Below are 54355 nucleotides of genomic sequence, written 5' to 3' on the forward strand. Positions count from 1 at the left end.
CGGCCGTGACCCCATGGAAACCAAAGCCCATTACGTCCTGATCGGCGTCTTCACCCTCATCGTGTCGCTGGCCCTGCTCGCCTTCGGCCTGTGGGCGGCGAAGTACTCCTCCGACCGCACCTGGCAGGAATACAGGGTGGTGTTCGACGAGGCGGTGACCGGCCTGTCGGTCGGCAGCCCGGTGCAGTACAACGGCATCTCGGTCGGCTCGATCACCGACCTGTCGCTGGCGCCGGACGACCCGCGCAAGGTGATCGCCAAGCTGCGCCTGAACTCCACCACCCCGGTCAAGACCGATACCCGCGCCAAGCTGGCGATCACCAGCATCACCGGCCCGGCCATCATCCAGCTCAGCGGCGGCAGCCCGCAGGCGGCGGCGCTGACCGCGGTCAGCAAGGAACCGGTGCCCACCATCCAGACCTCGCCCTCGGCGCTGCAGAACATCACCGACGTGGCCAGCCGCGTTGTCGAGCGCATGGACCAGCTGCTCAGCGACCAGAACGTGGAGCGCATCTCCAACACCCTGGCCCACCTGGAGACCGTCAGCGGCGGCCTGGCCGACCGCGACCAGGGCACCCAGGCACTGCTGGTGGAGGCGCGCGACGCCGCGCGCAACCTCAATGCCACCCTCACCACCGCCAACGGCACCATCCGCCACCTGGACGAGACCGTCGTGCGCAAGCTGCCGGCCACGCTGGACAAGCTCGACGCCAGCCTGACCAAGCTCGACTCGGCCGCCGGCAACGCCAATGCGATCCTTGGCGAGAACCGCGCGGCCATCAACAGCTTCGCCAACGACGGCCTGGCCCAGCTCGGCCCGACCCTGACCGAACTGCGCGGCCTGATCCGCGACCTGCGCCGGGTCAGCGACCGCCTCGAGAACAACCCGGCACGCTACCTGCTCGGCCGCGATGCCCCGAAGGAGTTCGAACCGAAATGAAGCGCTCCCCGCCGATCCGCCTGCTCGCTCCCTTCTGCGTCCTGTTCCTGGCCGGCTGCTCGCTGCTGGCCAGCAGTGACCGCCATCCGATCACCATCTACGCGCCGCAGGCGCGCGCCTCCGCCGACCCGGCGTGGCCGCAGGTGGACTGGCAGCTGGCCGTGGCCAAGCCCGCCGCCTCGCGCCTGGTGGACAGCCCGCGCATCAACGTGCGGCCGACGCCCGGCGAGCTGGAGGTCTACCGCGGCGCCACCTGGTCGCAGCCGGCCACCGACATGCTCGAGGACGCCCTGCTGCGCGGCTTCGAGGATTCGGGCCGGATCGGTGCGGTGGCGCGCATCGCCACCGGCATCCGCTCGGACTACAAGCTCAGCATCGACCTGCGCCGCTTCGAATCGGACTACGCCGGCAACGAACGCCCGTCGGCCACGCTCGAACTCAGCGCCAAGCTGATTCACAGCCTCGACCAGCGCGTGGTGGCCTCGCGCACCTTCCTGGTCGCCGAACCGGCCGCCGGCACCGACCTGGGCAGCGTGACCGCCGCCTTCGAAACCGCGCTGGGCAGGACCACCACCGAGCTGATCGGCTGGACGCTGGCCTCCGGCCAGGCGGACTGGCAGGCCAACGCCGGGAAACGCTGAGACGGCGGTGCGGACGACACGGCCCGCACCACAGTACGCCGCTGACGACGCCACAAGCGCGTGGCGGCACGCGCTCAACCATCGCTGGCAGCCTGCCCTTCTGCGGCCGTCATGCGCGCATGCCACGCCGCATACGGCGTGTTCCTGGCCAGGTGGCGGTTGTAGTCCAGCGCGCCATCGTTCCACCACACCGGCCCGCGTTCGCCGAGCGCGCGTTTGGCCGCATCGACCGCCTCGCCGGCACGCGCCAGCGCCTGCCGGTCGCCCTGCCGGCGCGCGCGTCCGACGTCGCGGCGCGCGGCCATCAGCTGCCGCACCGCCGCCTGCCGCTGCGCCTCGGGCAGATGCGGATTGGTAGCGCGCCACAGGCGCCCGCGCACAACCAGGTAGCGGCCATCGGGTGTATGCAGGGGGAGATCGCTCATGCGCGGCGGCGGTGATCGGGAATGCCGCCACCCTGGCCGCCGCCGCGTGCACGCCGTGTCGTTGCCGCGCGCCGCGCGCGGCTTGCAGGTCAGTGCAGCGTCACCACGATCGGCTCGCCACGGGTGACGATCAGCGTGTGCTCGTACTGCGCCGAGCGGTTGCCGCGCGCGCCCAGCAGGGTCCAGCCGTCGTCGCCTTCCTCGACCTGGCGGCTGCGCGTGGACAGGAACGGCTCGATGGTGATGACCATGCCTTCGTGCAGCAGGCGCGTATCGTGCGGGTCGTAGTAGCCGGGGATGTGGTCCGGCTCCTCGTGCAGCGCGCGGCCGACGCCGTGGCTGCCCAGGTTCTCGATCACGCGGAAGCCGGAGTGGCGTGCGGTGCGTTCGATCGCCGCGCCGATCAGGTTGAGCGGCTGCCCGGCGCGCGCCACCTTCAGCGCGTTGGCCAGGGCGCTGCGCGCGGCATGGCACAGCCGCAGGTCGCGCGGCGCGGCCGCGGGCAGCACGCGCGTGCCGCCGGTATCGGCGAAGTAGCCATCCAGTTCGGCGGACACGTCCACGTTCACCACGTCGCCGGCCGCGAGCACGCGTGCGCCCGGCACGCCATGGGCGGCCTCCTCGTTGACGCTGATGCAGGTCGTGCCCGGGAAGCCGTAGACCAGGCGCGGCGCCGGCTGCGCGCCGTGCGCGGCGAGCAGGCGCTCGCCGATCAGATCGAGCTCGCCGGTGGTCATGCCCGGGCAGGCGGCGGCGAGCATTTCCTCGCGCACGCGTGCGACCAGCCGGCCGATGCGCTGCAGGCCGTCGATGTCCGACTGCGATCCGATGGTCATGGCGTTTTCCGTGCGGGTGGCCGGAAAGGCTAACAGCGTTGCGACCCATTCGATCAAGCCATTGATCTCAATAGGAAATTTCAGCCACAAACAGTGCGCCAGCAAACAATCCGATGCCAGACACCGCATGCGTGGCCAGGCTCTGCAGCCGCGCCGGCCACGGTCGCGGCGTATGCACGGCGGCGATGCCGGCAGCGCGTGAGGCGACCGGCCCGTGCGCCGCTCAGGCCGAAGCGCGCGCCGGCGGCGCCGGTTCCGGGCGGATCTCGCCCCAGGTGCGCCAGGCGTAGTACAGGCCGAACAGCAGCATCATCCCGCCCACCGCCATGAATAGCGGGGCGGCCACGGCGTTGGCATGCGCCGAACGGAACACCGCGAACGGCGCGCCGCCACCGAACGCCTGCATCGGCGAGGCTTGGGTGAAGAACATCGTCGCCAGCGCCAGGTTCAGCGCGACGCCGGCGCGGCGCAGCCACCAACGGCGGGCGCCCAGCACCAGGGTGATGGCTTCCTGCAGGGCCAGCACCAGCAGCAGCGCCATGGTCAACCCGCGCTGCCAGCTGCCGGCGAACGCGTCCGTCAGCGCAAGGCCGTCCACCGGCACCGCCGATGGCATGAGCAGGCGCGCGAAGGTCACCGGCGCGGCATACATGAAGACCGGGAACGCCAGCAGCGCCGCCAACGAGAAGGCCGACAGCGCGCGCGGCATCCAGTCCGGGCCATGGCCGGGCTTCCAGGCGAAGCGGCCGGGGCTGCGCCGGCGCAGCCAGCCGGCCAGCGCGAAGAACAGCAGCAGCGCGCCGAGCCACTGCAGGAGCGCGGCGTCCAGGCGGAAAGGCTCGGAGGTGACCTGCGCATGCACGGCGAACACCACCGCGCCGCCCACCGCCCAGATCAGGAAGTGATGGGTATCGGCGGCATCGATCAACGCCGGCCGGTCGTGGTAGCGCTGCGCGGCCTCGGACGGACGCCCGAACTCCCGCAGCAGCGCCATGGCCATGGCCTTGTCCGGCGCACGCCCGGCGGCCCGGGCGCGTGCGGCCAGTTCCTCGTCCAGCAGCGCGCGCAGTTCGAACGCCACATCGTTGCGGCGCGCGCGCGGCAGGCAGCCGGCGACGTCGCGCACATAGGATTCGACGACTTCATCCACGTTCATCAGCCGGTTCCTCGTCCAGAAAACCACCCATCACCCGGACCTGGTCGCGCCAGGCCTCGCCCAACAACACAAACGCGCGCTCGCCTTCGGCGCTCAGCCGGTAGTAGCGGCGCGGCGGCGCGCTGGTCGTGTCCCATTCGCTGGCCAGCAGCCCCTGCGATTCCAGCCGCCGCAGCAACGGGTACAGCGTGCCCTCCTCCACCGGCATGCCGCCGTCGGCCAGGGCCTGCTTGAGCGAATAGCCGTACTGCGGCACCTGCAGGCGCGAAAGCACCGCCAGCACAAGCACGCCACGCCGCAGTTCGGTCAGGCCGGCGTTGTCACGCTCTACCATGCGTCACCCACTACTGTTTCGTGCACAGTATGCGCAACGGACTACTGTGTCAAGCACAGTAATCCTATTCAGAACGCCCGGTGCCGGCTGACGGCCGGGCCTCCGGTTCTGGCGTCGATGGCGGCGACGGAACGCCATGCACGCCGGCGATGTCAGCAGCTCACAAGCCTGGACATCGGGCTGCGCAATCCCACCACCACGGCGTCGCAGTGACTACTAAACGGCCTAATCGGCGACTACTGGCCAACGCGTCCATGGACAGGCTTCGTGCTGCCCCCGACTTCACCGTGACTTCACTGCGATCCCATCAAGGCTCCGCGCACCGGGTCGATGCTCGCGGCTCACCCGCCATCCATGGAGTCCCGCCGTGAAAAGCCTCGCGATCCGCCCTGCCATCGCAACCGGCCTGCTGCTTCTCGTACCACTGGTCATGACCACGCTGGACCGCGCCAAGCCCGCCGGCGACGGCTGGCACTGGGGTCCGCTGGACTTCGTGGCGATGGGCGTGCTGCTGTTCGGCGCCGGGCTGGCATACGAATACTTCGCCGCCCGCCTTGGCAACAGGCGGCACCGGACGATCCTGGGCGTTGCCCTGATGTGCGCGGTACTGGCGATCTGGGTTGAACTGGCCGTGGGCGGCATCAGCCAGCTGGTCGGTCATGCGCTCGGCAGCGGGGCCGCCTGATCCGCGGGATCGACGCCGGATTCCAGTGTCCGGGGATCGGCCCGGAGGACACCCGACGCCGCGCGATGACGGACCAGCATCGCGTGGCGCCGGTCCATGCAATGCACAAGCTATGCGCCCGCCATCAGGGCCTGGCCAGGCGTTCCTCGGTGGCGGAAAACGCCGAGCTCTCGCCCTTGCGCGCTTCCGGCAGGCCGGTGGCGAAATACGCCACGCCGGTGCCGCTGGCCGGGTCGACCCACAAGCCCGACAACAGGCCGTACGCCGAACCGGAATGGCCGAAGCGCGCCACGCCGTCACCGAACGGATCGTCGCGGCACCCCTTCACCGGCGTGGCCAGGGTCTGCATCGCCAGTCCGTAACGGCAGAAGAAGCCGTCGCCGCCCTGCCCGCTGTCGTCCTCCTCCGAGGTCATGCCGTCGCCGGGCGCGTAGGTCCACTGCGGCCGCGCCAGTTCGCGCACGGATTCGGCGCGCAGCAGGCGCACGCCATCCACTTCGCCCTCGCCCAGCAGCAGCCGCCCGATCTTCGCCAGGCCGTTGGCGGAAATGCGCAGGCCGCCCTGCGGCGCGAACAGCGCGCCGTTGTCGCCGGCGCGCCAGCGGCCGAGATCGCAACTGCCGTCGGCGGCGGGCACCACCGGGCAATCGGGGCGACGGCCGCGGTTGTCGTCGCGCACCGGCTGATGGGCCTCGTCGTACAGCACCACCGCGCGCGCCACGGTGGCGTCGTCGCAGCTGTCCCAGTTGAAGCAGGCGGCGATGCCGAGCGGCTTGAGCACCAGGCGCTGCATCAGCCGGTCGAAACGCTCGCCGCTGGCCTTCTCCATCACCGAGGCGACGAGCGGGAAATCGATGTTGGCGTAGCGGAAGAACGTGCCCGGCGCATGCGCCTTGTCCCAGGCGTGCGGGTCGTCCAGCACCACGCTCAACTGCCCGCCCAGCGGCACCGCGTAGTAACCGGCGGCGTCGGTGAGCCCGGCGCGGTGCGACAACAGCAGGCGCAGGGTGATCAGCGTGTCGGGGAACTGCGGATGGCGCAGCGGCCAGCCGAGCCAGCGCGACACGTCCGTATCCAGGTCCAGCTGCCCGGCCTCGACCATGCGCATCACGCCCAGCGCGGTGACCATCTTGGAGATCGAGGCGATGCGCACCGGATCGTCGGCACTGAGCGCGCGCGCGGCGGCGATGTCGGCCATGCCGTGCGCTTCAGTGGCAGTGATGCCGCCGCGGTCGAACTCCACCCGTACCGTCGCCACCGGCTCGGCCGCCTGCAGGCTTCCCGCGACCAGGCACATCCCCAGCAGATATCCGACGCGCATTCCCGTTCCCCGCGATTGGCGAAGAACGACCATAGGCAAGAACGGCGGCGGCGTCGAGTGCGCAACGGTCCTCGCGGGTACAGCCGGGCCGAGGCCGGTCAGGTCAGCGCGGAGGTGGATTCGTAGGGGAGCGGGCGCAGGCCCAAGGCGACGATCGCCGGCGCGGCGGCGTCGAGCACCTCCTGTTCGCCATCGATCACCAGCAGGATGTTGCCGGCCTGGATCTCGTCGTCGAACGTCTGCCGCACCGGATCGGGCACGGTCGCACCGAGCAGTGCCGATCCCAGGCTGCCGACCATCGCGCCAGCCAATCCGACCGCCGCGGCACCGGCCAGGGTGATGCCCAGCGGCGGCACCGCGACGGCGACCAGGCCGGCCAGCAACCCGGTCGCGGCGCCATAGCCGGCGCCACGGCCGACCGCTCCCATCAAATCGGTATCGGCCATCTTGCGCTTGTCGGGGATCGCATGCTTCTCGATGTCGGACCGCGCGACCAGCAGGATGTCGTCGTTCTCCACGCCGGCCTGGCGTGCTGCCGCCATCGCCTGCTCGGCCAACGGCAGACCGCTCGCACTGAATACATGGCGTTTCTTCATGGCCGTCAACTCCTTGCACGATCACGGGTACAGGGGCGGATATTCCAGGCGGATATGCCCACAGCGGCAGTCAATGGCCGCGATCAGCGACCGGAATGCTTGCTGTCTTTTCCGTCCGCATCGGCATCTTCCCTGTCCAGCATGCGCTGGTCGTGCACGTCCTTCTGGTGGCTGGGCTCGGTACGCGTTGCCTGACGCGCCGGGTTGGTCCTGCGCTGGTCCTCGACGCCGGGACGCGGCTGCTGCTGCACCTGGTCTGTCTTCTGCCGGCTTTGATTGCTGGTCATCGCACACCTCCTACGTCGTGTCTATCGCATGACCACTTTGTATCGGCGTCGATTAGGACCGCGTGCCGAGGCGTGATGCGCCCGGGCACAAACGTGACCGCATCCACAACGGGACGCCGCTCAGCCTTCCAGTGCGAGAAACGCCCTCATCCGCGCCAGCTCCGCCTCCAGCGCGATGCCGAAGGCGGCATCCTTCGGCGGCCGGCCGACGACATACCGCAACTGCGCGTCCATTACCCCCGCCGTGACCGACAGGTTGCCCCATCCGATCACGTGCTCGCGCCACAGCAACGGCAACGCGTAATAGCCCAGCCTGCGTTTCGGCGCTGGCGTATAAGCCTCGAAGCGATAGGTCCAGCCCCACAGCAGTTCGAAGCGACGGCGGTCCCACACCACCGGGTCGAACGGCGTGAGCAGGCGCACCTGTTCGTCGGCTTGCCAACGGCGGCTCTCCGCGCGTTCACCGTCGGGCCACAGCCATTCCACCCCATCCACGCGCGCGCACTGCAGGCGTTGCCGCGCGCGCAGCAGCGCCGGCTTGCAGGCATCGCGCCATTGCGGGACGCCGTTGCCGAGGTAGCCGACCAGTTGCCGGAGGCTGGCGGCCGGCAGCGGCGCGTACTTACCCGCGATCAGGTCGATCAACGCGTCCAGCCGCGCTTCGACTTCATGCGCCCGCACCGGCGCGGCGTCCTCGCGCACGGTATACACGCGGGTGCCGCCTTCGCGCCGCGCCACCCGCAGCAGGCCGCGGTAGTGCATGCCGTCGAGCAGCTGGGTGCTGGCATTGGACGAGCCGCCGAACCAGTTGGTGGCCTTGCCATGGGCGAAGTGCGCCTCGACCTCGCGCGGATGCACCACGCCGCGGCCGGCAATGAAATCGCGCACCGCATGCGCCTGCTTCCAGCGCGCCGGCGTCCATGCCACGCGCGCCTGCCGCGGATGCATCAACGCCTGGTGCATGCGCGGCAGGAAGCCGTAGTTGACGAAGAAATCCTCTTCCAGCGGCAGGCGCGGATAGCCCCGCTCCAGTTCGCCGGCGCGGTAGTCCCTGACCCGATGGCGCAGCGTCAGGTCCTGCGCCCGCGCCGGCGCACGGATGGGATCGGCCTGCACGAAACCAAGCTTCTCGATCGCCCGCATCAGCGTGGTCGGCTTGAACAGCGAACGGGCGACGGCGTAACGGCGGAGCTGGTCGAGGGTGGGTGGCATGGGCGCATGATGCCAGTTGCTGGAGCGCTGGAGCGCCTCAGGTGGTGCGCGCACCCTGGCGATCCAGTATCACCGAGATGGCATGGGTACACCGCCAGCATGGTGGCTCAGCGATGGGCGCGATCGCGCAGCTCCCTCTCCACGATCGCTTCGACCAGCGCGCGTTCTTCCGCCGTCAGCGGGCGGTCTTCGGCCAACAGGGGGACCACCCCGTCCTTCGTGTTCTGCCCGTGGTCGTACTGGGCTGCCAACGCCTCCAACACGATGGACAACTCGGGCGACAGTTCCGGCGCGTCGCCGCCGTCGCGCCTGTTTTTCTCCAGCGCGGACAGGAGAGTGGCCAGCATCTTCTGCGTGGCTCCCTTGTCGCCGGTGCCCTGGCCGCCGTTCGCATGTTCGTTCAAGGAACGCTGGTAATACCCGGCCAGCAGGTGCTCCAGCCTGTCCGTACCCGCCTGGCTGCCTCCGGCACTGCCCTCGCGGAGCACCGGATCGTCACGTTCCATCACCATGTCGACGATGGCCTGCTCGTCCGCCGACAGAGGGCGCGATGGCGCCTGCCGCGGTTGGCTCAGCACCTGAGCTTCATTGATCGTGTTTTTCAACGCCTTCCAGCCGAACCAGCCAAGCCCCAGCAACGCGGCCACTCCCAGCACGACCAGCAGCAGCAATACCGCGAACAGGATCAGTAGCGGCTTCCACCATGAATTCCTTGCCGCGGGAGGCGGGGCATGTGTGTTCATACGCAGCCCCCACTCCGTGCCAGTGCAAAAACGGGTGCGATGCCATGCGTTCCATACCCCTGATCAGTGCGCGGAGCATACCAGTCGGGGGCTGACGGACGATGGCGAAATGGCTGCTTTACAGGCAGGCAGTTCTTGTACTATCGGCTCCGAGAAGGACGCCATATGCAGACAGGGAGTTCCGCTATGCGTGCGAACCACTCCAAGAGTGCGCTCGTCTACCGGCAGGTCCGGCGAGCGCTGCGATCGGGCCTGTACCTGCCCGGACAACGGATCGACCCGGGCACCCTGGCCGCGGAATTCAATACCAGCCCCACGCCTGTCCGTTCCGCCCTCTATCGCCTGGTTGGCGAGGGACTGATCGACGACCACGCGCGCAACGGACTGCATGTTCCCCTGTTCACCGAAGTCGCCCTGCGCGACCTCTATGACTGGATGGAACGGCTGCTGCTGGCGGCGTGCGACCTGTGCGACGGCCAGGGCGTGCCGGTCCACACTGACAGCGATGCCGCACCTGGCGATGACGGCGAAGTGGTCAAGCGGACCTGGAAACTGTTCGATGCGATCGCCGATGCGACTGCGTACCGCCCGTTGCATCAGGCGGTCAGGCAGGCCAACGACAGACTGGCACCGGTGCGGTGGGCCAAGCGTGCGTTGATCGCCCATGCCGACGACGAACTGGCCGGGCTCGGCGGATATTGGCGGGAGCGGAACATCCCGGCGCTGAAAGCCGCCCTGCGCGAGTACCACGCGCGCCGCAAGCTGTTGGTGCCACGGATCGTGGCCCTGCTTGTCGACCACCGTGACCAGCACCCGTAGCCAACCTGTATTCCTCTATCGAACGTCGAAACGCGATTGCCGGGACGTATCGGTCCGAAGGCAGCAGCGCTGCACATTCGCGCACCCTGCCTCTCACTCCATGACGACCTGCGCGCCTTCCGGATAATCATCGTTTAGCAACGCAATAATCATTTGAAAATAAATTTTCCCGCCTCCTACGCTGCGTGCGTCATGGAAACCGCCATGACGCAACCGCAGGAGAGGCAAAGATGGACAGCAACGACAACAACCGCGCCAGCGCGGACGACGTGATCGTGCTTGGCGTCGCCAGCGTGGAGACGAAGGGCTCCGATCTCGGCTTTGAGCCAGTAGGAAAGATTCCGACTCCCGGAATCTCCGAAGAGTGAGGCACAGAGGCGCACCGAAAGGTGCGCCTCTTTCCACAAGGGGATATCCGCCATGCCTCTCCAACTGCGTGACGATCTTTCGTACTGCAGCGTCGACGATCAATTGATATTTCTCGACATCGGCAAGGATCGCTATTTCCGGCTTGCAGAAACGATGGAACGACGTTTCAAGTCCCACCAGCGCGGCCAAAGTACAGATAACGACATCAGAGAACTGATCAATGCCGGCCTGATCGTCGGGAACCCATCACCCAAGCCGCTCCTGCCACAGCCGACGCTGGCCTACCCAGAGCGCAGTGCCATGGAGCTTTCATCCATGGCAAGGCCAGCCACCATTCCTGATCTCATCGGCGCGCTGTGGGCCGTTGGCAACACACATATGCAACTGAAGACGCGGCGCCTGTCAACCATTCTTTCAGGGCTGAGCGCGTACCGCCTACGCAGGACATACCGTGTCGAAACCCAACAATCCGAGGCCACGGAAACTCCCATTACCGGGGCTACAGCTGCCTTCCTGCGAGCCCGCCCATACGTTCCCATCGAGACCTGCTGCCTGATCGACTCGATATCGCTTATCCGCTTCCTGGCCAATCGTGGCTATGCCGCGCATCTTGTCTTCGCGGTGACCGCCGTGCCTTTCACAGCCCATTGCTGGGCACAGGCAGGCGCGCTGGTGCTGAACGACACCGTCGGGAACGCCCATGCCCATACACCTATCAGGATAGTGTGATGAGCACCGACTACTTTGCCATCGTCGATGGTCCAGATGGCTTGGACGCCAATTTCGTTGCGCAAACGGAAGCGATTCTTCGCCCTCTCGGCATACGACGCCATGACGTTCACCCAACATCGGCACTGTTCATGACCCATAACACGCCATCGCTTTCGATACAGGGAATGGGCACGATTCTCGGCCACGTCTTTTCCCAAACGGGCCGTGCCATCGTTGCAGCCAGTCAGTTCCCGCGCCTCCAGAGCCCAGCCCAGTTCCGCCAGCATCTCATCAGGCATTGCTGGGGACCGTATCTCCTTTTCCAGCCAGCCGATGGAGAGGAAGGCCTGACCGTGATGCGAGAGCCTTCCCCTTCCGGCGACATGCCCTGCTTTTATTCGATTGAAAAAGGAAGGGGCTTCATAACCTCTGATATCTCTTTGGCAGAGCTACTCGGCCTCTACCGCCGTAGGATCGACTGGGACGCCATCCACCACCGCCTGTCGTTCCCCCAGGTCAAAAGCGCACGCACCACGTTAGCCTGTATCCGGGAGTTGTTGCCTGGTTGTACGTTGCACCAAAAAGGAGACAACACCTCCGTCCGGTCAGCTTGGTCTCCTTGGGATTTCGTTGCAACTGATCAGCGACATGTCGACCCGCAAGAGGCCGCAAGGGATATTCGTACTGCAGTCATGTCCTCAGTACAGGCATTGGCAAGCAACGATAAATCCCTCCTGCTCGAACTCTCTGGCGGTCTCGACTCATCCATAGTGGGTGCGTGTCTTCCGGGTTCAGCGGCACGGGTTGCCTGCACCTCTCTGACTACGGAGGTTCCGGGCGCCGATGAACACCGATACGCGACGCAAATCGCGGACCAGCTTGGGGTCAAACTCCACGCCGAAATACTTCATCTGGAGGACGCACTGTTCGACTTTCCCATACATCCCAGGTGCCTCGTACCCAGGATAGGGGTTCTACAGAATGCAGTGGACGAGATCATGCTGGCCGCAGCAGGCCGCCATGGCGTCCATAGCTTCTTCTCCGGAGGCGGCGGCGATACGGTCTTCTGTTCGTTGGATACCGCCGCTCCGGCTGCAGACGCATTTCGCGAATGCGGGATCAGAGGAGGGTTCGGCGCCGTCCGGAATCTGGCTGCACTACATCAATGTACGCTCTGGAAAGCAGCGCGGCTGGCCCTTCGAAAACTGCGAACTCCATCCGGCATATCGCGGCTACCAGATGGCTCCTTCCTGGAAGGACGCCTCGCCACACCCCTTTGCGAGGCTCACCCCTGGGACGCCACGCCTCCCGACTCGATGGCAGGGGATCGCGAACGGATCCGGGGACTGGCCACCTGCCAGGCGTATCGGGACAGCTTGGCACGCGGAACGCAAAAACCGATGCGGATGCCGCTGCTGTCCCAGCCTGTAGTAGAAGCCTGCCTGCGCACGCCTACCTGGATGTGGATATCGGAAGGTCGAAATCGTGCCGTGGCACGGGCGGCATTCGCAGATCTACTTCCTCCCGACATCCGCAATCGCCGTAGCAAGGGAACCTTCATGAGCTACCTGGGCGCCGTTTACCAACGTAACAGGAACCGGATACGTGAATTCCTACTGGAGGGACGGTTGCAGGAACGTGGCCTACTGGATGCCGAGGCTCTGGACAGCTTCCTGCGCCGGGACCTGCCAGAGCGCGGTCATCCGTTCATGCGCGTTTTCGACATCTGCATGGTCGAGAATTGGGTACGGCACCAACGCTAATTTCCGTCATCGCCTCCATCGTGCACCGCGGTCACTGGCAAAGCGGCCCTCATTGCCTGCCAATGCGCGTACTGCTGGCGCTTCACCGGGTTTGGATCCTCCTCATTGAGCAGCCAATAGCGGAACCAATCGAGATTGCGCTCATACACCGCCAGCTTGTGACGGGGTTGGAATTTCTGATGAGGTTCATTCGGGAATACATACATGTCCGCCCGACCCTCACGCATAAGCGGCACAGCGTAGTCCAGAGAATGGATGTATTCCTGCTCCGGCAACTGCATCAGGATCGGTGCGCGGATACGGTCCAGATTGAACAGTGGCGAGAATCGCCGCCACCGCTCCGGCGTCTCCTCCAGCGCGCCAAGCTGCCATCCCATCCGCAGGCGCGTGTAGAACGCCTCGCCAAAGTTGCTGAGCAGGAGGTAATACATTGGTGATAGTCCCAATGAACTCACCGAGGCCGCGGCCAGCACCTGCGAGTGCATCGCGGTCCACATGGTGATCTCGGCGCCAAAGCTCAATCCGCCCATGCCTACCCGGCCGGCATCGACCTCCCCTTGCGCCGCCAGCAGTGCGACCACACTTTCGACGGCGGAACGCGCCTGTTCATACTGCTCCACGCCATCTTCCCTGGATGGAGCAAGGTTGATGCATAGCGCTGCGATGCCATGACCCGCAAGCGATGCAAACGGCAGTTCCTCGCCAAGCCCCCCACGTACAAAACCTTTGCACCAGTAGTAGCTGACGAACAGCGGCGGCAACCCCGGACCCGCATTCCGTGCCGGGTAGAACTGGCCCGTGAACCGTCTGCCATCCGCGTCGGTCCAGCGCAGCAATCGGACACCGACGTCAGCCATGTCGTGCGCCAATGCCGGATTGGGGTCGAATAGAACCCGGCGCCCGCCCGTCTCGATGTCGATCCTCTCCAAGCGTGGTGGACGATCCGCTTCGGCGACCACACAGGCCAGCAGCCTGGCCGTGGCAGCGCAATCACTGGACAACAGTCGCACCCCACCATTCAACAAGCCACGACTGCTTATCACGGGTTGGACCACGCCGGTTTTGACGTTCCATCGGTGAATGGACTGCGCATGCCCCTCATCGGGATACTCCACGGTGAACAACACCTCGTCGGTCCGTGGTCGCCACTGGACCGCCACGATGGTCTTTCCGGTACATGCCTCCGCCGTGCAACGGATCGGCACGCGCACGTTCCTCCGCGGAAACACCATCAGCTCCGTGTCCGGCCGGTCGCGCAGGCCGTTGCGTTCGCCCACGCGGGTGATCAGGGCAACACGGATGCCGAATGGTTCCTGCGAAAACGCGCTGACGTCACTTGGTTCATCGACGAGATCCGCATTGGTTGGCAGTCCCGGCAAAGCACCCGACATGTCCAGGTCGCGCCTGGCGCCTGTCGCCAGATCCAATGCCTTCCAGCGGTCAGGCACATCGGCCAGCAGAGGATGGCGGATGACCTCATTGTCGCGCAGGCGTTGTGTCGCAAGGCGACCATCCACGAAGCCGGATCGGAAAAGCCCTTGTCCCAACGGGACGGTGCGATCGATGCGAATGCCCCGGTCGTATTCAGCTTGCTCGGCTGCGATGATGTCACCGCGTTCGGCACCGATGCTGTAGCGAAGCTCACGTCCATCCTCGCCCAGTACGAATGCGCGGATGTCGGCCGGCTCCAGTGTCAGTGGCGCGGCGCCCGAGCCATCCGTCGCTGCGCGCCATATGTCGACCTTTCCCTCCAGCAGGGCGCGATAGTAGATCCAGCGACCATCCGGCGACCACGTCGCCTGTGCCGGAATCGACAACCCGGTCTGCTCCCGTTGCGGAGTTCCTCCGTCGGCCAGCCGCAATGGGGGCATGCCAGTCTCCATGTCCTGCACATACCAGATCGAATCGTAGGTATTGCGCTCCACCGAAACCTGCTCGATTCGATATGCGACACGCCTGCCATCGGGCGATATCGAGATACCGCCAAAGTCAGCCACTTCCAGGAGCCGGCGCGGCGCGATTGCCTCTGCAGGGCCAATACCCGCCCATGAAACAAATACCGCAGCTGCCAACATGAGAAATGCCCGCTTTCCGGGTATCCACACTCCATGCGCGCCTTTCATCACCAGTGCCTCGACATGGAGACATTGAAGAACCGGCCTATCGCCGAGTAATTCGTCGCGTCGTATGGCGGTACGAGATAGGGAGTGAGGACAGAGGTTTCATGCTGAGGCGGCGGACGGTTGAAGACATTCTGCACGGACAGCGCCACCGTCCAGCCGTGCAGCGCCCTGCTCTTCCCGGTTGGCGCATAGCGCAGCGTGGTATCCACGGTGGTGAACGATGTTGTGGTCTCACCCGCTGCCACGTTCTCCACGCCCTGCTTGTACTCGGCAAAGACGGAAGCAGAGAAACCTCCTCGCGCCCAGACCGCTCCTCCCCTGCCCACCAGCTTCGGCGGATTGTGGATCGTGCCAGCCAGATCGAAGGCAGCCGCAGTCGCCTGCTGGCTGCTGCGCAACCAGCTGGACGAACCCCGCAGCGTGAGCTGTCCGCTCCCAAGGTCGATCACGTAGGAGCCGGACAGATCGACGCCCCGGATCCGCTGACTGGCGACGTTCGTGTAGTACGCATGCACCATCGCCACGACGTTGTCCGGATCGTACGGCACACGGATGTAGTTCAGGAATGCGCCCCCCGCCATCGCCGATGCTTGTTGCTCAGCGGTAGGCGCATAGGTGACGAATTCGGCGAATGCAGGGTTGCTCAACGCCTGCGTGGAAGGCGTGACTGGTGCCACCACCCTATCGGTGTAGTCAATATCGAACCAGGTCAGCTCGGCTTCCAGGCCAGGTACCGCACTGGGATGCACCGCCAAGGAGGCGCTCCAAGTGCGAGCGCGCTCGGGCTCGAGATTGGGGTTGCCGCCATCAATGAGCAGCGCTGTGGCACCCGGCGGGTAGCCTTTGCCACCGTAGGCCGTGACATAGTTGAACGCCGTGGCCCGTTGCCGGTTGAGCTGGTACAGCGTGGGTGCCTTGAATGACCGGCCCCACGACGCCCTGAGTGTGAGGTCGGTCCCAGGGCTGTAGACCACACCCAGCTTGGGGGTGAGCACGCCGCCAAAGCTGTCGTAATCCTCGTAACGTGCTGCTGCCGTCATTGCCAGCCGCCTGCCGGTGCCGGTTGTCGAGGTCTCTCCCAGCAACGGCAGGTGCAGTTCGGCATAGGCGAAGCGAGTGGCTTCGTCCCCCTGGATCACCGCAGCATCGGTGATCTTGTTGTATTCCCGAAACTCGTTTTCCCTGCGCCCCACCCCCACTGCTGCCCGCGCGTCACCGGCGGGCAGCGCGAACAGGGGCCCTTCGATGCCGGCCTCGTAACTGCGGCCCTCATTGCAGTAGCACAGCCGCGTCTGCAACAACAACGCGCCCGACGTTGCGTGCTCGATCGATTGCATATGATCCAGCCGGCTTTCCGAACGGGTAGCTGCCAGCGACAACGTCCATTCGTTCGGGAGAAAGATATCCAGTCGAGGCGACAGCAATGTCGTCGTAGCATCGGGCGTGGCGTGGATGTAGACATTGCTGAGGTTGTCCTGCGCGCCATAGCTCTGGTCGCGCTTGGTACGGAGTGCATCGAGATGCAGTTCCGCCGCATTGCCCAGGGCCTGGGACAGGCTGACCAGACCGCTGCGCAGCCCACTGCCTGGATACAAGGTGTAGGGGTCGCGCAGGAGCCGGGTGTAAGCGCGCTGCCGCGCATGGATGGGATCCGCCGTCACGTCCTTGTAGGTGACGATCAGTCCGCCACTGGACCAGACATGTCCCGCCGTGAGGCTGTAGTCCCGGGTGGCCAGACCTCCATCGGTTGCCGCTCCGTAGCTGGCCCCCAGCGTGACGCCCTCGAAATCCCTTCTGAGGATGACGTTACCCACGCCTCCTACCGCATCGGATCCATAGATGGCCGATGCGCCATCGGGGACGATTTCGATGCGCTCCACGGCGTCCACCGGGATTGCGCTGATGTCGACCGCTTGCGAGATACCGTCGTAGGCCATGCGGCGTCCATTGAGCAGCGTCAGCGTCGCATCCGCTCCCAGCCCGCGCAGATTCAACGCCGAGCCACCGCTGAGGTTCGTATTCTGGGTACCCGCACCCGAGATCGTGAACGGGATGACGCCTGGGTTCTGCCCTCCTGCGAAGTTCTGCGGCACGCTGCGGATGACTTCGCCGAGGTCGGAAAATCCCTCCTGCCGGATCTGCTCGCTGCCGATGGCGATCACCGGCGACGGCGTCGAGCCGCCGCGGATGCGGGTGCCGGTGACGGTCACCGTTTCGAGTTCGGTGGCGGTCGCTTCCGGTCGCGATGCCGGCTTCGATGGCGCGGAAGCGGCGGTGCTTCCCTGCCCTGCCCCGTCCTGCCGTTCCGCGTCCGCGCGGGCCGCGTCCGGTGCGTGTTCCCGGGCCAGGACGATGCCTGCATTGCCGGAAAGCGTGGCGAACAGGGCGATGGAAATGGCGTTGCGTAAAGCGCTGGTCTTCATGCTGCGTCCTCTGGTTTCCATGGTCGGTACTCGGTCTTGCGGCCCGTCATGGACGAGGCGCCGGGCACACGGGAACCGAACGCGGGCGACAGCGCTCCATGGCAACGGAGCCCTTCGGCCGTGCTGGCGATTCCCTGTGGTGTTTCCGAAGCCCTGTCCGGGCGCGGCCTGTGCGATACCCCGGCGCCGCCGCCCTGTCGTGCCGCTCTCGCGCTCCCCCTGACGGGCTGGAGCTTATGCACGCGATGCGTTCAACAATTAACCCGGTGCGCACACTACGTTTAACGTAGTATCGGTGTCAAGCGCCCTTCCGGAAGCTTCTGTCCACCGAAGCCCGGGACGTGTACGGCCTTGTCAGAGAAAAAAGAGCTCCCCGTCTACAGCGTGCGTCTGCGCGAAGCGCGGGAGACCTATGGCATTTCGCAGCGCAATCTCGGCATCAAGGCCGGGCTGGACGATTTCGTCGCCAGCACCCGCGTCAACCGCTATGAAACCGGCGTGCACCAGCCCGACCTGCAGACCCTGCAGCGCATCGCCGATGTCCTCGACCTGCCGGTGGCCTACTTCTTCGCCGAGGACGACGAACTGGCGGAAATGATCCGGAACTTCCGGCGTAGCAAGCAGGGCAAAAGCTGATCACCGACACGACGGCGCGTAGTTTTCCTACAACCGTCTGCGGCAGATCACCACATGGATTGGCGGAGTTCTCCTGACCGATGCCTTTCCTGTCGTGTACAGACCCGGTCCAGCCCATCGCGCCCGACGCCGCCCTGCGCGCTACCCTGTCGCCCCCGCATCGCCCGCGCATTCCCCGTCCTTCCGTCCATGACCGCTCCTTCCCACCGCGTCCAGGGCCTCGCCAACGACGAAGTGCCCGCCGACTGGCCCACCATCAGCGGGCGCGAGATCGCATGGCTGCGCGGACGCTTCCCGCAGTTGGAAGGCGCGGACGCCGCGCTGTGGCACAGCCCGCGGCCGCTGTCGGCGGCGGCCATCGTCGAGGGCGCGAGGAAGCGCCTGTTCGTCAAGCGCCATCATCACAGCGTGCGCGACGCCGCCACGCTGGGCGAGGAGCACCGCTTCATCGCGCACCTGGCCGCTGCCGGTGTGCCGGTGGTGCAGGTGCTGCGCGATCGCGATGGCGCCACGGCGGTCGAGCACGATGGCTGGACCTACGAACTGCACACGCTCGGCATCGGCGAGGATCTGTACCGCGACGCGGCGTCATGGACGCCGCTGACCGACGTCGCCCAGGCGCGCGATGCCGGGCGCATGCTCGCGCGCCTGCACCAGGCCGCCGCCAGCTATCACGCGCCGCAGCGCGGCACCCTCCTGCTGGTGGCGCGCGATGACCTGATCCGCAGCCACGATCCCATCGCCGTACTCAAGGCCGACCTTGGCAACCGCCCCGGCCTCGCCCGCTACCTGGCGCGCATTCCGTGGGAGGAACAACTGCGCCACACCGTGCTGCCGTGGCACACGGGCCTACCCGACCGCCTGCAGGCCGAGCCTCAGCTGTGGGCGCATAACGACTGGCACGTTTCCAACCTGCTCTGGCGGGGCGACACGGTGAGCACCGTGCTCGACTTCGGCCTGGCCTCGCCCACCAGCGCGCTGTTCGACCTGGCCACCGCCATCGAACGCAACGCGGTCGCCTGGCTGGAACTGGAACGCGGCGCGCAGGCCGTGCGCATCGACATCGCGCTGGCCCTGCTCGACGGCTACCGGCAGGTACTGCCGCTGTCGCCCGCGCGCATGCACCTGCTGGCCGACCTGCTGCCGGTGGTACACCTGGATTTCGCACTGTCCGAAGTGGAGTACTTCGAAGGCGTCACCGGCTCCACCGCCAACGCGGACGTGGCCTGGCAACCATTCCTGCTCGGCCATGCACAGTGGTTCCGCAGCGCCGAAGGCCAGGCACTACTGGCCGCGCTGCACGCCGCCGCCTGAATCCGTCGACAAGCCAAAGCACGGCATTTGTGGTTCAATGCGCCCCTGAAGCGGGGGTGCCTGGGCTTGTCCAGGCTGAGAGAGTCCCTTGGAACCTGATCCGGTTTGCACCGGCGTAGGGAGCTTTGAGCAGCAGGCACACCGCCTTCGTGGCCGGTCGCGCGTGCGCGCCTTCGCTTCGTCTCCCCCCACGGCTGATGACGAAACGAATGAACCGCTGCCACCGAATCCCGCTGTTGACCGCCGCGCTGGGCGCGGCCCTGCCGCTGCACGCCAGCCCCTTGGACACCGCCGCCGACCGCTCGCCCACCGAGCTGTCCACCGTGCGCGTGCAGGCCAGGCAGCCCGGCGCCAAGGACACCCAGTCCAACAGCTTCGGCAGCGGCGACTGGAAGAACACCCCGGCCTCGATCAGCGTGCTGGACCGCGACCTGCTCGACCAGCGCGTCGTGCGCAGCCTGTCCGAACTGGCCACGAACGACGCCTCGCTGGGCGACAGCTACGCGCCGGTGGGTTACTACCAGAACATCGCCATCCGCGGCTTCGCGCTGGACACCGCCACCGGCTACCGCTTCAACGGCCTGACTATCGCCGGCGAGCAGCGCCTGGCGCTGGAGAACGTGCAGCAGGTGGAAATCCTCAAGGGCGAAGCCGGCCTCGCCGCCGGCGTGATCGCCCCGGGCGGCGTCATCAACTACGTCGGCAAGCGCCCGGCCGAAGTGCGCACCGTCACCCTTGGCACCGACGCGGAAGGTTCACGCTATGCCGCCATCGATGTCGGCCACTGGCTGACGCCGCGCCTCGGCGTGCGCTTCAACGCCGCGTGGGACGACAGCAACTCGTACATCGACCATGCCGACGGCCGCCGCAACTTCTACGCGCTGGCCACCGACTGGCTGATCGGCGAGCGCGGCAAGCTGGAAGTGGACGCCAACTACCAGACCAGCGCGCAGCGCTCGGCCTCGGGCTACCAGCTGCTGGGCGCCACCGTGCTGCCGCGCAACGTGGACCGCAAGCAGATGCTCGGCTACCAGCACTGGCAGAAGCCGGTCGGCATCGGCAGTACCAACCTCACCGCGCTGCACACCTACGATTTCAGCCCGGCGTGGCAGTCGCGCGTGTCGGCCAGCCACAGCCGCTCGGTGATCGACGACAACGTCGCCTTCGCCTACGGCTGCTACTACGCGGCCGGCTGCGCCGACGGCAGCGTGCCGGGCAACTACTTCGCGCCCAACGGCGACTACGACATCTACGACTACCGCAGCCCGGACGACACCCGCCGCAACCGGCAGCTGCGCGCCGAGCTGCGCGGCCGCTTCGCCACCGGCACGGTCGAGCACCAGCTCATGGTCGGCGCGGACTACTTCCGCCGCACCGTGGACAAGCGCCGCAACGTCAACGAATACGTCGGCACCGCCAACATCCACGACCGCGAAGTGCCGCAGTTCGATCCCTCGCCACTGCAGCCCGGCCCGTCGGTGCGCCGCCTGGACAGCCGCCAGAAGGCACTGTTCGTGCTCGACCGCATGAGCTTCGCCGACGACTGGCAATGGCTGGCCGGCGGCCGCTTCGTGCGCCTGGACGAGCGCGCCTGGGACAAGCGCGGCAACCTTGAGCGCGAGAGCCGCGTGTCGCACTTCCTGCCGCAGACCGCGCTGATCTGGAGCGCCAACGCGCAGCTCAACCTGTACGCCAGCTACGTGCGCGGCATCGCACTCGGCCAGGAGGCGCCGTTCTGGACCAGCAACGAAGGCAACTTCCTGCCGTCGGTGCTGTCGCGCCAGGTCGAGGTCGGCGCCAAATACGCACCGTCCGATGCGCTGACGTTGGGCGCAGCGCTGTTCCGCATCAGCCGGCCGTTCCAGTACGCCAAGCCGGACGACAGCGACTACGGCTACACCTTCGTACAGCAAGGCCAGCAGACCCACACCGGCCTGGAACTGAGCGCACGCGGGCGCGTAAGCGACAACCTGCAGCTCACCGCCAGCGCCAGCGTGCTGCAGGCGCGCGCGCGCAACACCGGCACGCCGGCCTACGAAGGCCACCCGCTGATCAACGTGCCGACCACCCGCGCCAGCGTGCATGCCGACTACGCGTTGCCGCTCGTCGCCGGGCTGGGCCTCACCGGTGGCTGGCGCTACGCCTCCTCCAACGTCGCCACCGCCGACGGCCGCGTGCGTGCGCCCGGCTACAACGTGGTGGACGCCGGCCTGCGCTTCCGGCATGAACTTCGGGGGCATGCGCTGGACTGGAACCTGTCGGTGGACAACCTGTTCAACCGCTTCTACTGGCGCGACACTGGCAGCAGCTCCGGCGACTACTACCTGTTCCCCGGTGCGCCGCGCCAGGCACGGCTGACGGTCACCGTCGCGCTATGAACCCGGCGATCCTGGAATGGTCGGCCGTCATCGCCAGCGCCCTGGGCGTCTGGCTGATGGCGCAGCGGCGCATGCTCGCCTGGCCGGTGGGGCTGCTCTCCGTCGGCCTGTACGCGCTGGTGTTCTTCGAGGCGCGGCTGTATTCGGACATGCTGCTGCAGGGCGCCTTCGCCGCATTCCTCGCTTACGGCTGGGCCAACTGGCACCGCCAGGACAAGCCCGACGGCCGCGTCGCCATCGTGCCGCTGGCGACCGACGCCGGCGCGCGCGACCTGGCCATGGGCGTGGCCTTCGGCCTCGCCCTGGGCGCGGCCATGCACACCTGGACCGACGCCGCCCTGCCCTGGCTGGACGCCCTGCTCGCCGCGCTCAGCCTGGTGGCGCAGTGGTGGCAGGCGCGCCGCCACGCCGCCGCGTGGTGGCTGTGGATCGTGGTGGACGTGGTCTACGTGGGCATGTACGCGGTCAAATCGCTGCACGCCACCGCAGCGCTGTACCTGGTGTTCGTGGCGCTGGCGGTTGTGGGCCTGCGCACGTGGAAGAAGGCGGCGCGGCAGGAGGGAAAGCACGGCGCTTCGCATCCGTGAGCTGACGGCTCCGCGTGGTTTTTCGTATCGGAATCGTAAAGAAACCAGCCTGCGCGTTACCCACCTATTGCCTGCAAAACAACCGGTTACAAGGCGCCCTATCCCGGGCTAATCGACCGGGAATCGTAAAGAAACAAGTCCACGCCCAAGCCGTACGGGGTCCGCCGGAGGCAGGCTTATGCGCAACTATCGGTGGGGCCAGTCTGGTACAAGCCTCGACCCACCTGCGGCAATCGGGCATGGTGTGGGGGCAGCCTATGCCCCAGGAATCGTATGGATACCGTTCCCGCGCCAACAGCAGGTAATGCGCCCGCCACGACGTCGGCGCCTCCCGCCGACGCGGGAACAGCCCTGCGGGAACTCAGCTTCCCCGCGCTCAATGCGGCATTGGATGACTACCTCGCACGAACAGGTGGCACCAAAGCCGGCCCATGGGAACGCTGGTCGCTGATCGTCGGCATTGCCGGCGCAGGGCTGAGCATGCTGCTGGGCAGTGTTCTATCCGGCAAGGCAGCCGCTATAGGCATCTTGTCTGGCCTTGTCATAGAAATCCTGGGCCTTGGCATTTCCACCTACCTGCAAATACGCCGTGAGTGGCGCCAGTTCCGAGAGGCTCGCCGGGAACATGCGCGGGAAATCGAAGAGAGCTATATCCACTACGACCAACTGATCCAGCAGTTGCGTGCCTTTCCGCTGGAACAGCGCCGCCGGCGCTTACGCTATATCCGGGACCGGCGCACCACAATGCACGAGCGCTTGGGCTTGTTCACAGGCGGAATGGAACGGCTGGGTGTACTTCCCTTACTCCTGGCGCTTTACCTGCAGTTCAAGGACTGGCGGTTGGGGGACTGGAACACGTTCGCAAGCATCACCTTGGTGCAAGGCCTCCTCGCATTCGCAATCCTCCTGGCCTACGCGCTTTCATGGCACCTGATCAGCCTTCGTGCTCGCGTGCAGGCCTACGAACTGCTCCTGGCCGAGGCCAATACACAGGACGGCGAGTAGCCGCAAACCGCGCTTCAAACATCCAGTCGCCCCTTCGCGATGACAGGCAAGGACATGCCCGACACCACGAACCACCCCGCATCACGGCTTGCCCCATTGCTGGCCCTGCTGCTCCTGCTGGCCTGGGCACTGCCGGCGGCCGCCGCCGACGTATGGGTGAACACCAGCTCGGGCGTCTACCACTGCCCCGGCGGGCAGTATTACGGCGCCACCAAACGCGGCCGCTTCATGTCAGAACGCGAAGCCGCGCAGCACGGGTATCGCGCCGCCTATGGCCGCACCTGCTCCCCGGCGAGGCCGCAGCCGGCCGGCAGCAAGTCATTCAACAGCTGACGCCGCCGGCCAGGAACGCTGCTCCGGCAGCCACCGCTCGCGTCTGGATCAACACCGGCTCGCACGTCTATCACTGCCCCGGCACGCGCTACTACGGCGCCACCAAGCAAGGCCGCTATGCCAGCGAGGCCGAAGCCGTCGCCGGCGGCAACCGGCCGGCGCATGGGGCACGCTGCAACTGATGAGGACGCATCGCGTGCCTGCTACCCTGAATGGGCCAGATGATTGGAGGCAGGCATGACCAACGCGGTACTCACCACATCCGAAAGCTCTGCCTACGACGATCAGATCGAAGAGCGCTACCACTTCCCGGCCACCTATTTGAAGCAAGCGCAAGCTGCGGTAGGTGACTTCGTTCTCTACTACGAACCACGCCGAACCACGGGGCCGCATAGCGCTACCGGGCGCCAGGCCTACTTCGCCATGGCAAGGCTCACGGCCGTTGAGGCGGATCCGCGCTCCCCGGACCACTACTACGCGCGAATCTCCGAGTTCATGGAGTTCGACCGTGCCGTCCCCTTCAAGGAGGGCGGCCACTACTACGAATCCATGCTCAAGAAGGAGGACGGGAGTACCAACAAGGGAGCGTTCGGGCGGTCGGTGCGCAATATCCCACTCAACGAGTTCGCCGCCATCGTGCAGGCTGGGTTCGCGACCGAGTTGGAACCGTGGGAGGCCCCCACACCGGACGAGCCAATGTTCGACATGAGCCAGGCGGAAGAAGCGCCGCCAGAGTACGTGCCCCGCGCCATCGTCCAATGCGTCATCAACCGGAAGTTCCGTGATGCGCGCTTCAGGCGCCACGTGCGCAGCGCCTATGACAAGACTTGTGCGGTTACCGGCCTGCGCCTGATCAACGGCGGTGGCCGCCCCGAAGTGGAGGCCGCCCATATCCGCCCGGTCGAGAACGACGGGCCAGATACCGTGCGTAACGGCATTGCGCTGACGGGAACGGCGCACTGGCTGTTTGATCGCGGGCTGATGAGCTTCTCCGATGACTACGACATCCTGCTGTCGCCGCACGGCGTGCCCGACGGGCTGGACAAGCTGATCCGCCCCGAAAAGAAGCTCATCCTTCCCGACAACCCTGCATGGCGGCCACACCCAATCTACCTCCAGTGGCATCGTCGGGAAAGATTCAAAGCTTGAGGCAAATGCGTGATCAATAGGCGCCGGTCGATCTGATTATGTCCAGTGGCGGATAGTTATCTGCGCGCCCTCACCTGATTAGTGCCGCTCGGCAAGCCGCTGCTAGAAGCAGAGATTATTGGCTAGATGAACTACCGCCCAGCAAATATGTAAGCTAATGTGCTTCCACTCCAAGACTGGGGGAGAGAGGGGGAGAGGGGCGATGCCCGCAGCCGTAACGAACTATTGCAGGCGCCTCCAAGAAACCTACCTAATTGGCATTGGGAATACCGTTCACTTTGAACTACCCGTCGTCACCGTCACTTGGCGGGTGTTGATACATTTCTCGCCGATCTCAAGTTGTGCCAGTTCGCGCAGAAGAGGGCCGTGCTCGGCCATGCAATAGACAATAGTTGACGTTTTCCAGTATCAAATGAATATCCCAGACCTGCTCATAGCCAGGGCTTATGGCAGCACATTCAAGAACGACTTGGAGGTTTCATGCTTCGCTTCGCCATGATAGTGGGAGTGTTGCTTTTTACCGCCGGATGCGTCCATTTCGATCCCGCAGGAAATAATCAGGATGAGTGCCTGGTCAACAAATCAGGAGCCGATCCTAGCAAAGCCAACGATCGTGGCAGATCTGCAACAGTGAAGGTCATTCGATATACAGACGATGGCCTCTATGTAGATCGCTGCGACTTTACGGACGCACTGCTTGAGCTTCAACAACCCAAGCCGCAAGTGGTTGTTCTTTATGTACATGGATGGAAGCATAATGGAGAAAGCGGCGACACCGACCTGATAGAGTTCAGTCGCCTGGTAGACACCTTGGCTTCCAATGAAGCGGCACGCGGCCATGATCGGCGCGTTGTCGGCATATATGTTGCTTGGGATGCCAAGCGCACAAGCGTTCCTATATTGAAGGAATTCACGTTCTGGGGTAGAAAACGCGCAGCAGACCGCATCAGCCAATCCGCGGCAATTACAAGGCTACTTGGCGCGATTGACAGAACTGCAGAGAAGCGAGCTGATCCGGATGATTTGACCATATACGTCGGGCATAGCTTTGGTGCGCGCATTCTCTATTCGGCAACAGCCCAGCTACTCGTTCATCGCCTTCAACTTGCCCACCCTGGGGAAAGAGGGCAGTCATTCGAACACATGAGCGGCACGGGAGATCTCGTACTGCTGATCAACCCGGCATTTGAGGCCTCACTTTATTCAGTATTTGCGGCTCAACAGAATCGCTGGCAAGAGTCTTTCCTTTCCTCGCAACTGCCCGTCCTACTGGCAATTTCAGCAGAGAACGATGCTGCCACCAAAACCGCATTCCCACTGGGTCAACTGGCAGGGCTGGAGCTCTCCCAACGGCGGCGAACTACACTTGGGAACTACAAACCCTATGTTACGCATCGACTGGGGCCATGCGCGGCGGATGCATCACTGGCATGTAACGAAACGTCATTTGAGAACTACTGCGCCAAAGGCGTCTGCCTGACACGAAACACAAGCGGTAGCTACCCCCACAATCCATTCATTGTTGCGCAAGCTGATTCAACGATTGTCGACGGCCATGGAGGTATATGGAAGCCGCAGTTCATAGCGTGGCTCACCAGCTTTATCGGCGAGTTGGACAAGAAGAAATCTGAATCCACGAAGCAGTAGATAGCTCCTAAAAGTTCCATGACAATCCAGATGCACAACGAGCTGGCATCTACTGGTTCGGCAATCTAGAGCGCTTAGCAGCAGCTCAGATCATCTGAGCTGCTGCTAGGTCACTGCAGCCTTGAAACAACACTTCGCGGTGTTTGCTGAGCCCGCAGGATTGTCTGGTTTGCCGATCATGGCTCACAGGCCCACGTGATCTGACGGATGGATGCTCCCGTGCACCTACCTTCGGTGCACGCACCACGCTCTACGCTAACGCCGGCAACTCGATCACCAGCCGCCCCTCCTGCGCGGTGATGCGCAGCTTGGCGCCGATGGCAAAGCCCAGCTGCTCCAGCCACAGGCCGCTCAGGCGCAGGTGCGGGACGGGTTGGTCGCCGCCGTGGCCGTGGGCGCCGGGGTAGTAGGTGTAACTGACGGTGCACTGGCGGGGCTGGCGCGGGCGGCGCGGTGCGCTCAGGCGGCCGGGGCCGGTGGGGAGCGGGTCGGGCTCCAGCTCCGGCGGTGGCAGCGGCGGCAAGGCGTCGAGCAGTGTTTGCGCGGTTGTGCGTGCATGGCGGCGGGGCGGACGCTTGGCGGTTGGGGCGGCGGATGCGCGGCGGCGGCTCATGGCGCCCCCTGCGGGTTGTAGGCGGAGTGAGCCACACCGCTGCACTCGTGCAGGGCGACGTTGATGCGGATGGACAGGCTGCGCAGGCATTGCGCCAGCACGCCGGGCTGACAGAGCAGGTGCACGGTGAGATCGTGGTTGGCCTGCTCGGTGGCCGCCAGTGCGGCCAGCCGCTGCATGACGTCGCCCACTTCAAGCAGCAGGGCGTGCGCGCCCTCCGGCAACAAGTAAGCCGGCGCGTGGGCCGGCGGGGATGGTGCGGTGTACATGGCAACGCCCTCCTGGAATACGCCAAGTACCGCCGCCCGAAGGCGACGGGATGTCGGGAGGTTCGAAACCGTACATAGTCGGCGGGCGTATTTCCCCGAAGGGTGTTGTATTAGCCGCCCTCCCGACGCAGGCATCACGTCGGCTTGCGCCCGAGGATTGGACACAAAAAACCCACCGGTTTGACGGAGGTGGGTACCGCTATGTACGGAGTTTCGACGCTCCTTGGTGGTGAGAGTGCTACTGCCTGGGGGTGATGTCAATAGCAATATAAGGTCGACCGGCGAAAGAAAATTCTTACAATCAATCAGGAAAACATACGGACCCAGTCATCGCAAAGCTTCCTAAAAGAGCGACTTCCATCGTAGGCTTGCTGTAAATCCATCCGAGCAGATAACGCTGGCTGATCCAGCACTTCGCCGTAACACTTCCCTTCCATTTGTGAGTTCAGCCACCCCTTCGCATCACGAGGCGCTTCTGCATCAACGACCTTGTGTGGGTCATAGCAAAACCCTCTGACCCCATGGAGCGACTGGGCAGAAGCAATAAACCAAGCCTCATACTCCCTTTTCGCCATGACAACAGACACTAAGCGACCAGCAATGTGAGCTTGGGCATTCGCCAATATTTCTGGCCCTCTGATTGCAGGACAATCATCATCCGCATCAACCAGAATTAGTACTCTCCCCTCATCACCGCCCTTTACTGCAGCCAAAGAAAGATAACGGCAAAACTCTTCTGGTTTATTGAGGAATCTATCCTTATGAACCCTAATTGGATGCCTAACTTCAATATACACATCTGGAGTTTTCCACTGTGCTATCCGGCGCAAAAGCACAGGCAAAGCCGCCTCTTCTCCGTGCCCCTCGACTATCGGAACAATTGCAGCACTCACTCTCGAATACTCCCAAACAGGTCAGGCTGATTTCTCTCTTGATCCTGAAGAACCTCAGGATCAGGCGCCAATTGATTCAGCCTTAGCAACTCTCCTGCCGAGAAAAGCCGCTCTCGCATAGCCTTTCTTGACGCACTATCCAGCCTCGCAATCTTTGTTTCACCGCCCTCGGAAACAACCGCAAGAAGAGACTCAGGATCAATGTCGGAATCATCCAGAAGATCTGGACTATGGCTTGTCACAATAATTTGAACGTTGCTAGACGCTCGGGTAAGGGCATCTCTAAGTGCGGCGCTCGCAGCCGGATGCAGAGCTGTCTCAGGCTCTTCAATTCCAACAACTGTAGGTGAAAAATCCTGATTGCTTTGGAATAAAGCGGCCAAAACTCCAAGGGCACGAAGTGTGCCGTCCGACATGCTCTGCGCCAAAAAGCGCCAGGGATGCAAGGACCCGGCCATCTCTTGGCGAAATTCAAGTGTCTCCATTGGCCCCACCGCTTTCCGCTCAAAGCCATGCACCATCGGAACTACGGTCTGAAGATATTCCTCAATAACCTTAATTTGCCCTGGCGCATTCCGCTCCAAGTGCCCTATAACGCTTGCTATATTCTCACCAACAGGCTTAAGGAGCCGACCATCCTGAGGCTTCTGAAGATCACGCATCAGTTTTGGGTTTAAGTTATAAAAACCCATGGAAACCAAGGCATCAAAAACAGGCCTAAATGCAGACATGCCTGACACAGCAACCAAGGCCAACCTATCTGATGTAATGGCTGGAAAAGTATCCTCGCTACTTTTTTTGAGCACTCCGCGCTCAACGCTATAGTAGGGCCCCTTTCCCTTTTTACCGATCCCACACTCTTCGTTTTGAACTTCGTACCCACCCTTCTTAAGGGCTCCGACATTAAAGGCAAAATATGCATCCCGCCCATCATTAGGAAGTACAAACTCCAAACGGACTCCGAAGTGAGTGGGATGACCACTAGAGCGACGCCTTACCTCAGCAAGCCCGCCGCGTTCATTCAGCGCGTTATCAAGGGAGCCGAGCAACGCATCTCTCACCAGGTGTAATGCATCCAGAAAATTACTTTTCCCAGACCCATTGGTACCTATCAGATAAGTCAATGGATGCAGCCTAACATCGCACCCGCCGATGCTTTTGTAATTCCGCAACACCACTCGAGTGAGGAACACAGAGCTTTTCATATGGTCCACCTAATACGTATTAACCCAACCACAATGGGCCTCTAACTGCATGAACAATCGAAAGCCCAATTGAGCACACATTTAGAATGACAACTATAGATAGAAAAAGGGCGGCTAACGCCGCCCCTCTCCACGCTCTTATCAAACCCCAACAGGATTCGCCTTCTCCGGATCAATGTTGTACTGCTTGATCGCCCGGGCCACGTCCTTCGCGGTCATCTTGCCGTCCTTCGCCAGCGCAGCGATGGCGGCGTGGGCGATGTAGTAACGGTCCACTTCGAAGAAGCGGCGCAGGTTGGCGCGGGTGTCGGAGCGGCCGAAGCCGTCGGTGCCCAGTACCGAGTAGGTCATCGGCACGAAGGCGCGGATCTGGTCGGCGTAGGCGCGCACGTAGTCCGTTGCGGCGATGGCCGGGCCCTGGCGGCCTTCCAGCAGTTGGGTGACGTAGGGCTTGCGCTGGTCGGCTTCCGGGTGGAGGCGGTTCCAGCGCTCGGCGTCGAAGCCGTCGCGGCGCAGTTCGTTGAAGCTGGGACAGGACCAGATGTCGGCGGTGACGCCGAAGTCCTTGTCCAGCAGTTCGGCCGCGGCGATGGCCTCGCGCAGGATGGTGCCGCTGCCCAGCAGCTGCACGCGCAGTTCGCCCTTCTTCGGCTTGCCGGCGTCGGTGAGCAGGTACATGCCCTTGATGATGCCGTCGGCTGCACCTTCCGGCATGGCCGGGTGGGTGTAGTTTTCGTTCATCAGGGTGATGTAGTAGTACTCGTCGATCTGGTCTTCCATCATGGCCTTGGTGCCATGCTGGAGGATCACGGTGACCTCGTAGCCGAAGGTGGGGTCGTAGCTGCGCACGTTGGGGATGCCGCCGGCCACCATGTGGCTGAAGCCGTCCTCGTGCTGCAGGCCTTCGCCGTTGAGCGTGGTGCGGCCGGCGGTGCCGCCGAGCAGGAAGCCGCGGGTACGCATGTCCGCGGCCTGCCAGGCCAGGTCGCCCACGCGCTGGAAGCCGAACATCGAGTAGTAGATGTAGAACGGCAGCATCGGCACGTTGGAGACCGAGTAGCTGGTGCCGGCGGCCATCCACGAGGCGATGGCGCCCGGCTCGCTGATGCCCTGCTGCAGCACCTGGCCGCTCTGGTCTTCGCGGTAGTACATGAGCTGGTCGGCGTCGACCGGCTTGTACTTCTGACCGTAGGGGGCGTAGATGCCGATCTGACGGAACAGGCCTTCCATGCCGAAGGTGCGGGCTTCGTCGGCGACGATGGGCACCAGGCGCGGGCCCAGTTCCTTGTCGCGCAGGCTGATGTTCAGCGTCTGCACGAAGGCCATGGTGGTGGAGTAGCTGCGCTCGCCCGAATCCTTGAGCAGGCGCTCGTAGGTTTCCAGCTTGGGCGCGTTGAAGGATTTGTCGGCCTTCTGGCGGCGCTGCGGCAGGTAGCCGCCGAGCGAGGCGCGGCGCTCCTGCAGGTACTGCACTTCCGGCGAATCCGGGCCCGGGTGGTAGAACGGCACCTGGCCGTCCTTGAGCTGTTCGTCGGTGACCGGGATGTTGAAGCGGTCGCGGAAGTGGCGCACCGCTTCGTCGTCCAGCTTCTTGGTCTGGTGGGTGGGGTTGAGCGCCTCGCCGGCGCTGCCCATGCCGTAGCCCTTCACGGTCTTGGCCAGGATGACAGTCGGCATGCCCTTGGTGTTCACGGCCTGGTGGTAGGCGGCGTACACCTTGTGCGGGTCATGGCCGCCGCGGTTCAGGCGCCAGATGTCGTCGTCGGACAGGCTGGCCACCATGGCGGCGGTTTCCGGGTACTTGCCGAAGAAATGCTCGCGCGTGTACGCGCCGCCGAAGGCTTTGCAGTTCTGGTATTCGCCGTCGACGGTTTCCATCATCAGCTTCTTGAGGACGCCGTTGGTGTCCTTGGCCAGAAGCGGATCCCAGTAGGAGCCCCACAGCAGCTTGATGACGTTCCAGCCGCCGCCACGGAACACGCCTTCCAGTTCCTGGATGATCTTGCCGTTGCCGCGCACCGGGCCGTCCAGGCGCTGCAGGTTGCAGTTGACCACGAAGATCAGGTTGTCCAGGCCTTCGCGGCCGGCCAGGGCGATGGCGCCCAGGGTTTCCGGCTCGTCGCTCTCGCCGTCGCCGATGAAGCACCACACCTTGCGGTCGGACTTCTCGATCAGGCCGCGGTTTTCCAAGTAGCGCATGAACTGCGCCTGGTAGATGGCCGCCAGCGGGCCCAGGCCCATGGACACGGTGGGGGTCTGCCAGAAGTCCGGCATCAACCACGGGTGCGGGTAGGACGACAGGCCGCCGCCGTCCACTTCCATGCGGAACTTGTCCAGCTGCTGCTCGTCGATGCGGCCTTCCAGGAAGGCGCGCGAGTAGATGCCCGGGGCGCTGTGGCCCTGGATGAACAGCAGATCGCCCGGGTGGCTGTCGCTGGGGGCGCGCCAGAAGTGGTTGAAGCCCACGTCGTAGAGCGTGGCGCCGGAGGCGAAGGAGGCGATGTGGCCGCCCAGGTCGCCCGGCTTGCGGTTGGCGCGCACCACGGTGGCCATCGCGTTCCAGCGGATGATGGAGCGGATGCGCCATTCCAGCTCGGCGTTGCCGGGGCTCTTGGCCTCCAGCTGCGGCTCGATGGTGTTGACGTATTCGGTGGTGGGGGAGAACGGCAGGAACGCGCCCGAACGACGGGTCAGCTCAACCATGCCTTCCAGCAACTGATGCGCGCGCTCGGGGCCCTCGACATCGATAACGGCCTTCAACGACTCGATCCACTCCTGGGTTTCCAGGGGGTTCGGGTCGTTGTTCAGCACTTCATTCAACCAGTTCATTGGCGCTCCCAGTTACGGCACGCACGCGCGCGCTTGTTCAGTAGTTTTGAGCCGCAAAGTGTAGCGCACCCGCCCGCCCTCAAAGCTGGCTACGGCTGCGTATGGCCTTGCGGATCGCGGTGTCTGGCGGACAGGACGCGACAGGCCGATGGCCGTTGGCGGGACAGCGGCGGACAGGCGCGACGCCCTGCCCGCCTGCGTTCCAGAGCCCAGCCGTAGAGCCGGGCAACGCCGCCCCGGGGCATTTCCGGCCAAGCTCCTGTCGGGCGATGCCCGGCGCTACGGAACACCGTGTTCCCTGTAGAGCGGGGCAGCGGCCCGCTGGGGCTTTACCTGCGAAGGCCCCACCGGACACTGCCCGGCGCTACAGAACACCGCACTCCCTGTAGAGCAGGACAACGCCGCCCTGGGCATTACCAGCGAAAGCCCCGGCGGGTGTTGCCCGGCGCTGCAAGGCATTGCTTTCATCACCTGTCCCACACGGCAACGCTGGCATGGCGGCGGGTCAGGGCGATGACAGCCGCCTGACCGGCGTTTCCCACCGGGTTTGCAAGATTGCGGTTTTCGATATATCGTCTTCCGCAAATTCGATATATCGAAATCATGACACCCGCGCTGCCGCCACCCTCCCGCCAACGCCCCGCCGCACGCCCGCTCGGCCGCGGCGACCTGCGCCTGCTGCTGCTGTCGCTGCTGGCGCAGGCGCCGCGCCATGGCTACGAGCTGATCCAGCTGGTCGGCGACATGTTCCTGCGCGTGTATACGCCCAGCGCCGGCTCGGTGTACCCGCTGCTGGCCGACTTCGAGAAGCAGCGCTGGGTGGCGGCCGAGGAGGACGGCGGCCGCAAGCGCTATCGCGTCACCGCGATCGGGCAGGCGCAGCTGAAGCTGCGCGAGGCCGAGGTGGAGGCGGCGCAGCTGCGCGCCCGACACAGCGCGCGGGTGATCGCCCGGGCCAACCAGCCGCCGGCGGTGCGCGAGGCCATGCACCGGCTCAAGCAGGCGCTGGTGCTGCGCAACGGCCGCTGGGAAGACGCCGACGCCGAACGCATTGCCGCGCTGCTGGACCAGGCCACGGCGCAGATCCGGCAACCGACGTAACCCGTATTCTCCATGTCCGCCTTGTAGGAGCGACTTCAGTCGCGAAAGGGCTTCACCGGTAAAGCCACATCGCGACTGAAGTCGCTCCTACGGATGGATACCCCCCCACCTGGAGTCCCCCATGCCCCACGAAAACCGCACCCTTCGCCTCACCCCACGCTTCCGCCAGCTGCAGGTGCTGCGCAGCGAGCGCCTGACTCCGAACATGCAGCGCATCGTACTCGGCGGGCAGGCGCTGGCCGGCTTCGAAAGCCCGGCGCCGGACGACCACGTCAAGCTGTTCTTCCCCAACGCCGAGGGCGTGTTCGTGCTGCCGGAGCTGACCGAGCAGGGGCCGCGCTACCCGGAAGGGCAGGCGCCCTCGCCCGCCCGCGACTACACCCCGCGCCACCACGACGCCGACGCCGGCGAGCTGGTGCTGGACTTCGTGCTGCACGGCCATGGCGTGGCCTCGACCTGGGCAGCCAACGCGCAGGCCGGCGATGCGCTGGTGGTGGCCGGGCCGCGCGGCTCGCACCTGGTGGCCGACGACTACGACGCCTATGTGCTGATCGGCGACGAGACCGCGCTGCCGGCCATCGCGCGGCGCCTGGCCGAGCTGCCGGAACACGCGCAGGCCGAAGTGCTGATCGAGATCCCCGAGGAAGGCGACCGCCAGCCGCTGCCCAGCGCCGCGCAGGTGCGGGTGTCGTGGCTGGAGCGCAACGGCTTCGACGCGGCCAGCAGCACCCTGCTGGAGGATGCGCTGGTGGATTTCGAGGCGCCCGACGGCGATGCGTATTACTGGATCGCGCTGGAATCGCGGCGCGCGCGCATGATGCGCAAGTTCGTCGAAGGCCACCTGCAGGTGCCCAAGGACTGGATCCGCGCCACCGGTTACTGGAAGGCGCATCCGGACGAGGCGGAGTGAGCCGTGGCGGCGAAGGGCCGCTTCACTGCCCTGCAGTGAAGCGACCCCGGGCCGGCGCGGCCCGCCTCACACGCCGAGGAAGCGGAACGGTTTGGCCGCCTTGAACCGGGCGTTGGCCTCGCCCGAATAGATGGTGCGCTGGTACTGGCCCAGGTCCAGCCGCTGGGTGGTGCCGGTCGCCGACGAGAAGTCGATCTTCTTCAGGTCCACCCAGAACACGTTGGGCGCCAGCGCCGATTCGAAGAAATACAGGCCGCGCTTCTGGTCGGCCACGGTGCGCCAGCGCGTGGAGGAGATGTTGGGCTGGTCCGGCGTGGTGATGCCGTAGGGCACCGACACGTTGCGGATCACGCTGAAGGCCGAGGCGATGGCTTCAACCGGGTCCTCGGACTTTGGAATCGCGTTGACGTAGAACGAGGCGCGGGCGAAGCGGTCGGCGGCGCGGTTGGTGCCCGGCAGCATCACCGTGCCGCCGATCTCGCGCCAGTATTCGTTGAGCGCCAGCTGTTCCTCGAAGACCGGCGAGTTGGTCATCACCTGGTAGTCGCGGCTGTGGTGGATGACCTGCCGGCCCTTGATGTATTCGATGATGGCGCTGTCGCCGCTGGCGTCGGACAGCGACAGGTGCAGCGTGGCCAGGCGCTGCTCGCCGGGCGGGCTGTCGGTGATCAGGGTGAACGGTTCTTCCGCCAACGCCTTCACCGCGGCGTCGACGCTGGCGAAGTTGTCAAGCATGTACTGCGTCCACGCCGAAATGCTCAGGCCCGGTTTGCCGCTCTCGCGTTCGGGGTACTCGGATTCGGCCAGCCACAGCAGGTTGGCGACCAGGCCGGCCTCGTTCATGCCGTCGGTGGTGGCGATGTCGTAGGCGCTGGCGATCACGCTGCCGTAGCGCGAGGTCCATTGCAGCGAACGCGGCCCGGCCTCGCCGCTGCGTGCCATGCCGCGCGGAAAGATCCACAGGTGGGTGCCGGTGTCGATCTTGTAGTCCATCGAACGGCCGGTGATCACCTCGCCGTCGGCGCCGTGGTAGACGAAGCGGGTGCAGGCGTTGGCCTCCTGTACCAGTCCCAGGCCGCCGGCGACCAGGGCGATGCAGGCGGCGATGATGGATTTCCCCGGATTGTTCATGACGAAACTCCTTGTCCGTGCGCATGCCGATGGTGGCGGGCCAAGCCTAGCAAGCCGTTCCCGCCGCAAGGTGACGAGCGGGGCGCCATGCCCGCGACGCAGTACGTATCGCCCGCGCGGCTCCGGCGGCGCTGACTGCTATGCTTTCGGCGGTCCCTCCGGTCGCCCGCCATGACGCTCCCTATTTCCCGCCGTTTCCGTCTTCCCGCCGCTGCCGCGCTGCTCGCCGCCGGCCTGGGCGGCTGTCTGGCCACGCCCGGCCCCACGGTGTCCGGCGACGGCCGCTGCGATGCCTCGCAGTTGCAGTGGGCGGTGGGCCAACCCGGCGACGAGGCGAACATGCGCCGGCTGGCGCGCGAGAGCGGCGCCGGGCTGGTGAACCCGATCGGCCCGGCCACCATCGTCACCCAGGACATCCGCCCGGACCGCCTGCGCGTGTTCCTCGACGCCGGCAACACCATCACCGCGGTGCGCTGCGAGTAAGCCTCCCGGTGCGGGAAGAATGAGAAAGGCCCGCCGACGGCGGGCCTTCGCGCATGGGCGATGCGACAATCGCGTCCCGGTCATGACGAAACAGGCGGCAACGTGGGCAAGCTGACGATGGCGGCGATGGAAACCCTGCGCGAACGCATGGCCGACGATGGCCGCTGCGACGCGGCGCTGGCGGGGTTCGAGCGGCCGCAGGCGCTGCGCGAGCCGCTGCGTGCGCTGGTGCAGGCGCAGCACCAGCTGCTGCAGGCCGAGCATGAAGTCGCGCAGGTGGCCGACGTGCTGCGCCGCGACCAGAAGTACGCGCCGGCAGGGCGGCCGTCGATCCATATCGTGCAGCTGCGCAAGCAGCAGGCGGCGGCCAAGCAGGTGATGCTGATCGCACGCCAGCGGCTGGCGCAGGTGGCGCAGACCTTCGTGCAGGCCAGCGGGCTGGCGGTGAAGGCGAAGCAGTCGCCGAGCGAAGCGGTTGCGGCGTGGCTGCAGGCGCTGCGCTGATCCGGCGACGCCGGTCTGCAAAGCGACCCCGCTCCACGACAGCCCTGAAAAGCAGAAGGCCCGCCGATGGCGGGCCTTCGCTTGTTGCGTCCGGGCGACGTGCCCCGGCGGGGGTTTATTCGGCCTTCGGAATCGAGGCTTCGGTGGTGATGCGCACCTTGACCTCGTCGCTCACGGCCGGGGCGTAGGCGCCCACGCCGAAATCGCTGCGCTTGAGCGTGGTGGTGGCGTCGAAGCCCACCGACGGCACCTTCATCATCGGGTGCTCGCCGGCACCGTTGATGGTCACGTCCAGGGTGACCGGCTTGGTGGTGCCCTTGACGGTCAGGTCGCCGGTGACGGTGAGCTTGTTGGTGCCGGCCGCTTCGACCTTGGTGCTCTTGAAGGTGGCGGTCGGGAACTTGGCGGCGTCGAAGAAATCGGCGCTGCGCAGGTGCTCGTCGAACTTGGCGGTGAAGCTGTTCAGGCCGGCCAGCGGCAGGGTCACTTCCACGCTGGACTTGGTCACGTCGGCGGCGTCGTAGACCAGGGTGCCTTCGGCCTGGCCGAAGTGCGCGCTCGGGTTGGAGAAGCCCATGTGGCTCCACTGCACCAGCACGTCGGTGTGGGACGGGTCGAGCGTGTACGTACCCGAGGCGACTTCGATCGGCGCCACGTCGGCGGCAGCCGGAGCGGCGGCTTCGGCCGGGGCCGCGGCGGTGGTGTCGGCCGGCGCGGCGGTATCGGCCGGCTTGGAGCAGGCGGTGATGGCGGCGGCCAGGGCCAGCGGGAGCAGCAGCTTGGTGACGGTGGACATGGGTGTCTCCTGTGGATGCGGATGGGAAGGCTGGAGCGTTTTCAGCTTACCGGTGCCCCGGGCAGACCGGGCGCCGGGTGGGAACAGCGGTCAGGCGATGCGCGCGGCTTCGTCGAAGGACAGGCGCGGCAGGCGCGCGAACACGCCGGCCGGATCGCCATAGCCCAGGTTGACGAGGAAGTTGGACTTGATGGCGGTGCCGGCGAAGAACGCCGCGTCGACCTTGGCGTTGTCGAAACCCGACATCGGGCCGGCTTCCAGCCCCAGCGCGCGCGCAGCCATCATCAGGTAGGCGCCCTGCAGCGTGCCGTTGCGGAAGGCCGCCTCGTGGCGGCCTTCGCGCGGGCCGTCGAACCAGGACTTGGCGTCGGTGTGCGGGAACAGGTAGGGCAGCTTTTCGTGGAAATCCTCGTCGTAGCCGACGATCACCGTGACTGGCGCAGCCATCGTCTTGGCCAGGTTGCCCTCGGACAGCGCCGGGGCGAGCTTCTGCTTGGCCTCGGCCGACTTCACGAACACGAAGCGCGCCGGCGTGGAGTTGGCCGCGGTCGGGCCCCACTTCAGCAGGTCGTACAGCGCGCGCAGCTGGCTGTCCTCGACCGGGCGGTCCTGGAAGGCATTCTGGGTGCGTGCGGTGCGGAACAGCTGGTCGAGCGCGGCGTCGGCGAGAACGTCAGACATGGAAACTCCGTGATGGATTGGCTACGGTCGTGGCCTTGTGCGGGAAAGCCCCGGACAATGCCACCGCAGCAGAGGGCGCAGTGTAGGGCGTCGCGACTGCTGCAACACCAGGCCTCACTGAAACGAATTAATGCCACACGCGAAACGATCGACGCTTCCCTGGACGATCACCGACGGCCGCGCCGGCAACGTGCGCCAGGCCGTGGCGTTGGCATCGGCGCTGCGCCTGGGCGGGCAGCAGCGGCTGCAGCTGGAGCCGCGCGCGCCGTGGCGCTGGCTGGCGCCGCGCACCCTGCCCGGCGCAGCGCACGGCTTCGGCGAGGCCTTCGAACGCCTGGCTACCGGGCCGGCACCGACGCTGGCGATCGGCTGTGGGCGCCAGGCGGCGGGCGCACTGCGCGTGCTGGGCCGGCAGGGCACGCGCACGGTGCAGATCCTCGACCCGCGCATCGGCGCCCGCCACTGGGACCTGGTGGTGGTGCCCGACCATGACCGCCTGCGCGGCGGCAACGTGCTGACTTTGCTGGGCAGCCTGAACCCGGTGACCGACGACTGGCTGGCCTGCGGCCGCGCCGCCTTCGCCAGCTTCGAGCAGCTGCCCGGTCCGCGCACCGCGCTGCTGGTCGGCGGCCCCACCGACCATGCCCCGTGGCAGCAGGACGAGCTCGTGCCGCTGCTGGCACGGCTGGCTGCGCGCATCCGTGCCGAGGGCGGCAGCGTGCTGGCGACCACCTCGCGGCGCACGCCGCGTCCGGTGACGCAGGCGCTGCTGCGCGCCTTCGACGACGTGCCCGGGGTGATCTGGAGCGACGGCGGCGACGGCAGCAACCCCTACGCCGGCCTGCTGGGCTGGGCCGACCGTGTGCTGTGCACGCCGGATTCGGTGAACCTGCTGTCCGAGGCCTGCGCCACCCGCGTGCCGGTGGGCGTGTTGCTCGGCCACCGCGCGCAGGCGCGCATGCTGCATTTCCAGCGCGCCCTGCGCGAGCGCGGGCGCCTGCGCGACGGACTGGACGCGCTGGAAGCCGCCCCGCAACAGGCCATCGAACCGCTGCGCGAGACCCCGCGCATCGCCGCCGAAGTGAAGGCCCGGCTCGGCCTGTAACCCTTCTTTACGACGCCCCTGCAAGGATGCGCCCCCGATGAACCGCCTTTCCCCAACATTGCTGGCGCTGTGCCTGACCTTCCTGGCGCCGGCCGCGATCGCCCAGCAGCCGTCCTGCGCCCCGCGCTACCCGCCGCCGACCACGATGGCCGCCATGTTCGACATGGCCGCTGTCACCGCCGACACCCTCGACGCGCTGCCCGACGTGGACGTGGTCATCGCCGCCCGCGGCGGCCAGGACCTGAGCAGATACGGGCTGCGTCACAGCCACCTGGCCTTCCTGCGGCGCGACGAGGCCGGCCGCTGGGAGGTGCTGCACCTGCTCAACCGCTGCAAGGGCAGCACCTCGGCGCTGTATCGCGAGGGCCTGGTGAATCTGCTCGGCGAAAGCGCCATCCGCACCGACCTGCGCGTGGGCATTCCCACGCCCGCCGTGCGGGTGGCGCTCAAGCGGCTGCTGGGCGGCGACGCCGCACCGGCCCGCGCCCTGCACCAGCCGCGCTACAGCATGCTGGCCTATCCCGGCAGCAGCGAATACCAGAATTCCAACCAGTGGATCCTGGAAGTGACCGCCGCCGCGATGGCGCAGGCCGACGACGGCACCACGCTGGGCGACCGCGAGACGGCGCGCGAGTGGCTGCAGCGCAACGGCTACAGCCCCGCGCGCCTGCACATCGGCCTGGGCAAGCGGCTGGGCGCACGGTTTTTCGCCGACAACGTGGCCGTCACCGACCACCCGGCCAGCGAACGCATTTCCGGCAACTATTCGGTGGTGACGGTCGAATCGATCTTCGATTTCCTGCACCGCCGCGGCGCGCTGGAGCGCGAACTGAGCATCGCCCACCAGCCCGTTGCGGTACCCGCGACCGCCCCTTCTTCCCCATGAACACAGGAAAGCCCCCATGAAGCGACTGCTTGCCGCTACCGCCCTGAGCTGCACCCTGGCCCTGGTCCTGCCCGCCGCCCCGGTGCGCGCCGGCGACAACATGGACAACTCGGATGTCTCGATGCTGCTGTTCGGAGGCAGTGCGGTGATGGTGGTGTCCGGGCCGGTCTACCTGTCGGCGGCGGGCGTGAAGCGCGTGACCGAACTGTCCAGGGAGTCGAACGGACGCCGCGACGGCAAGCGCCGCATCAGCGCCGGTCCCCTGCCGGACATGCAGGTGAAGGAGATCGCCCAGACCGCCGACGGCGGCCGCAGCGTGACGCTGCAGGATCCGCTCGATCCGGAAAACACCGCACGCCTGCAGTGGCCGCAGCGCGAGGACAATCCGGCCGCCAACTTCGTGCCCGGCCAGACGGTCGCCTTCACGCCCAGCCCCCGGGGCACGGGCTGGATGCTGCGCGCCGAGGACGGGGCGGTGCTGACCTTCGTGCCGACCATCGAAGCGGCCGACGACAGCCACACCTCGACGCTGTAAGCGCCGGGGCCGTCCGTTCCGTACTTCTGCCACCTCCGGGCCGGGTCGAGCACCTGCGGTGAAGGGCGGTAAAGGCCGGGCCGGTACAATGCCGGTCCGCGGTTCCCGCCCGAGCCGCCCCCCTTCCCCTGTCTTCAGCGGCCACGCCCTCCGGGCGCAGCCGCCTGCTGTCCGTCCGCCGCCATGTCCCCCGATTCCCCGATCCGCTTCGCCCCGCTCACTCCGCTGTCGCTGCTGCTGGCCGTGCTGGCCATGGGCACGGTGGTGCTCGGCTCGAACGTGCTGGTGCAGTACCCGATCAACGACTGGCTGACCTGGGGCGCCTTCAGCTACCCGGTCGCGTTCCTGGTCAGCAACCTGATCAACCGCCGCTTCGGTCCGCAGGCCGCCCGGCGCGTGGCCTGGGCCGGTTTCGCGGTGGCCGTGGTGCTGTCGGTATGGGTCGCCACCCCGCGCATCGCGATCGCCTCGTGCATGGCCTTCATCTGCGCGCAGCTGCTGGACATCACCGTGTTCGACCGGCTGCGCAGCGGCAACTGGTGGCGCGCGCCGTCGGTGGCCACCACCTGCAGCGCGACGCTGGATACGGCGATCTTCTGGTCGATCGCCTTCGCTGGCTCGTCGCTGCCGTGGGTCAGCTGGGCAGTAGGCGACTGGGGGGTGAAGCTGGGCATCGGCCTGTGCCTGCTGGCGCCGTTCCGCGCATTGCTGTGGAAGATGGCGCCGGCGCGGCCGTAAGCCTGCACTGTCGTAGGAGCGACTTCAGTCGCGATGGGGACTTCGCAGGAAAGCCCTTTCGCGACTGAAGTCGCTCCTACGGATGCAGGGGGATCTACAGGAACGCTGCGTGATACGCCTTATCGGCGCTCTCCCGGCTCGAACGGCAGGTCCTGCGCGATCGCCGCGGCGGTGATCGCCGCGCAGGCGGTTTCGATTTCCGTGGTGGGCACGGTGATGCGCGGGCGCCGGTCCAGCGTGCACGACAGGCCGGCGTCGAGCAGGGTGGCGTGGGCGTCGTGCAACGCGCTGGCGGTGTCGACCGGCAGCCAGCCGCTGGCGGCCAGGGCGTCGATCAGGCGCGGCGTGTCGCGCGGTCCGCACAGCGCCGGATCGCGCGCCGCACCAGCCAGCGCGCCGGTCTGCAGCAGGAATTCCAGGTCCACCAGCCCGCCGGCGCCCTGCTTGAGGTCCAGCCGCGCGGCATCGCTGCGGTCCAGTTCCGTGCGCATGCGCGCGCGCATCTTCAGCACGTCGCCGAACAAGGTCTCCGCATCGCGCGTGCGGCCCAGCGTGGCGGCGCGCACCTGCTCGAAATCGGCGAGCAGGCCGGCATCGCCGGCAACGCCGCGGGCGCGCACCAGCGCCTGGTGCTCCCAGGTCCAGGCGCGCTCGCGCTGGTAGTCGGTATAGCTGGCCAGCGAGGACACCAGCGCGCCCTTGCCGCCATCCGGACGCAGGCGCACGTCGATGTCGTACAGGCGCCCGGCGGCGGTGACCGCCGACAGCAGCGCCATCACCTTCTGCGCCAGCCGCGCGAACCAGCGGCTGCTCTCCAGCGGGCGCGTGCCATCGCTTTCTTCGGCCTCGCGCGGATGGTCGTACAGGAACACCAGGTCCAGGTCCGAGCCGAAGCCCAGTTCCAGCCCGCCCAGGCTGCCGTAGCCGATGATGGCGAAGCGCCCGCCCGGCACCTGCCCGTGCGCGGCCGCCAGGTCGGCGCGCACCATCGCCAGCACGGTGTCCACCACGGCGTCGGCCAGCTGCGCCAGCTGCCGCGTGCAGTCCACCGCGCGCTGGCGGCCATCGTGGAAGGCCAGCGCCATGCGGAAGCTCAGCGCCAGCCGCACTTCGTTGAGCGTGCGCAGCGCGGCCTCGGGATCGTCGATGGACAATGCCGCGGCGCAGGCGTCGCGCATCTCCTGCACGTCCGGCAGCGGGCCGGCCACGCGCGTGTCCAGCAGTTCGTCCAGCAGCAGCGGGAAGGCCACCAGCCGCTCGGACAGCAGCGCGCTGCGCGCCAGCACGTTGACCAGCCGGGTCAGCGCGCTGGGCTGTTCGTCCAGCAGCGCCAGGTAGCTGGTGCGGCGCAGGATCGCCTGCAGCAGGCCGAGCACGCGGCGCAGTGCGGCGTCGGGTTGCGGCGAACGCGTGGCGGCATGCAGCAGCGCCGGCAGCACCCGGTCCAGGCGCGCGCGCGCGGCATCGGACAACGACTTCACGCCCAGCGACTGCGCGAACTCACGCAGCGACTGGTCGGCGCCATTGGCATCGGCGAAACCGGCGTCGGCCAATACCGCCGCATCGCCGCCACCGGGCAGCACGCGCCAGTAGCTGGACAGGGCATCGGGCGCGGCCTGGCCGCGGCGCGGCGCGAGCAGCGCGGCGAACTCGGTGCCCACGCGCTGGCGCTGTTCGTCCAGCGCGGCCAGCAGGGCATCCCAGCCGGTGTACTCCAGACCCAGCGCGATGCGCGCGCGGTCATCCGCGTCGGCCGGCAGGCGATGGGTCTGCGCGTCGCGCAGCATCTGCAGGCGGTTCTCCAGCCGGCGCAGGAACCGGTAGGCCTCCACCAGCGTGGCGCCGTCGGCCGCGTCCATCTGCCCGGATTCCACCAGCGCCTGCAATGCCGGCAGCAGGCGCCGTTCGCGCAGCGACGGCTCGCGGCCGCCGCGGATCAGCTGCAGCGCCTGGGCGAGGAACTCGATCTCGCGGATGCCGCCCGGCCCGCGCTTGATGTCGTCGAAGCGGTCGCTGCGCGCGACTTCGGCGGTGATGGCCGCCTTCATCTCGCGCAGGCCGTCCAGCGCGGTGTAGTCCAGGTAGCGGCGGTAGACGAACGGGCGCAGCGTTTCCAGCCACGCCTCGCCGGCGGCGATGTCGCCGGCCACCGCGCGCGCCTTGATCCACGCATAACGCTCCCAGTCGCGGCCTTCGCGCTGGAAATACTGGTCCATGCCGGCGAAGGACAACGCCACCCGCCCGGCGCTGCCGAACGGGCGCAGGCGCAGGTCGACGCGATGGCAGAAGCCGTCGGCGGTGGTCTCGTCCAGCAGCCGCGCCAGGCGCTGGCCGAGCCGTGCGAAATATTCCTCGGCCGCCAGCGGCCGCGCGCCATCGGACTCGCCCGCCTGCGGGTAGGCGTAGACCAGGTCGATGTCGGAAGAGAAGTTCAGTTCGCCGCCGCCGAGTTTGCCCAGCCCGAACACCACCAGCCGCTGCACGCTGCCGTCCTCGGCGCGCACCACGCCGTGGCGCTGGGCGAATTCCTGCTCCAGCGCGGACAGCGCCAGCTGCAGGCAATCCTCGGCCAGCCGCGTGGCGCCGAGCAGGGTGGCATCCACGTCGTCCAGGCCGTTGACGTCGCGCCAGACCAGCCGCGTGGACGCGGCGGCGCGGTAGCGGCGCAGCTGCACCGGCCATGCGCTGGGCTGCAGCGGGTCCAGCGCCGGCAGCGGCAGAGGATCGCCCTGGGCTAGCAGCGCCAGCAGTTCCGGCTGCCGGCACAGGGTATCGACGGCGAAATCGCTGGCCAGCGCCAGACGGCGCAGGCCGGCCTCGAAGCCGGGCGACTGCGGCCATTGCGCCGGGTCCGGCGCGGCGAGCTTGAGGCGGGCGATGGCGCGGTCGAGCAGGGAGGCCAAGGGATCGGACATATCGGAGAGGGCGGCTGTCATGCCGCAATTCTGGCATTGCCCGCCCCCTGCCCCGCGATGCGGGGGTCGATGATGATCGATGTGATAGCATCACGCATCAATCATCAGCCATTCGGGAGAGCGCCATGCGCACCACCCTCGACATCGCCGACGACGTATTGTTCGCCGCCAAGGAGCTGGCCCGCCGCGAGAAAAAGCCGCTGGGCCAAGTCATCAGCGAACTGGCGCGCAAGGCCTTCGCCCAGCCTGACGGCCCGCTGGCCGCAACCCGCGTGGCCGAGCCCCTGGCGGCCTATGGCATCCATCCGTTGCCGCCGCGCGGCGCCGTCGTCAGCAACGAACTCATTGACCGCCTGCGCGACGAAGAAGGCATCTGATGCGCGCACTGCTCGACGTGAACGTGCTGATCGCCCTGCACGACAGCGACCACGTCCACCACCACCATGCCTCGGCATGGCTGCAGGCGCATATCGCGCATGGCTGGGCCAGCTGCCCGCTGACGCAGAACGGCTGCCTGCGCATCATGTCCCAGCCCGGCTATGCCCAGCCGCAGCCGCTCGGCGCCCTGGTGACGATGCTGCGCTGTTCCACTTCGACACGTTTCCATGAATTCTGGGCGGACGGCATCAGCCTGCTGGACGGCGCCCATTTCCACCATGCGCATATCCACAGCCCGCGGCAGCTGACCGACCTGTATCTGCTCGCACTGGCCATACACCACGGGGGGCGGCTGGTCACGTTCGACCGGCATATCGCCCTCAGTGCGGTTCCCGGAGCGCGGCCGGAGCATTTGGTGCTGCTGTAACGCCCCATTGCAGGCGACGCACCGAACACCGGTTGCGGTTCTGCGCACCTGCCGACAGCCCGAGGGTCATCGCCGTGAAGAACAGCGGCAAATAAAAAGCCCGCTGGCAGCGAACTGCCAGCGGGCTTTGCTCCCTCCCCCACGTCGGGATGCAGGGCGATCCTGCGGGGTCTGCGCGGAAGTTGCACGCTGCAGTGCAAAAAAAGCGCCGGGAGCGGTTTTTGACATCGCGCAGCGATGGCTCCGAGGGCAGCGGCCACGGACGGCGAATGCCAAACGATACCCGCCGGTTCAAAAGCTCCCTGGGCAGGACATTGCCATCCCACGAAGGTAGAACACCGCCCCCGGCCGCCATCCGGGATAATCGGCCATCCCTACGAGCAACGCCGCCCCATGTCTGTCGAACGCATCCTGGACCCGCGCCTGCGCGAGCGGGTCGTCTCCGCCGAACACGCCGCCACCCTGATCCAGCCCGGCGAGACCGTCGCCATGAGCGGCTTCACCGGTTCGGGTTACCCCAAGGCGGTGCCGCAGTTCCTGGCCCGGCGCATCGAACAGGCGCACGAGCGCGGGGAGGAGTTCCGCATCAACCTGCTCACCGGCGCCTCCACCGCGCCGGAGCTGGATGGCGCGCTGGCCAAGGTCGACGGCATCGCCATGCGCATGCCGTTCCAGAGCGACCCGGACGCGCGCGAGCGCATCAACGCCGGCAAGCTGGATTACCTGGACATCCACCTCTCGCATGTCGCCCAGCACGTCTGGTTCGGCTTCTACAACGAGATCGACACCGCGGTGATCGAGGTATCGGCCATCCAGGCCGACGGCACGCTGGTGCCGTCCACCTCGGTGGGCAACAACAAGACCTGGCTGGACCTGGCCAGGAAAGTGATCATCGAGGTCAACCAGTGGCAGCCGCTGGGCATGGACGGCATGCACGACGTCTACTACGGCACCGCGCTGCCGCCGCACCGCAAGCCCATTCCGCTGGTGCGCGGCGACGACCGCATCGGCCAGACCACGCTGCGCTGCGACCCGGACAAGATCGCCGCGGTGGTGCTCACCAACGCGCCGGACCGCAACAGCCCGTTCAACCCGCCCGACGCCGACAGCCAGCGCATCGCCGGGCACCTGATCGACTTCCTCAAGCACGAAGTGGCGCGCGGCCGCCTGCCGGCCAACCTGCTGCCGCTGCAGTCGGGCGTGGGCAACATCCCCAACGCGGTGCTGGCGGGGCTGGCCAGCAGCGGCTTCCGCGACCTGGAGGCCTTCACCGAGGTGATCCAGGACGGCATGCTCGACCTGCTGCGCGCCGGCGTGCTGCGCTACGCCTCCTGCACCGGCTTCGCGCTGAGCCCGGCCGCCACCGAGGAGTTCATGCGCGACATCGACTTCTACCGGCAGCGCATCATCATGCGGTCGCAGGAGGTCTCCAACCATCCGGAACTGGTGCGCAGGCTCGGCTGCATCGGCATGAACGGCATGATCGAGGCCGACATCTACGGCAACATCAATTCCACCCATGTCATGGGCAGCAGCATCATGAACGGCATCGGCGGTTCGGGCGATTTCGCCCGCAACGGCTTCCTGTCGATCTTCCTGAGCCCGTCCACCGCCAAGAACGGCACCATTTCGGCGATCGTGCCGATGGTCAGCCACGTCGACCACACCGAGCACGACGTGGCCGTGGTCGTCACCGAACAGGGCCTGGCCGACCTGCGCGGCCTGCCGCCGCGCGCCCGCGCGCGCACGCTGATCGACAACTGCGTGCACCCGGATTTCCGCGACCAGCTCGGCGACTACTTCGAGCGCGCCTGCCGCGACAGCTACGGCAAGCACACCCCGCATCTGCTGCCCGAAGCGCTGTCCTGGCACCAGCGCTGGCTGGATACCGGCACGATGAAGGCCTGAGGTTTTCCGCCGCCGCAACGCATGAAGCCCGGGAATCCCGGGCTTCATGCGTTTCCGGCGCAGGAATGGTCAGTCCGCGGTCTTGTCCTTCACCGTCGAGCCCGGGCCGTTGGCCCTGACGCTGTTGATGCCGGCTTCGCGCCCGGCCTGCGAGGCGTACATCTGGCTGCTGCCGATCACCTGGTGGTTGGCGGCCTTGAAATTGAAGTGATGGCGGCCGTCGCTGGCCGTCCTGCGCTCGTAGCGCGCGTCGTCGGGACTGTTCGCGCGTACCGAGGCGATGCCGTTTTCCGCCGCCGCCCGCGTGGTGTAGCGCTCGCTGCTCAGGATGACCTCGGCATTGCCCGCCTTGAGCACGAAGTAGAACTGGTCGTCACTGCTTCGGTGCAACTCGAACCAACCATTCATCGCGTTTTCCCCCGCTGCTGAGAGTGCCGGCATGCGGCCGGCGGCTCCTGCCGCTGCCGCCACGCTCCGGACGGAGGCCCGGAAACCGGGCCGCTGGGCCGCGCAGCCGCCGCGGCCATGCCCGGAATCTACCTCATTGGCCGCCGTGTTCCAGCCAGGCCAGCTTGCGGTCGCGGGGTTGCCGCTTCAGCTGCCACTCGGCGCGCGAGGCGGCGGCGCGGTCGGCGTACTCGCGAAAGCCGAGGATGCGCAGCGGCGGATGCGCGCGCGTATAGCGCGCGCCCTTGCCCGCCGCATGGACCTGGAAGCGGGCCTGCACGTCGGTGGTGATGCCGGCGTAGTAGCTGCCGCCGCTGCATTCGAGCAGGTACAGGAACCAGGCGCCGGCAGCCACGCTACGACCGCTCGCGGTTTACAGGCTGGCAGCGTCGGCGATCTTGCACATGCCCTCGCCTACCGCCTTGTTCGAGGTCATCTGCCCGCCCTTGATGCTGAAACGCACTTCCACGCGGATACTGCCGTCGTCCTGGCGGCGCACGGTGGTGCGCAGCGGCACGGTCGAACCGCCGCCACCGCGCACCGGATTCTCGGCGGCGATGTAGCCGGTGCGCTCGTTCGGCGAGACCGACACCATGCCCTCGGCCTCGATCGCGGCGACGGTCTTGCGGAACGCTTCGGCGTAGCTCACGCCTTCGTGGTCGGTCGAAGCCAGGAACTGCTTGCCCGAGGCGAAGCCACCGGTCACCGAAAGATTCTGCAGGCAGCCACTGCCCGAGTCCTGGACCGGCTTCTTGGCCATCGCCAGCGCCGGCACCAGCATCAACGCCATCGCAACGGTGCAACTGAGGGTACGCATCACTTCCTTCTCCCTGGCACGGTGATCCATCGGCTTCCTGCCTGGCGGGACGCGCCCTTCCCCACATAGCAGGCGGGAGGCCTGCCGCCTCCCGCCGCGTAAGCTACTTGGACTGGCCAATGCATGCCAGTGCAGGCGTCACATCCGATCAGGCGGCCGCTTCCAGCCGCGCGCGGCGACGCACGCGCACCGCTTCGGCCAGGCGTTCGAGCACCTGCACGGTGCTGTCCCAATCGATGCAGCCGTCGGTGATGCTCTGGCCGTAGACCAGCGGCTGGCCCTCGACCAGGTCCTGGCGGCCGCCGACGAGATGGCTTTCGATCATCACCCCGACCACGCGCGACTCGCCCGCCTCCAGCTGCCCGGCGATGTCATCGATCACCTGCGGCTGGTTCTCCGGCTTCTTGCTGCTGTTGGCGTGGCTGGCGTCGATCATCAGCCGCGCCGGCAGCTGCGACTTGCCCAGCACCTCGCTGGCCGCCTGCACGCTGGCCGCGTCGAAGTTGGGCAGCTTGCCGCCACGCAGGATGACGTGGCAGTCCGGGTTGCCGCGGGTGGCGACGATGGCGGTGCCGCCCTCCTTGGTGACCGACAGGAAATGATGCGGATGCGAGGCCGCACCCACCGCGTCGGCGGCGATCTTCACATCGCCCGTGGTGCCGTTCTTGAAGCCCACCGGGCACGACAGCCCGGAGGCCAGTTCGCGGTGCACCTGGCTTTCGGTGGTGCGCGCGCCGATCGCCCCCCACGCCACCAGGTCGGCGATGTACTGCGGCGAGATCACGTCGAGGAATTCCACGCCGGCCGGCAGGCCCAGTTTGTTGATGTCGCGCAGCAGGCCGCGCGCCACGCGCAGGCCCTTGTTGATGTTGAAGCTGCCGTCCAGGTCCGGATCGTTGATCAGCCCCTTCCAGCCCACGGTGGTGCGTGGCTTCTCGAAGTACACGCGCATGACGATTTCGAGTTCGCCGCCGAGCGCGTCGCGCAGCGGGCGCAGGCGCTGGGCGTAGTCCATCGCCGCCGACGGATCGTGGATCGAGCAGGGGCCGACCACCACCGCCAGGCGGTCGTCCTCACCGTGCAGGATGCAGTGCAGCGCAGCGCGCGCGTCGGCCACCGTCTGCGAGGCCTCCTCGTCGCAGGGCAGCAGCGAGATCAGGTGGGCCGGCGGGGTCAGCGGGTCGAGCCTGCGGATGCGAAGGTCGTCGGTGTGCGGGGGCATTGCGGGGATCTCCGGTTCAAGCGTGATGGGGTTGCCCCCAGCGGAAGGCGGCATTAAAAAAGCCGCCAGGTTCGCTGGCGGCTTTTCGGGAATGCGTCTGAAAGTTTCTTCAGGGTGAGCGCAGTCCTTCCTCCGCCAGCGGCTTCGGAAAGTAGTACCAAAAGTAAAAGCTGGCGCGGGCTGCGTTCATGGGTTGCATTGATAACACGGTTTTTTGTGCAGCGCGACAGTTTCAAGCGCAACCGGGATTCACCGCCGCCGCGTGATACTTGCCCGCATCGCCACCTCGACGCCCGTGCGAGATCCCGTATGAACACCGACGACCTGCTGCAGATCGCCTGCCCGCACTGCAACGCCATCAACCGGGTGCCGGCCGCGCGGCTGGGCCAGTCGCCCGCCTGCGGGCGCTGCCATCGGCCGCTGTTCGCCGCCGCGCCGATCACGCTCGATGCCGCCGCATTCGACGCCCACGCGCAGCGTTCGCAGCTGCCGCTGCTGATCGACTTCTGGGCGGCCTGGTGCGGCCCCTGCCGGCAGATGGCGCCGGAGTTCACCAGGGCGGCCGCGCAGTTGGAACCGTACGTACGCCTGGGCAAGCTCGATACCGAGGCCGAACCGGCCCTGGCCACGCGCTTCGGCATCCGCAGCATCCCGACGATGGTGCTGCTGCGGGACGGGCGCGAGCTCGCGCGCCAGTCCGGCGCCATGCCGGCCGCCGCCATCGTGCAATGGGTGCGCCAGCACCTGCCGCACTGACCTTCGCACGAGGGCATGACGGAAAAACAGAGACCCCGCCTCGCGGCGGGGTCTCTGCGTGCAACAGGCAGCGGCGAGGCTGCGGCGGACTTAGAAGTCCATGCCGCCCATGCCACCCATACCGCCCATGCCACCGGCGGCGCCGGCCGGCTCGTCCTTCTTCGGGGCCTCGGCCACCATCGCTTCGGTGGTGATCATCAGCCCGGCGATCGACGCGGCGTTCTGCAGCGCCGAACGGGTCACCTTGGTCGGGTCCAGGATGCCGAACTGCAGCATGTCGCCGAATTCGCCGGAGGCCGCGTTGTAGCCGAAGCTGCCGGTGCCTTCCTTGACCTTGTTGATGATGACCGACGGCTCTTCACCGGCGTTGGCGACGATCTCGCGCAGCGGGGCTTCCATCGCGCGCAGGGCGATCTGAATGCCGTGGTTCTGGTCTTCGTTGGCGCCCTTCAGGCCGGCCAGCGCGGTGACCGCACGGACCAGGGCCACGCCGCCGCCCGGAACCACGCCTTCCTCGACGGCCGCACGGGTGGCGTGCAGGGCGTCGTCGACGCGGTCCTTCTTTTCCTTCATCTCGATTTCGGTCGAAGCGCCGACCTTGATCACGGCAACGCCGCCGGCCAGCTTGGCCACGCGTTCCTGCAGCTTCTCGCGGTCGTAGTCCGACGAGGTGTCCTGGATCTGGGTCTTGATCTGCGCCACGCGGCCTTCGACGTTGGCCTTCTCGCCCATGCCGTCGATGATGGTGGTGTTCTCCTTGGAGACCTGCACCTTCTTGGCGCGGCCCAGGTCCTTGATGGTGGCCTTTTCCAGCGACAGGCCAACTTCCTCGGAGATCACGGTGCCGCCGGTCAGGATGGCCATGTCTTCCAGCATCGCCTTGCGGCGGTCGCCGAAGCCCGGCGCCTTGACGGCCACGACCTTGACGATGCCGCGGATGGTGTTGACCACCAGGGTCGCCAGCGCTTCGCCTTCGATGTCCTCGGCCACGATCAGCAGCGGCTTGCCGGCCTTGGCGACGCCTTCCAGCACCGGCAGCAGGTCGCGGACGTTGGAGATCTTCTTGTCGTGCAGCAGGATGAACGGGTCGTCCAGGTCGGCCGACTGCGCCTGCTGGTTGTTGATGAAGTATGGCGACAGGTAGCCGCGGTCGAACTGCATGCCCTTGACCACGTCCAGCTCGTTGTCCAGGCCCGAGCCTTCCTCGACGGTGATCACGCCTTCCTTGCCGACTTCCTTCATCGCATCGGCGATGATCTGGCCGATCGACTCGTCCGAGTTGGCCGAGATGGTGCCGACCTGGGCGATGGCCTTGTCGTCGGCGGTGGGCTTGGAGATGTTCTTCAGCTCGACGACGGCGGCCACGACGGCCTTGTCGATGCCGCGCTTGAGGTCCATCGGGTTCATGCCGGCGGCCACGGCCTTGGCGCCTTCGCGGATCAGGGCCTGGGCCAGCACGGTGGCGGTGGTGGTGCCGTCGCCGGCGTCGTCGTTGGTGCGGGAAGCGACTTCCTTCACCATCTGCGCGCCCATGTTCTCGAACTTGTCGGCCAGTTCGATTTCCTTGGCGACGGACACGCCGTCCTTGGTGATGGTCGGGGCGCCGAAGCTCTTCTCGAGCACGACGTTGCGGCCCTTCGGGCCCAGGGTGGCCTTGACGGCATTGGCGAGAACGTTGACGCCGCGCACCATGCGCGAACGGGCGTCTTCACCGAAACGGATATCCTTGGCAGCCATTGCTATACCTCAGTGGATCAGGGGTGTAAGGGGTCTTGAGAGTCGTTCGGGAACGCGGCTCAGCCGATGACGGCGAGCACGTCGTCCTCGCGCAGCACTTTGTACTCGACGCCGTCGGCCTTGTAGGTCGAACCGGCGTACTGGCCGTAGATGACCTTGTCGCCGACCTTCAGCGCCGGGGCGCGGACGCTGCCGTTGTCCAGCGGCTTGCCGGGGCCGACGGCCACGACTTCGCCCTTGGTGGACTTTTCCTTGGCCGAATCGGGGATCAGGATGCCACCGGCAGAGACTTCCTCGGCTTCGATGGGCTTGACCACGACGCGGTCGTGCAGCGGCTTGATGCTCATGTGAGACCTCTTAAGTTGTTGATTGGTCTGGAAAGTCCGGCGGTTGCCACCCCTGCTTCCGGCAATGGCGGCACCACGCGTAAAAACGCCCGTCGACCGGGCTTGGCTGGGAGATGGGGACCGCCCGGAGGCTTTCAAGGGGGCCGAATGAACTTCAGTACATTCGATCCATCGGGGCCGAAAACCATGGTGCCGGCCGCGCACCCGCATCGCCGGGGAAAAGCGCTTGGCGATCAATAGCCGAGCCTGTCGTCCCTAGAGACAACGGTAGCCCTCCCCAGCAGGACTTGCCGCGCGAACAGATCCCCCAGATCCGAAGGTACCCGCGCCGTTGGATATCAGAGGCAGCCGCGTGACCGGAGCATGGAAGCGCCGGAGCGACCGGCATTGATTTCGGTGCCAGCGCTGCAGACGGGCACAACGCTCGAGCTTTCATCACCGGTTGGCAACGGCCCCGATGCCGCCGACAGCAGAGTGGGATCCAAACAACGGACGCTGCCCGGCGCAGGGCCGCCGGGCCGCCGGGCATACCCGATCAGAGGTACCGGCTCCAATACACCTCTACCTTTCCATTCTCCCCGGATGTGGGAATGGTCGGACATGTTCCTTCCAAGTGACAGGGCTTTATAGTCGGGATATAGCCGGCCGGCAGGTCAGTAAGGTCCAAGGTGGTGGAACCGCCAGCCGCGTGCCCTTGGCTTCCCAGCGAAAGCGCGGTAATGGTGCCATGGATCGTCGTGCTCCCTCCGCTGGTGTACATGTTGCCAGCGAGGACGCTGCCGAAAATCTCGGCCGAACTGCCCAGAGCGATATTGCCTCCCATGTATTGGTTCTGCGCGTTGTAGCTGCCCGCCAGCAGGGCATAGTTGCCAAGCACACCATCGCCCGGCGGTGCATAGGTTCCGGCGACCGTATCGCAGTAATTGGTGGGATAGCGGCCGGGGAACGCGCTGTTGACACAGATCCCGGTCGGGGCGTAGTTCTTGCGCGTACCACCCACCATGCGCATGCCATCGTAGCCTGCGTAATTCATCGCATATACCTTGACGCCGCCACCCATGCTGAAGTTTTCGGTCGCAAGGAAGGTGTTGTAGTAAGTACCGTTGTTGAGATGCAACCCGCCTTCGAACCACATCACTCCCGGCAACGCACTGGTGCCTGCCAACGTCCACTTGCGGCTGGCGGCGTCATAGCTCAGACACGCGTTATAGCTGGAATAACCAGAGCACACCGCACCAGGCGGATCTCTGACCGGCGCCTTGCAGCGTGGCGCCGACGGCGTTGAATTGGCCGCCAGTTCGCTGCACATGAAGTCCTTGTAGCCACGACTCCAGCCGGTTTCCGCATTGTTGTCGTAGTCGCCAATGAAATAAGTACCGTCGGTGATGCCGTTGACCGAGCGCACGGTGACCAGCCGGTAACCGCTGGAGTTCACCTTGAATGCATAGTTCGCATTTTTTTCCTGCGTATAGGCGTTGAATTTGGTTGTATCCAGCACCACCGGCGACACCGGAGAAACTGGCACCTGTACCCCCGGCTGCAGTACCACTCCATTCCATGCAGGCGGATTGCACCCTCCGGTGCCGCCGACGCTTTTTCCCGCCAAACCCGATTCGCTACCGCCGCAGTTGGCGTCATAGAAATGAGCACCGGTGCGAACGCCATCAGCCGTGATGATGGAACCGGAGTTGATCCGTATGCTGCCTTCGGCCTTGGCGGTTCTGGCACCAGCGTTGCCTTGAAGATCAATGGCGTAAGGATTGCCATCGGCATCCAGTGCCACCGAGACACACATGGCTGTGATGCCGTCAGCGCGGTCGCTGCGCCCGATGGCCTGCACATCGCCGAGCATCACACCCCCATTGGCCGTTACCGAACCATTCGCCTTGAGCGTCGCACCTGCGGCGTTGGCACCGCCTTCGACACAGATATTGCCGCGTGCCTGCACAGCCTTGGTGACGGTGACCGAGCCGTCGAACTTGACGTCGCCGTTGGACTCCAGCACTTCGAAGGTGGAACCGCTACTGATCCGGATCGACCCGGTCGCACGGATGATGTCCACGCCGGTGATGGTATTGCCGCCCGTGGTCATGTCGCCATTGACATTGATCTGGTATTTGGCGTCCTTTTCCTTCTTGACGGCGATGCTGCCGGAAAGGTTGAGGTCGTTGTTGAAGGTGATCACGGAGGCAATGGAATCGCCACCTTCGGTACCGGGCGTACCCGTACCGTTGCCAGTTGGGTCGATGCCATACACCACTTCCACGGTGGCCGTGGTCGCAAGCGTGC

55 protein-coding genes and 1 riboswitch (1 of these 56 cut by a window edge) are annotated in these 54355 nt (G+C 66.2%); of the genes, 27 read left to right on the forward strand and 28 right to left on the reverse strand.

The features are described 5' to 3' along the window. Positions 1–13 precede the first annotated feature (13 nt). Both CQ393_RS00005 and CQ393_RS00010 read left to right on the forward strand, forming a co-directional pair. Entirely contained in the window at positions 14–940 is a 927-nt protein-coding gene (locus tag CQ393_RS00005) for an MlaD family protein (RefSeq protein ID WP_153189581.1), read from the forward strand. Next, complete coding sequence (locus CQ393_RS00010; protein WP_153189582.1) at positions 937–1581, forward strand: ABC-type transport auxiliary lipoprotein family protein; 645 nt, start codon at positions 937–939, stop codon at positions 1579–1581. The genes CQ393_RS00005 and CQ393_RS00010 overlap by 4 nt, the downstream gene beginning before the upstream one ends. Before the next feature lie 74 nt (positions 1582–1655). Here the strand turns inward: CQ393_RS00010 and CQ393_RS00015 are convergent, their stop codons facing one another. From CQ393_RS00015 to CQ393_RS00035, 5 genes are all read right to left on the reverse strand, one after another. After that, the gene (locus CQ393_RS00015) at positions 1656–2006 is read right to left on the reverse strand and encodes a hypothetical protein (RefSeq protein WP_153189583.1); all 351 of its coding nucleotides are present in this window, start codon (positions 2004–2006) and stop codon (positions 1656–1658) included. 89 nt (positions 2007–2095) lie between these two features. After that, positions 2096–2842 carry a type I methionyl aminopeptidase gene (gene map / locus CQ393_RS00020; RefSeq protein ID WP_153189584.1) on the reverse strand — a complete coding sequence of 249 codons (747 nt, stop codon included), beginning with the start codon at positions 2840–2842 and terminating at the stop codon, positions 2096–2098. 67 nt (positions 2843–2909) lie between these two features. Further along, the gene (locus CQ393_RS00025; RefSeq protein ID WP_343199444.1) at positions 2910–3029 is read right to left on the reverse strand and encodes a hypothetical protein; all 120 of its coding nucleotides are present in this window, start codon (positions 3027–3029) and stop codon (positions 2910–2912) included. Positions 3030–3065: 36 nt separating this feature from the next. After that, a complete protein-coding gene (locus tag CQ393_RS00030; protein ID WP_153189585.1) occupies positions 3066–3998 on the reverse strand; it encodes a hypothetical protein in 933 nt (310 codons plus the stop codon). After that, positions 3985–4332, reverse strand: coding sequence for a PadR family transcriptional regulator (locus tag CQ393_RS00035; protein ID WP_153189586.1), 348 nt, complete (start codon positions 4330–4332; stop codon positions 3985–3987). The genes CQ393_RS00030 and CQ393_RS00035 overlap by 14 nt, the downstream gene beginning before the upstream one ends. Before the next feature lie 367 nt (positions 4333–4699). On the opposite strand from CQ393_RS00035, the gene CQ393_RS00040 reads away from it, so the two are divergent. Further along, complete coding sequence (locus tag CQ393_RS00040) at positions 4700–5017, forward strand: hypothetical protein (RefSeq protein ID WP_153189587.1); 318 nt, start codon at positions 4700–4702, stop codon at positions 5015–5017. A gap of 124 nt (positions 5018–5141) precedes the next feature. On the opposite strand, the gene CQ393_RS00045 is transcribed toward CQ393_RS00040, so the two are convergent. The 5 genes from CQ393_RS00045 to CQ393_RS00065 form a co-directional block, all read right to left on the reverse strand. Further along, a complete protein-coding gene (locus tag CQ393_RS00045; RefSeq protein WP_228114201.1) occupies positions 5142–6338 on the reverse strand; it encodes a serine hydrolase domain-containing protein in 1197 nt (398 codons plus the stop codon). A 98-nt stretch (positions 6339–6436) separates the two neighbouring features. Further along, positions 6437–6934, reverse strand: a complete 498-nt coding sequence (locus CQ393_RS00050) for a hypothetical protein (protein WP_153189588.1) — start codon at positions 6932–6934, stop codon at positions 6437–6439. Between the two features lie 83 nt (positions 6935–7017). Then, positions 7018–7221 carry a hypothetical protein gene (locus CQ393_RS00055; RefSeq protein WP_153189589.1) on the reverse strand — a complete coding sequence of 68 codons (204 nt, stop codon included), beginning with the start codon at positions 7219–7221 and terminating at the stop codon, positions 7018–7020. A 120-nt stretch (positions 7222–7341) separates the two neighbouring features. After that, positions 7342–8433, reverse strand: a complete 1092-nt coding sequence (locus tag CQ393_RS00060) for a crosslink repair DNA glycosylase YcaQ family protein (protein WP_153189590.1) — start codon at positions 8431–8433, stop codon at positions 7342–7344. A 107-nt stretch (positions 8434–8540) separates the two neighbouring features. Continuing rightward, complete coding sequence (locus tag CQ393_RS00065) at positions 8541–9176, reverse strand: hypothetical protein (RefSeq protein WP_153189591.1); 636 nt, start codon at positions 9174–9176, stop codon at positions 8541–8543. 186 nt (positions 9177–9362) lie between these two features. On the opposite strand from CQ393_RS00065, the gene CQ393_RS00070 reads away from it, so the two are divergent. From CQ393_RS00070 to CQ393_RS00085, 4 genes are all read left to right on the forward strand, one after another. Next, complete coding sequence (locus CQ393_RS00070) at positions 9363–9995, forward strand: GntR family transcriptional regulator (RefSeq protein WP_153189592.1); 633 nt, start codon at positions 9363–9365, stop codon at positions 9993–9995. Positions 9996–10225: 230 nt separating this feature from the next. Continuing rightward, positions 10226–10363 carry a benenodin family lasso peptide gene (locus CQ393_RS00075; protein ID WP_153189593.1) on the forward strand — a complete coding sequence of 46 codons (138 nt, stop codon included), beginning with the start codon at positions 10226–10228 and terminating at the stop codon, positions 10361–10363. A gap of 52 nt (positions 10364–10415) precedes the next feature. After that, positions 10416–11093 carry a lasso peptide biosynthesis B2 protein gene (locus CQ393_RS00080; protein ID WP_153189594.1) on the forward strand — a complete coding sequence of 226 codons (678 nt, stop codon included), beginning with the start codon at positions 10416–10418 and terminating at the stop codon, positions 11091–11093. Beyond that, positions 11093–12838, forward strand: a complete 1746-nt coding sequence (locus tag CQ393_RS00085) for an asparagine synthase-related protein (protein WP_153189595.1) — start codon at positions 11093–11095, stop codon at positions 12836–12838. Before CQ393_RS00080 ends, CQ393_RS00085 begins: the two co-directional genes overlap by 1 nt. Here CQ393_RS00085 and CQ393_RS00090 read toward each other — a convergent pair. Continuing rightward, positions 12835–14961 carry an Atxe2 family lasso peptide isopeptidase gene (locus CQ393_RS00090; protein WP_153189596.1) on the reverse strand — a complete coding sequence of 709 codons (2127 nt, stop codon included), beginning with the start codon at positions 14959–14961 and terminating at the stop codon, positions 12835–12837. The two genes, CQ393_RS00085 and CQ393_RS00090, sit on opposite strands and share 4 nt — an antisense overlap. Then, positions 14961–17384, reverse strand: coding sequence for a TonB-dependent receptor (locus tag CQ393_RS00095; RefSeq protein ID WP_153189597.1), 2424 nt, complete (start codon positions 17382–17384; stop codon positions 14961–14963). Before CQ393_RS00095 ends, CQ393_RS00090 begins: the two co-directional genes overlap by 1 nt. A gap of 351 nt (positions 17385–17735) precedes the next feature. On the opposite strand from CQ393_RS00095, the gene CQ393_RS00100 reads away from it, so the two are divergent. From CQ393_RS00100 to CQ393_RS00135, 8 genes are all read left to right on the forward strand, one after another. Continuing rightward, positions 17736–18020, forward strand: coding sequence for a helix-turn-helix transcriptional regulator (locus CQ393_RS00100; protein WP_153189598.1), 285 nt, complete (start codon positions 17736–17738; stop codon positions 18018–18020). A gap of 189 nt (positions 18021–18209) precedes the next feature. Then, entirely contained in the window at positions 18210–19334 is a 1125-nt protein-coding gene (locus tag CQ393_RS00105; RefSeq protein ID WP_153189599.1) for a phosphotransferase, read from the forward strand. A gap of 42 nt (positions 19335–19376) precedes the next feature. Beyond that, a riboswitch (TPP riboswitch) is annotated at positions 19377–19473 on the forward strand. A gap of 70 nt (positions 19474–19543) precedes the next feature. Continuing rightward, entirely contained in the window at positions 19544–21712 is a 2169-nt protein-coding gene (locus tag CQ393_RS00110) for a TonB-dependent siderophore receptor (protein ID WP_153189600.1), read from the forward strand. Then, positions 21709–22299: a nicotinamide riboside transporter PnuC gene (gene pnuC / locus CQ393_RS00115; protein WP_153189601.1), complete on the forward strand. Its 591-nt coding sequence runs from the start codon at positions 21709–21711 to the stop codon at positions 22297–22299. The genes CQ393_RS00110 and pnuC overlap by 4 nt, the downstream gene beginning before the upstream one ends. A 273-nt stretch (positions 22300–22572) precedes the next feature. After that, positions 22573–23304, forward strand: coding sequence for a hypothetical protein (locus CQ393_RS00120; protein ID WP_153189602.1), 732 nt, complete (start codon positions 22573–22575; stop codon positions 23302–23304). A 54-nt stretch (positions 23305–23358) separates the two neighbouring features. Then, on the forward strand, positions 23359–23637 hold the full coding sequence (locus CQ393_RS00125; protein ID WP_228114202.1) for a hypothetical protein: 279 nt from the start codon (positions 23359–23361) through the stop codon (positions 23635–23637). Between the two features lie 237 nt (positions 23638–23874). Continuing rightward, entirely contained in the window at positions 23875–24786 is a 912-nt protein-coding gene (locus CQ393_RS00130) for an HNH endonuclease (RefSeq protein WP_153189603.1), read from the forward strand. A 480-nt stretch (positions 24787–25266) separates the two neighbouring features. Continuing rightward, positions 25267–26433 (forward strand): hypothetical protein, encoded by a 1167-nt coding sequence (locus tag CQ393_RS00135; RefSeq protein WP_153189604.1) that lies wholly within the window; start codon positions 25267–25269, stop codon positions 26431–26433. 250 nt (positions 26434–26683) lie between these two features. Here CQ393_RS00135 and CQ393_RS00140 read toward each other — a convergent pair whose 3' ends face one another. The 5 genes from CQ393_RS00140 to aceE all read right to left on the reverse strand — a co-directional run bounded on the left by CQ393_RS00140 (position 26684) and on the right by aceE (position 32242). Next, entirely contained in the window at positions 26684–27046 is a 363-nt protein-coding gene (locus tag CQ393_RS00140) for a SymE family type I addiction module toxin (RefSeq protein ID WP_153189605.1), read from the reverse strand. Continuing rightward, positions 27043–27315: a hypothetical protein gene (locus CQ393_RS00145; protein WP_153189606.1), complete on the reverse strand. Its 273-nt coding sequence runs from the start codon at positions 27313–27315 to the stop codon at positions 27043–27045. The genes CQ393_RS00140 and CQ393_RS00145 overlap by 4 nt, the downstream gene beginning before the upstream one ends. 305 nt (positions 27316–27620) lie before the next feature. After that, positions 27621–28208: a DUF4276 family protein gene (locus tag CQ393_RS00155; RefSeq protein ID WP_343199418.1), complete on the reverse strand. Its 588-nt coding sequence runs from the start codon at positions 28206–28208 to the stop codon at positions 27621–27623. Continuing rightward, positions 28205–29413, reverse strand: coding sequence for an AAA family ATPase (locus tag CQ393_RS00160; RefSeq protein WP_153189607.1), 1209 nt, complete (start codon positions 29411–29413; stop codon positions 28205–28207). The genes CQ393_RS00155 and CQ393_RS00160 overlap by 4 nt, the downstream gene beginning before the upstream one ends. A gap of 141 nt (positions 29414–29554) precedes the next feature. Beyond that, entirely contained in the window at positions 29555–32242 is a 2688-nt protein-coding gene (aceE, locus tag CQ393_RS00165) for a pyruvate dehydrogenase (acetyl-transferring), homodimeric type (protein ID WP_153189608.1), read from the reverse strand. 603 nt (positions 32243–32845) lie between these two features. On the opposite strand from aceE, the gene CQ393_RS00170 reads away from it, so the two are divergent. Both CQ393_RS00170 and CQ393_RS00175 read left to right on the forward strand, forming a co-directional pair. Further along, a complete protein-coding gene (locus tag CQ393_RS00170; protein WP_153189609.1) occupies positions 32846–33343 on the forward strand; it encodes a PadR family transcriptional regulator in 498 nt (165 codons plus the stop codon). Positions 33344–33464: 121 nt separating this feature from the next. After that, a complete protein-coding gene (locus tag CQ393_RS00175) occupies positions 33465–34253 on the forward strand; it encodes a siderophore-interacting protein (RefSeq protein ID WP_153189610.1) in 789 nt (262 codons plus the stop codon). A gap of 66 nt (positions 34254–34319) precedes the next feature. Here the strand turns inward: CQ393_RS00175 and CQ393_RS00180 are convergent, their stop codons facing one another. Continuing rightward, on the reverse strand, positions 34320–35384 hold the full coding sequence (locus CQ393_RS00180; protein WP_153189611.1) for a linear amide C-N hydrolase: 1065 nt from the start codon (positions 35382–35384) through the stop codon (positions 34320–34322). 171 nt (positions 35385–35555) lie between these two features. On the opposite strand from CQ393_RS00180, the gene CQ393_RS00185 reads away from it, so the two are divergent. Both CQ393_RS00185 and CQ393_RS00190 read left to right on the forward strand, forming a co-directional pair. Then, positions 35556–35867 carry an I78 family peptidase inhibitor gene (locus tag CQ393_RS00185; RefSeq protein WP_153189612.1) on the forward strand — a complete coding sequence of 104 codons (312 nt, stop codon included), beginning with the start codon at positions 35556–35558 and terminating at the stop codon, positions 35865–35867. A 60-nt stretch (positions 35868–35927) separates the two neighbouring features. Then, on the forward strand, positions 35928–36371 hold the full coding sequence (locus CQ393_RS00190) for a hypothetical protein (protein ID WP_153189613.1): 444 nt from the start codon (positions 35928–35930) through the stop codon (positions 36369–36371). 115 nt (positions 36372–36486) lie between these two features. Here the strand turns inward: CQ393_RS00190 and CQ393_RS00195 are convergent, their stop codons facing one another. Both CQ393_RS00195 and CQ393_RS00200 read right to left on the reverse strand, forming a co-directional pair. Then, positions 36487–37167: a YceI family protein gene (locus CQ393_RS00195; protein WP_153189614.1), complete on the reverse strand. Its 681-nt coding sequence runs from the start codon at positions 37165–37167 to the stop codon at positions 36487–36489. Positions 37168–37257: 90 nt separating this feature from the next. Continuing rightward, positions 37258–37848 carry a malonic semialdehyde reductase gene (locus CQ393_RS00200; RefSeq protein WP_153189615.1) on the reverse strand — a complete coding sequence of 197 codons (591 nt, stop codon included), beginning with the start codon at positions 37846–37848 and terminating at the stop codon, positions 37258–37260. A gap of 130 nt (positions 37849–37978) precedes the next feature. Here CQ393_RS00200 and CQ393_RS00205 point away from each other — a divergent pair, with 130 nt between their 5' ends. The 4 genes from CQ393_RS00205 to CQ393_RS00220 all read left to right on the forward strand — a co-directional run bounded on the left by CQ393_RS00205 (position 37979) and on the right by CQ393_RS00220 (position 41112). Continuing rightward, a complete protein-coding gene (locus CQ393_RS00205) occupies positions 37979–38953 on the forward strand; it encodes a mitochondrial fission ELM1 family protein (RefSeq protein ID WP_153189616.1) in 975 nt (324 codons plus the stop codon). A 37-nt stretch (positions 38954–38990) separates the two neighbouring features. Then, entirely contained in the window at positions 38991–39839 is an 849-nt protein-coding gene (locus CQ393_RS00210; RefSeq protein ID WP_153189617.1) for a DUF2145 domain-containing protein, read from the forward strand. Between the two features lie 16 nt (positions 39840–39855). Beyond that, positions 39856–40374, forward strand: a complete 519-nt coding sequence (locus tag CQ393_RS00215) for a hypothetical protein (protein WP_153189618.1) — start codon at positions 39856–39858, stop codon at positions 40372–40374. Between the two features lie 183 nt (positions 40375–40557). Continuing rightward, positions 40558–41112, forward strand: a complete 555-nt coding sequence (locus tag CQ393_RS00220; RefSeq protein ID WP_153189619.1) for a queuosine precursor transporter — start codon at positions 40558–40560, stop codon at positions 41110–41112. Between the two features lie 119 nt (positions 41113–41231). Here the strand turns inward: CQ393_RS00220 and glnE are convergent, their stop codons facing one another. Then, positions 41232–44048: a bifunctional [glutamate--ammonia ligase]-adenylyl-L-tyrosine phosphorylase/[glutamate--ammonia-ligase] adenylyltransferase gene (glnE, locus tag CQ393_RS00225; protein WP_153189620.1), complete on the reverse strand. Its 2817-nt coding sequence runs from the start codon at positions 44046–44048 to the stop codon at positions 41232–41234. A 104-nt stretch (positions 44049–44152) separates the two neighbouring features. On the opposite strand from glnE, the gene CQ393_RS00230 reads away from it, so the two are divergent. The 3 genes from CQ393_RS00230 to CQ393_RS00240 all read left to right on the forward strand — a co-directional run bounded on the left by CQ393_RS00230 (position 44153) and on the right by CQ393_RS00240 (position 46740). Continuing rightward, on the forward strand, positions 44153–44404 hold the full coding sequence (locus tag CQ393_RS00230; protein WP_153189621.1) for an antitoxin: 252 nt from the start codon (positions 44153–44155) through the stop codon (positions 44402–44404). Further along, the gene (locus tag CQ393_RS00235) at positions 44404–44832 is read left to right on the forward strand and encodes a TA system VapC family ribonuclease toxin (protein ID WP_153189622.1); all 429 of its coding nucleotides are present in this window, start codon (positions 44404–44406) and stop codon (positions 44830–44832) included. The genes CQ393_RS00230 and CQ393_RS00235 overlap by 1 nt, the downstream gene beginning before the upstream one ends. Positions 44833–45225: 393 nt before the next feature. Next, positions 45226–46740 (forward strand): acetyl-CoA hydrolase/transferase family protein, encoded by a 1515-nt coding sequence (locus CQ393_RS00240; RefSeq protein ID WP_153189623.1) that lies wholly within the window; start codon positions 45226–45228, stop codon positions 46738–46740. A gap of 69 nt (positions 46741–46809) precedes the next feature. On the opposite strand, the gene CQ393_RS00245 is transcribed toward CQ393_RS00240, so the two are convergent. The 4 genes from CQ393_RS00245 to CQ393_RS00260 form a co-directional block, all read right to left on the reverse strand. Next, positions 46810–47148: a YegP family protein gene (locus tag CQ393_RS00245; RefSeq protein ID WP_153189624.1), complete on the reverse strand. Its 339-nt coding sequence runs from the start codon at positions 47146–47148 to the stop codon at positions 46810–46812. Positions 47149–47281: 133 nt separating this feature from the next. Continuing rightward, positions 47282–47542 (reverse strand): GIY-YIG nuclease family protein, encoded by a 261-nt coding sequence (locus CQ393_RS00250; RefSeq protein WP_343199420.1) that lies wholly within the window; start codon positions 47540–47542, stop codon positions 47282–47284. A gap of 18 nt (positions 47543–47560) precedes the next feature. Then, a complete protein-coding gene (locus tag CQ393_RS00255) occupies positions 47561–48004 on the reverse strand; it encodes a hypothetical protein (RefSeq protein ID WP_153189625.1) in 444 nt (147 codons plus the stop codon). Between the two features lie 148 nt (positions 48005–48152). Next, positions 48153–49226, reverse strand: a complete 1074-nt coding sequence (locus tag CQ393_RS00260; protein WP_153189626.1) for a 3-deoxy-7-phosphoheptulonate synthase — start codon at positions 49224–49226, stop codon at positions 48153–48155. Positions 49227–49535: 309 nt separating this feature from the next. Between CQ393_RS00260 and trxC the strand changes: the two genes are divergently transcribed. Further along, positions 49536–49982 (forward strand): thioredoxin TrxC, encoded by a 447-nt coding sequence (gene trxC / locus CQ393_RS00265; protein ID WP_153189627.1) that lies wholly within the window; start codon positions 49536–49538, stop codon positions 49980–49982. A gap of 90 nt (positions 49983–50072) precedes the next feature. On the opposite strand, the gene groL is transcribed toward trxC, so the two are convergent. The 3 genes from groL to CQ393_RS00280 all read right to left on the reverse strand — a co-directional run. Further along, entirely contained in the window at positions 50073–51719 is a 1647-nt protein-coding gene (groL, locus tag CQ393_RS00270) for a chaperonin GroEL (protein ID WP_153189628.1), read from the reverse strand. Between the two features lie 59 nt (positions 51720–51778). Beyond that, entirely contained in the window at positions 51779–52066 is a 288-nt protein-coding gene (locus tag CQ393_RS00275) for a co-chaperone GroES (protein ID WP_104939694.1), read from the reverse strand. Positions 52067–52601: 535 nt separating this feature from the next. Further along, a protein-coding gene (locus CQ393_RS00280) for a hypothetical protein (protein ID WP_153189629.1) crosses the window boundary here: on the reverse strand, positions 52602–54355 show its 3' portion. The gene runs 397 nt beyond the window's last position; the window shows 1754 of its 2151 coding nt (coding positions 398–2151); the start codon falls outside the window, past its right edge; the stop codon is at positions 52602–52604.

Source organism: Stenotrophomonas sp. MYb238, assembly GCF_009496535.1.
Classification (GTDB): Bacteria; Pseudomonadota; Gammaproteobacteria; order Xanthomonadales; family Xanthomonadaceae; genus Stenotrophomonas.

Excerpts from the sequence above, each read along its gene's own strand:
- CQ393_RS00005 (WP_153189581.1), top strand. The coding sequence starts at position 14 with ATGGAAACCAAAGCCCATTACGTCCTGATCGGCGTCTTCACCCTCATC.
- CQ393_RS00010 (WP_153189582.1), top strand. The coding sequence starts at position 937 with ATGAAGCGCTCCCCGCCGATCCGCCTGCTCGCTCCCTTCTGCGTCCTG.
- CQ393_RS00015 (WP_153189583.1), bottom strand. The coding sequence starts at position 2,006 with ATGAGCGATCTCCCCCTGCATACACCCGATGGCCGCTACCTGGTTGTG.
- map (WP_153189584.1), bottom strand. The coding sequence starts at position 2,842 with ATGACCATCGGATCGCAGTCGGACATCGACGGCCTGCAGCGCATCGGC.
- CQ393_RS00030 (WP_153189585.1), bottom strand. The coding sequence starts at position 3,998 with ATGAACGTGGATGAAGTCGTCGAATCCTATGTGCGCGACGTCGCCGGC.
- CQ393_RS00035 (WP_153189586.1), bottom strand. The coding sequence starts at position 4,332 with ATGGTAGAGCGTGACAACGCCGGCCTGACCGAACTGCGGCGTGGCGTG.
- CQ393_RS00045 (WP_228114201.1), bottom strand. The coding sequence starts at position 6,338 with ATGCGCGTCGGATATCTGCTGGGGATGTGCCTGGTCGCGGGAAGCCTG.
- CQ393_RS00050 (WP_153189588.1), bottom strand. The coding sequence starts at position 6,934 with ATGAAGAAACGCCATGTATTCAGTGCGAGCGGTCTGCCGTTGGCCGAG.
- CQ393_RS00055 (WP_153189589.1), bottom strand. The coding sequence starts at position 7,221 with ATGACCAGCAATCAAAGCCGGCAGAAGACAGACCAGGTGCAGCAGCAG.
- CQ393_RS00060 (WP_153189590.1), bottom strand. The coding sequence starts at position 8,433 with ATGCCACCCACCCTCGACCAGCTCCGCCGTTACGCCGTCGCCCGTTCG.
- CQ393_RS00065 (WP_153189591.1), bottom strand. The coding sequence starts at position 9,176 with ATGAACACACATGCCCCGCCTCCCGCGGCAAGGAATTCATGGTGGAAG.
- CQ393_RS00070 (WP_153189592.1), top strand. The coding sequence starts at position 9,363 with ATGCGTGCGAACCACTCCAAGAGTGCGCTCGTCTACCGGCAGGTCCGG.
- CQ393_RS00075 (WP_153189593.1), top strand. The coding sequence starts at position 10,226 with ATGGACAGCAACGACAACAACCGCGCCAGCGCGGACGACGTGATCGTG.
- CQ393_RS00080 (WP_153189594.1), top strand. The coding sequence starts at position 10,416 with ATGCCTCTCCAACTGCGTGACGATCTTTCGTACTGCAGCGTCGACGAT.
- CQ393_RS00085 (WP_153189595.1), top strand. The coding sequence starts at position 11,093 with ATGAGCACCGACTACTTTGCCATCGTCGATGGTCCAGATGGCTTGGAC.
- CQ393_RS00090 (WP_153189596.1), bottom strand. The coding sequence starts at position 14,961 with ATGAAAGGCGCGCATGGAGTGTGGATACCCGGAAAGCGGGCATTTCTC.
- CQ393_RS00095 (WP_153189597.1), bottom strand. The coding sequence starts at position 17,384 with ATGAAGACCAGCGCTTTACGCAACGCCATTTCCATCGCCCTGTTCGCC.
- CQ393_RS00105 (WP_153189599.1), top strand. The coding sequence starts at position 18,210 with ATGACCGCTCCTTCCCACCGCGTCCAGGGCCTCGCCAACGACGAAGTG.
- CQ393_RS00110 (WP_153189600.1), top strand. The coding sequence starts at position 19,544 with ATGAACCGCTGCCACCGAATCCCGCTGTTGACCGCCGCGCTGGGCGCG.
- pnuC (WP_153189601.1), top strand. The coding sequence starts at position 21,709 with ATGAACCCGGCGATCCTGGAATGGTCGGCCGTCATCGCCAGCGCCCTG.
- CQ393_RS00120 (WP_153189602.1), top strand. The coding sequence starts at position 22,573 with ATGGATACCGTTCCCGCGCCAACAGCAGGTAATGCGCCCGCCACGACG.
- CQ393_RS00125 (WP_228114202.1), top strand. The coding sequence starts at position 23,359 with ATGCCCGACACCACGAACCACCCCGCATCACGGCTTGCCCCATTGCTG.
- CQ393_RS00130 (WP_153189603.1), top strand. The coding sequence starts at position 23,875 with ATGACCAACGCGGTACTCACCACATCCGAAAGCTCTGCCTACGACGAT.
- CQ393_RS00135 (WP_153189604.1), top strand. The coding sequence starts at position 25,267 with ATGCTTCGCTTCGCCATGATAGTGGGAGTGTTGCTTTTTACCGCCGGA.
- CQ393_RS00140 (WP_153189605.1), bottom strand. The coding sequence starts at position 27,046 with ATGAGCCGCCGCCGCGCATCCGCCGCCCCAACCGCCAAGCGTCCGCCC.
- CQ393_RS00145 (WP_153189606.1), bottom strand. The coding sequence starts at position 27,315 with ATGTACACCGCACCATCCCCGCCGGCCCACGCGCCGGCTTACTTGTTG.
- CQ393_RS00160 (WP_153189607.1), bottom strand. The coding sequence starts at position 29,413 with ATGAAAAGCTCTGTGTTCCTCACTCGAGTGGTGTTGCGGAATTACAAA.
- aceE (WP_153189608.1), bottom strand. The coding sequence starts at position 32,242 with ATGAACTGGTTGAATGAAGTGCTGAACAACGACCCGAACCCCCTGGAA.
- CQ393_RS00170 (WP_153189609.1), top strand. The coding sequence starts at position 32,846 with ATGACACCCGCGCTGCCGCCACCCTCCCGCCAACGCCCCGCCGCACGC.
- CQ393_RS00175 (WP_153189610.1), top strand. The coding sequence starts at position 33,465 with ATGCCCCACGAAAACCGCACCCTTCGCCTCACCCCACGCTTCCGCCAG.
- CQ393_RS00180 (WP_153189611.1), bottom strand. The coding sequence starts at position 35,384 with ATGAACAATCCGGGGAAATCCATCATCGCCGCCTGCATCGCCCTGGTC.
- CQ393_RS00185 (WP_153189612.1), top strand. The coding sequence starts at position 35,556 with ATGACGCTCCCTATTTCCCGCCGTTTCCGTCTTCCCGCCGCTGCCGCG.
- CQ393_RS00190 (WP_153189613.1), top strand. The coding sequence starts at position 35,928 with ATGCGACAATCGCGTCCCGGTCATGACGAAACAGGCGGCAACGTGGGC.
- CQ393_RS00195 (WP_153189614.1), bottom strand. The coding sequence starts at position 37,167 with ATGTCCACCGTCACCAAGCTGCTGCTCCCGCTGGCCCTGGCCGCCGCC.
- CQ393_RS00200 (WP_153189615.1), bottom strand. The coding sequence starts at position 37,848 with ATGTCTGACGTTCTCGCCGACGCCGCGCTCGACCAGCTGTTCCGCACC.
- CQ393_RS00205 (WP_153189616.1), top strand. The coding sequence starts at position 37,979 with ATGCCACACGCGAAACGATCGACGCTTCCCTGGACGATCACCGACGGC.
- CQ393_RS00210 (WP_153189617.1), top strand. The coding sequence starts at position 38,991 with ATGAACCGCCTTTCCCCAACATTGCTGGCGCTGTGCCTGACCTTCCTG.
- CQ393_RS00215 (WP_153189618.1), top strand. The coding sequence starts at position 39,856 with ATGAAGCGACTGCTTGCCGCTACCGCCCTGAGCTGCACCCTGGCCCTG.
- CQ393_RS00220 (WP_153189619.1), top strand. The coding sequence starts at position 40,558 with ATGTCCCCCGATTCCCCGATCCGCTTCGCCCCGCTCACTCCGCTGTCG.
- glnE (WP_153189620.1), bottom strand. The coding sequence starts at position 44,048 with ATGACAGCCGCCCTCTCCGATATGTCCGATCCCTTGGCCTCCCTGCTC.
- CQ393_RS00230 (WP_153189621.1), top strand. The coding sequence starts at position 44,153 with ATGCGCACCACCCTCGACATCGCCGACGACGTATTGTTCGCCGCCAAG.
- CQ393_RS00235 (WP_153189622.1), top strand. The coding sequence starts at position 44,404 with ATGCGCGCACTGCTCGACGTGAACGTGCTGATCGCCCTGCACGACAGC.
- CQ393_RS00240 (WP_153189623.1), top strand. The coding sequence starts at position 45,226 with ATGTCTGTCGAACGCATCCTGGACCCGCGCCTGCGCGAGCGGGTCGTC.
- CQ393_RS00245 (WP_153189624.1), bottom strand. The coding sequence starts at position 47,148 with ATGAATGGTTGGTTCGAGTTGCACCGAAGCAGTGACGACCAGTTCTAC.
- CQ393_RS00255 (WP_153189625.1), bottom strand. The coding sequence starts at position 48,004 with ATGCGTACCCTCAGTTGCACCGTTGCGATGGCGTTGATGCTGGTGCCG.
- CQ393_RS00260 (WP_153189626.1), bottom strand. The coding sequence starts at position 49,226 with ATGCCCCCGCACACCGACGACCTTCGCATCCGCAGGCTCGACCCGCTG.
- trxC (WP_153189627.1), top strand. The coding sequence starts at position 49,536 with ATGAACACCGACGACCTGCTGCAGATCGCCTGCCCGCACTGCAACGCC.
- groL (WP_153189628.1), bottom strand. The coding sequence starts at position 51,719 with ATGGCTGCCAAGGATATCCGTTTCGGTGAAGACGCCCGTTCGCGCATG.
- CQ393_RS00275 (WP_104939694.1), bottom strand. The coding sequence starts at position 52,066 with ATGAGCATCAAGCCGCTGCACGACCGCGTCGTGGTCAAGCCCATCGAA.